This is a genomic window from Actinoalloteichus sp. AHMU CJ021 (assembly GCF_002895405.1).
In the GTDB taxonomy this organism is placed as follows: Bacteria; Actinomycetota; Actinomycetes; order Mycobacteriales; family Pseudonocardiaceae; genus Actinoalloteichus_B; species Actinoalloteichus_B caeruleus.
In genome coordinates, this window is record NZ_CP025990.1 from 4,949,996 (window position 1) to 5,007,666 (window position 57,671).

The 57,671-nt window shown below is 69.6% G+C and carries 45 protein-coding genes, 10 pseudogenes and 4 CRISPR repeat arrays (2 of these 59 running past the window's edge); of the genes and pseudogenes, 27 read left to right on the forward strand and 28 right to left on the reverse strand.

Annotated elements, in window-relative coordinates; genetic code table 11:
- The 6 genes in view from pglW to C1701_RS21055 are tightly spaced (at most 22 nt apart) and all read left to right on the forward strand, a layout consistent with a single transcriptional unit that may run on beyond the window.
- Positions 1–1,036: the end of a BREX system serine/threonine kinase PglW gene (gene pglW, locus C1701_RS21030; protein ID WP_417853701.1), read on the forward strand. The gene continues 3,323 nt to the left of window position 1, outside the view; only the last 1,036 of its 4,359 coding nucleotides appear in the window; its start codon lies off the left edge, out of view; the stop codon is at positions 1,034–1,036.
- Positions 1,037–1,058: 22 nt separating this feature from the next.
- Positions 1,059–4,679: a BREX-2 system adenine-specific DNA-methyltransferase PglX gene (gene pglX, locus C1701_RS21035; protein ID WP_103056479.1), complete on the forward strand. Its 3,621-nt coding sequence runs from the start codon at positions 1,059–1,061 to the stop codon at positions 4,677–4,679.
- The gene (locus C1701_RS21040) at positions 4,676–8,503 is read left to right on the forward strand and encodes a hypothetical protein (protein WP_030227514.1); all 3,828 of its coding nucleotides are present in this window, start codon (positions 4,676–4,678) and stop codon (positions 8,501–8,503) included. The genes pglX and C1701_RS21040 overlap by 4 nt, the downstream gene beginning before the upstream one ends.
- Positions 8,500–11,178 (forward strand): BREX-2 system phosphatase PglZ, encoded by a 2,679-nt coding sequence (gene pglZ / locus C1701_RS21045; RefSeq protein WP_103056480.1) that lies wholly within the window; start codon positions 8,500–8,502, stop codon positions 11,176–11,178. Before C1701_RS21040 ends, pglZ begins: the two co-directional genes overlap by 4 nt.
- Entirely contained in the window at positions 11,175–12,494 is a 1,320-nt protein-coding gene (brxD, locus tag C1701_RS21050) for a BREX system ATP-binding protein BrxD (protein WP_030227508.1), read from the forward strand. The genes pglZ and brxD overlap by 4 nt, the downstream gene beginning before the upstream one ends.
- A complete protein-coding gene (locus tag C1701_RS21055) occupies positions 12,491–14,593 on the forward strand; it encodes a DEAD/DEAH box helicase (protein WP_030106725.1) in 2,103 nt (700 codons plus the stop codon). Before brxD ends, C1701_RS21055 begins: the two co-directional genes overlap by 4 nt.
- A gap of 576 nt (positions 14,594–15,169) precedes the next feature.
- Here the strand turns inward: C1701_RS21055 and C1701_RS21060 are convergent.
- Positions 15,170–15,361 carry a hypothetical protein gene (locus tag C1701_RS21060; RefSeq protein ID WP_443098178.1) on the reverse strand — a complete coding sequence of 64 codons (192 nt, stop codon included), beginning with the start codon at positions 15,359–15,361 and terminating at the stop codon, positions 15,170–15,172.
- A gap of 454 nt (positions 15,362–15,815) precedes the next feature.
- Between C1701_RS21060 and C1701_RS21065 the strand changes: the two genes are divergently transcribed.
- Entirely contained in the window at positions 15,816–16,001 is a 186-nt protein-coding gene (locus tag C1701_RS21065; protein WP_337661855.1) for a hypothetical protein, read from the forward strand.
- Between the two features lie 208 nt (positions 16,002–16,209).
- Here the strand turns inward: C1701_RS21065 and C1701_RS21070 are convergent, their stop codons facing one another.
- Positions 16,210–16,662, reverse strand: coding sequence for a GNAT family N-acetyltransferase (locus C1701_RS21070; RefSeq protein WP_103056482.1), 453 nt, complete (start codon positions 16,660–16,662; stop codon positions 16,210–16,212).
- Between the two features lie 71 nt (positions 16,663–16,733).
- On the opposite strand from C1701_RS21070, the gene C1701_RS28215 reads away from it, so the two are divergent.
- Positions 16,734–17,237 carry an acyl carrier protein gene (locus C1701_RS28215; protein WP_443098165.1) on the forward strand — a complete coding sequence of 168 codons (504 nt, stop codon included), beginning with the start codon at positions 16,734–16,736 and terminating at the stop codon, positions 17,235–17,237.
- Positions 17,238–17,406: 169 nt separating this feature from the next.
- On the opposite strand, the pseudogene C1701_RS21080 reads toward C1701_RS28215, so the two are convergent.
- Positions 17,407–17,703 (reverse strand): annotated as a pseudogene (locus tag C1701_RS21080) (allophanate hydrolase subunit 2 family protein); the annotation flags it as partial.
- A gap of 92 nt (positions 17,704–17,795) precedes the next feature.
- On the opposite strand from C1701_RS21080, the gene C1701_RS27745 reads away from it, so the two are divergent.
- The gene (locus C1701_RS27745) at positions 17,796–18,422 is read left to right on the forward strand and encodes a hypothetical protein (protein WP_337661856.1); all 627 of its coding nucleotides are present in this window, start codon (positions 17,796–17,798) and stop codon (positions 18,420–18,422) included.
- Positions 18,423–18,617: 195 nt separating this feature from the next.
- Positions 18,618–18,891: direct repeats of the CRISPR family, unit length 29 nt; unit sequence GAAAGCCCCGCGCAAGCGGGGGTGAGCCG.
- A 215-nt stretch (positions 18,892–19,106) separates the two neighbouring features.
- A CRISPR array of direct repeats spans positions 19,107–19,501; the repeat unit is 29 nt.
- A gap of 70 nt (positions 19,502–19,571) precedes the next feature.
- Positions 19,572–19,937, forward strand: a complete 366-nt coding sequence (locus C1701_RS21090; RefSeq protein WP_337661857.1) for a hypothetical protein — start codon at positions 19,572–19,574, stop codon at positions 19,935–19,937.
- On the opposite strand, the pseudogene C1701_RS21095 reads toward C1701_RS21090, so the two are convergent.
- The 5 genes and pseudogenes from C1701_RS21095 to C1701_RS21115 all read right to left on the reverse strand — a co-directional run.
- Positions 19,892–20,278 (reverse strand): annotated as a pseudogene (locus C1701_RS21095) (DUF3558 family protein); the annotation flags it as partial. The gene C1701_RS21090 and the pseudogene C1701_RS21095 overlap by 46 nt on opposite strands.
- A 343-nt stretch (positions 20,279–20,621) precedes the next feature.
- A complete protein-coding gene (locus C1701_RS21100; RefSeq protein ID WP_337661858.1) occupies positions 20,622–21,131 on the reverse strand; it encodes a DUF3558 family protein in 510 nt (169 codons plus the stop codon).
- Positions 21,132–21,519: 388 nt separating this feature from the next.
- Positions 21,520–22,029 carry a DUF3558 domain-containing protein gene (locus C1701_RS21105; RefSeq protein ID WP_337661859.1) on the reverse strand — a complete coding sequence of 170 codons (510 nt, stop codon included), beginning with the start codon at positions 22,027–22,029 and terminating at the stop codon, positions 21,520–21,522.
- A gap of 388 nt (positions 22,030–22,417) precedes the next feature.
- The gene (locus C1701_RS21110) at positions 22,418–22,996 is read right to left on the reverse strand and encodes a DUF3558 domain-containing protein (protein ID WP_337661860.1); all 579 of its coding nucleotides are present in this window, start codon (positions 22,994–22,996) and stop codon (positions 22,418–22,420) included.
- A gap of 17 nt (positions 22,997–23,013) precedes the next feature.
- Complete coding sequence (locus tag C1701_RS21115) at positions 23,014–23,334, reverse strand: hypothetical protein (protein ID WP_337661861.1); 321 nt, start codon at positions 23,332–23,334, stop codon at positions 23,014–23,016.
- A 135-nt stretch (positions 23,335–23,469) separates the two neighbouring features.
- Here C1701_RS21115 and C1701_RS21120 point away from each other — a divergent pair, with 135 nt between their 5' ends.
- Positions 23,470–23,673 (forward strand): MarR family winged helix-turn-helix transcriptional regulator, encoded by a 204-nt coding sequence (locus C1701_RS21120; protein WP_103056486.1) that lies wholly within the window; start codon positions 23,470–23,472, stop codon positions 23,671–23,673.
- A gap of 373 nt (positions 23,674–24,046) precedes the next feature.
- Positions 24,047–24,442: a CRISPR direct-repeat array (repeat unit 28 nt; unit sequence GTCGTCCCCGCGCACGCGGGGCTGTTCC).
- Positions 24,443–25,301: 859 nt separating this feature from the next.
- Here the strand turns inward: C1701_RS21120 and C1701_RS21130 are convergent.
- From C1701_RS21130 to C1701_RS21140, 3 genes are all read right to left on the reverse strand, one after another.
- Positions 25,302–25,496: a DUF397 domain-containing protein gene (locus C1701_RS21130; RefSeq protein WP_026420531.1), complete on the reverse strand. Its 195-nt coding sequence runs from the start codon at positions 25,494–25,496 to the stop codon at positions 25,302–25,304.
- A 353-nt stretch (positions 25,497–25,849) separates the two neighbouring features.
- The gene (locus C1701_RS21135; RefSeq protein ID WP_335334188.1) at positions 25,850–26,059 is read right to left on the reverse strand and encodes a DUF397 domain-containing protein; all 210 of its coding nucleotides are present in this window, start codon (positions 26,057–26,059) and stop codon (positions 25,850–25,852) included.
- Positions 26,004–26,804 carry a helix-turn-helix domain-containing protein gene (locus tag C1701_RS21140; protein ID WP_245588970.1) on the reverse strand — a complete coding sequence of 267 codons (801 nt, stop codon included), beginning with the start codon at positions 26,802–26,804 and terminating at the stop codon, positions 26,004–26,006. The genes C1701_RS21135 and C1701_RS21140 overlap by 56 nt, the downstream gene beginning before the upstream one ends.
- Positions 26,805–27,985: 1,181 nt before the next feature.
- On the opposite strand from C1701_RS21140, the gene C1701_RS21145 reads away from it, so the two are divergent.
- On the forward strand, positions 27,986–28,435 hold the full coding sequence (locus C1701_RS21145) for a hypothetical protein (RefSeq protein ID WP_155886268.1): 450 nt from the start codon (positions 27,986–27,988) through the stop codon (positions 28,433–28,435).
- Positions 28,436–28,879: 444 nt separating this feature from the next.
- Here the strand turns inward: C1701_RS21145 and C1701_RS28220 are convergent, their stop codons facing one another.
- From C1701_RS28220 to C1701_RS21165, 4 genes are all read right to left on the reverse strand, one after another.
- Positions 28,880–29,110: an Imm1 family immunity protein gene (locus tag C1701_RS28220; protein ID WP_443098166.1), complete on the reverse strand. Its 231-nt coding sequence runs from the start codon at positions 29,108–29,110 to the stop codon at positions 28,880–28,882.
- A gap of 682 nt (positions 29,111–29,792) precedes the next feature.
- Positions 29,793–30,134, reverse strand: coding sequence for a hypothetical protein (locus C1701_RS21155; protein WP_337661862.1), 342 nt, complete (start codon positions 30,132–30,134; stop codon positions 29,793–29,795).
- Between the two features lie 107 nt (positions 30,135–30,241).
- A complete protein-coding gene (locus tag C1701_RS21160) occupies positions 30,242–32,071 on the reverse strand; it encodes an ABC transporter ATP-binding protein (RefSeq protein ID WP_103056487.1) in 1,830 nt (609 codons plus the stop codon).
- Positions 32,068–33,801, reverse strand: coding sequence for an ABC transporter ATP-binding protein (locus C1701_RS21165; RefSeq protein WP_016700133.1), 1,734 nt, complete (start codon positions 33,799–33,801; stop codon positions 32,068–32,070). Before C1701_RS21165 ends, C1701_RS21160 begins: the two co-directional genes overlap by 4 nt.
- Here C1701_RS21165 and C1701_RS27750 point away from each other — a divergent pair.
- The gene (locus C1701_RS27750; protein ID WP_337661863.1) at positions 33,794–33,916 is read left to right on the forward strand and encodes a hypothetical protein; all 123 of its coding nucleotides are present in this window, start codon (positions 33,794–33,796) and stop codon (positions 33,914–33,916) included. The two genes, C1701_RS21165 and C1701_RS27750, sit on opposite strands and share 8 nt — an antisense overlap.
- A 95-nt stretch (positions 33,917–34,011) precedes the next feature.
- On the opposite strand, the pseudogene C1701_RS28225 reads toward C1701_RS27750, so the two are convergent.
- Positions 34,012–35,586, reverse strand: a pseudogene (locus tag C1701_RS28225) (RecQ family ATP-dependent DNA helicase).
- A 1-nt stretch (position 35,587) separates the two neighbouring features.
- Between C1701_RS28225 and C1701_RS21180 the strand changes: the two are divergent.
- The 3 genes and pseudogenes from C1701_RS21180 to C1701_RS21195 all read left to right on the forward strand — a co-directional run.
- Positions 35,588–35,707, forward strand: a pseudogene (locus tag C1701_RS21180) (DNA-binding response regulator); the annotation flags it as partial.
- 359 nt (positions 35,708–36,066) lie between these two features.
- Positions 36,067–37,098 carry an Acg family FMN-binding oxidoreductase gene (locus C1701_RS21190; protein ID WP_026420514.1) on the forward strand — a complete coding sequence of 344 codons (1,032 nt, stop codon included), beginning with the start codon at positions 36,067–36,069 and terminating at the stop codon, positions 37,096–37,098.
- A gap of 188 nt (positions 37,099–37,286) precedes the next feature.
- Complete coding sequence (locus tag C1701_RS21195; protein ID WP_103056489.1) at positions 37,287–37,712, forward strand: hypothetical protein; 426 nt, start codon at positions 37,287–37,289, stop codon at positions 37,710–37,712.
- A 2,110-nt stretch (positions 37,713–39,822) separates the two neighbouring features.
- On the opposite strand, the gene C1701_RS21200 is transcribed toward C1701_RS21195, so the two are convergent.
- Complete coding sequence (locus C1701_RS21200; protein WP_337661865.1) at positions 39,823–40,008, reverse strand: hypothetical protein; 186 nt, start codon at positions 40,006–40,008, stop codon at positions 39,823–39,825.
- A gap of 92 nt (positions 40,009–40,100) precedes the next feature.
- Between C1701_RS21200 and C1701_RS21205 the strand changes: the two are divergent.
- Positions 40,101–40,223: pseudogene (locus C1701_RS21205) on the forward strand (pyridoxal 5'-phosphate synthase lyase subunit PdxS); the annotation flags it as partial.
- A 93-nt stretch (positions 40,224–40,316) separates the two neighbouring features.
- Here C1701_RS21205 and C1701_RS21210 read toward each other — a convergent pair.
- Both C1701_RS21210 and C1701_RS21215 read right to left on the reverse strand, forming a co-directional pair.
- The gene (locus C1701_RS21210) at positions 40,317–40,466 is read right to left on the reverse strand and encodes a hypothetical protein (RefSeq protein ID WP_337661866.1); all 150 of its coding nucleotides are present in this window, start codon (positions 40,464–40,466) and stop codon (positions 40,317–40,319) included.
- Positions 40,467–40,486: 20 nt separating this feature from the next.
- Positions 40,487–40,690: pseudogene (locus tag C1701_RS21215) on the reverse strand (SDR family NAD(P)-dependent oxidoreductase); the annotation flags it as partial.
- Between the two features lie 489 nt (positions 40,691–41,179).
- Between C1701_RS21215 and C1701_RS21220 the strand changes: the two are divergent.
- The gene (locus C1701_RS21220; RefSeq protein WP_337661867.1) at positions 41,180–41,389 is read left to right on the forward strand and encodes a hypothetical protein; all 210 of its coding nucleotides are present in this window, start codon (positions 41,180–41,182) and stop codon (positions 41,387–41,389) included.
- Here the strand turns inward: C1701_RS21220 and C1701_RS28230 are convergent.
- Positions 41,298–41,702, reverse strand: coding sequence for a helix-turn-helix domain-containing protein (locus tag C1701_RS28230; RefSeq protein ID WP_103056492.1), 405 nt, complete (start codon positions 41,700–41,702; stop codon positions 41,298–41,300). The two genes, C1701_RS21220 and C1701_RS28230, sit on opposite strands and share 92 nt — an antisense overlap.
- A 975-nt stretch (positions 41,703–42,677) precedes the next feature.
- Here C1701_RS28230 and C1701_RS21235 point away from each other — a divergent pair.
- Positions 42,678–43,103, forward strand: a pseudogene (locus C1701_RS21235) (glycine dehydrogenase (aminomethyl-transferring)); the annotation flags it as partial.
- Positions 43,104–43,195: 92 nt separating this feature from the next.
- A complete protein-coding gene (locus C1701_RS28235; protein WP_443098128.1) occupies positions 43,196–43,429 on the forward strand; it encodes a DUF3558 family protein in 234 nt (77 codons plus the stop codon).
- Between the two features lie 262 nt (positions 43,430–43,691).
- Here the strand turns inward: C1701_RS28235 and C1701_RS21245 are convergent, their stop codons facing one another.
- The 6 genes from C1701_RS21245 to pdhA form a co-directional block, all read right to left on the reverse strand.
- Complete coding sequence (locus C1701_RS21245; RefSeq protein ID WP_103056494.1) at positions 43,692–44,054, reverse strand: UDP binding domain-containing protein; 363 nt, start codon at positions 44,052–44,054, stop codon at positions 43,692–43,694.
- Positions 44,020–44,571, reverse strand: a complete 552-nt coding sequence (locus C1701_RS21250; RefSeq protein ID WP_337661868.1) for a type I-E CRISPR-associated protein Cse1/CasA — start codon at positions 44,569–44,571, stop codon at positions 44,020–44,022. Before C1701_RS21250 ends, C1701_RS21245 begins: the two co-directional genes overlap by 35 nt.
- 49 nt (positions 44,572–44,620) lie before the next feature.
- Positions 44,621–45,430 carry an FAD binding domain-containing protein gene (locus C1701_RS21255; protein ID WP_026418146.1) on the reverse strand — a complete coding sequence of 270 codons (810 nt, stop codon included), beginning with the start codon at positions 45,428–45,430 and terminating at the stop codon, positions 44,621–44,623.
- Positions 45,431–45,990: 560 nt separating this feature from the next.
- Positions 45,991–47,283, reverse strand: a complete 1,293-nt coding sequence (locus C1701_RS21260) for a dihydrolipoamide acetyltransferase family protein (RefSeq protein ID WP_103056495.1) — start codon at positions 47,281–47,283, stop codon at positions 45,991–45,993.
- The gene (locus C1701_RS21265; RefSeq protein ID WP_026418148.1) at positions 47,280–48,290 is read right to left on the reverse strand and encodes an alpha-ketoacid dehydrogenase subunit beta; all 1,011 of its coding nucleotides are present in this window, start codon (positions 48,288–48,290) and stop codon (positions 47,280–47,282) included. Before C1701_RS21265 ends, C1701_RS21260 begins: the two co-directional genes overlap by 4 nt.
- Positions 48,287–49,390, reverse strand: coding sequence for a pyruvate dehydrogenase (acetyl-transferring) E1 component subunit alpha (pdhA, locus tag C1701_RS21270; RefSeq protein ID WP_026418149.1), 1,104 nt, complete (start codon positions 49,388–49,390; stop codon positions 48,287–48,289). The genes C1701_RS21265 and pdhA overlap by 4 nt, the downstream gene beginning before the upstream one ends.
- 137 nt (positions 49,391–49,527) lie before the next feature.
- Between pdhA and C1701_RS21275 the strand changes: the two genes are divergently transcribed.
- From C1701_RS21275 to C1701_RS27755, 6 genes and pseudogenes are all read left to right on the forward strand, one after another.
- A complete protein-coding gene (locus tag C1701_RS21275; RefSeq protein ID WP_026418150.1) occupies positions 49,528–50,166 on the forward strand; it encodes a TetR/AcrR family transcriptional regulator in 639 nt (212 codons plus the stop codon).
- A gap of 227 nt (positions 50,167–50,393) precedes the next feature.
- Positions 50,394–51,059, forward strand: coding sequence for an MmyB family transcriptional regulator (locus C1701_RS28240; protein ID WP_443098129.1), 666 nt, complete (start codon positions 50,394–50,396; stop codon positions 51,057–51,059).
- A 62-nt stretch (positions 51,060–51,121) separates the two neighbouring features.
- Positions 51,122–51,577: direct repeats of the CRISPR family, unit length 28 nt; unit sequence GGAACAGCCCCGCGTGCGCGGGGAGGAC.
- Positions 51,578–52,027: 450 nt separating this feature from the next.
- A pseudogene (locus tag C1701_RS21285) lies at positions 52,028–53,200 on the forward strand (alanine--tRNA ligase-related protein); the annotation flags it as partial.
- 308 nt (positions 53,201–53,508) lie between these two features.
- Positions 53,509–54,396: a helix-turn-helix domain-containing protein gene (locus tag C1701_RS21290; protein ID WP_248783985.1), complete on the forward strand. Its 888-nt coding sequence runs from the start codon at positions 53,509–53,511 to the stop codon at positions 54,394–54,396.
- Positions 54,397–54,405: 9 nt separating this feature from the next.
- A complete protein-coding gene (locus C1701_RS21295; protein ID WP_030107256.1) occupies positions 54,406–54,597 on the forward strand; it encodes a DUF397 domain-containing protein in 192 nt (63 codons plus the stop codon).
- A 425-nt stretch (positions 54,598–55,022) separates the two neighbouring features.
- Positions 55,023–55,364, forward strand: a pseudogene (locus tag C1701_RS27755) (cytochrome P450); the annotation flags it as partial.
- A gap of 53 nt (positions 55,365–55,417) precedes the next feature.
- On the opposite strand, the pseudogene C1701_RS27760 reads toward C1701_RS27755, so the two are convergent.
- Positions 55,418–56,164 (reverse strand): annotated as a pseudogene (locus tag C1701_RS27760) (P-type ATPase); the annotation flags it as partial.
- A gap of 24 nt (positions 56,165–56,188) precedes the next feature.
- On the opposite strand from C1701_RS27760, the gene C1701_RS21305 reads away from it, so the two are divergent.
- Positions 56,189–56,443, forward strand: a complete 255-nt coding sequence (locus C1701_RS21305) for a hypothetical protein (protein ID WP_103056497.1) — start codon at positions 56,189–56,191, stop codon at positions 56,441–56,443.
- Positions 56,444–56,758: 315 nt separating this feature from the next.
- On the opposite strand, the gene C1701_RS21310 is transcribed toward C1701_RS21305, so the two are convergent.
- On the reverse strand, positions 56,759–57,671 hold the 3' portion of the coding sequence (locus tag C1701_RS21310) for a cytochrome P450 (protein WP_081715399.1). The gene runs 434 nt beyond the window's last position; 913 of the gene's 1,347 nt are visible here — the last part of the coding sequence; the start codon falls outside the window, past its right edge — the gene reads right to left on this strand; it ends in the stop codon at positions 56,759–56,761.

Sequence of the window (57,671 nt, forward strand, 5' to 3'; positions counted from 1 at the left end):
ACTGCCCGGGCGTGGGGTGGTGGTCCGGGAACTGCGTGCCGTCACGCCGCCCGAGGGGCTGACGGCCCTGGCGGACACCCGCCTCGCGGACCTGGCCGCCGCGATGTCCGAGAACGCCGCGGCCTCCCCTCGGGTCGAGCTCTACCCGCGAGACCTCAACCTGGCACGAGCAGTCCGAATCTCCCAGGCGGCTGCCGGGGTGCGACGAGATCATGGCATCACCATGGAGGACGTGCTGGCCAGGGTGCGGGCTCGCTTTCCGGCGCTTGCCCTGGGGCGGGATCTGACCCACGTCGTGGTGGAGGAGGCGCTCCAGCAGGCGGGTTTCCCCCTCGAGTACGACACGACCACTCGGCGTTTCCGACCGCGCGCAACGGAACTGCCCGGATTCGTGACATCCTCCAGTACCGCGATGACCCGGCACGAGCGGATGCGCGCGGCCGGAATCGACCCCACCGCCGTCGTGGAGGCCAAGCTGTGCTCGGCACTGGAACGAGGAGGGTTCCTGGCGCTCACCGTGCGTGGGGTGCACGTGCCGGGGGCGGCTCAGGCGGTGGCGACGGCCTACGCCGGCCGGCTGCGACCGGTGAACCTGGACTCGGAGTTCCTCACCGCGTTCCAGGCCCTGGTCGACGAGCGGGGACAGGACTGGGAGAAGGTTCGTCGGCTGGACGCCCGGCTCGCCGCGACCGGCGAGATCTCCCGGGGCTTCGCCTCCTACGTCACCGCCGCCTGGAATAGACTGCGCGCGCGGCTGATGGAGTTCGCGGCGGACGATGGCGTGCTCTTCCTGCACGAGGCGACCCTGTTGGCCCGCTACTTCGATGAGGGCGGCCATGACCTGCTGACCGGCGTGCAGAACGCCGCTCGGCGGCCACGAGAAGCTCCGCACGGCCTGTGGCTGTTGTGTCCCGCCGACTCCGCCCTGGATGCTCCCCGCCTGGGGACCCGGTTGGTGGAGGTTCTCGGCGACAGCGAGAGAGTGGTTCTTGACAGCGAGTTCCTGGCGGCTTTGCGAACCGGAAGCGCAGCCTGACGATGGAAAGGACAGCGGTCTGATGGCCGGACGCGGACTTGGGTCGAACGACCTCGTGAAGGATCTGCGGAGACAGGTCACGCTGCTCGAGGACGATCTGCGGGAGCGAAGCGACCAGGAGGTCGAGTTCGCGAAGGCCCTGCGAGGGGAGTACGACGAGGCCTTCGACGCGGAGCGCACCGGCGCTACCTATGAGGCTTGGCGGGACGAGCGGGTGACGCAGGTCGCCGCCGCATGGGTGTTGGGCACGGTGTTCGTCCGGTTCTGCGAGGACAACGGTCTGATCGGGGTTCCCTTCATCGCGGGCCCCGGCGAGCGGTTGGCGGAGGCGGAGGAGCGTCACGAAGCGCACTTTCGACAGCGTCCACAGGACAACGACCGCGACTGGATCATCGAGGCGTTCCACCACCTCTCCGATGCCCACCCGACGACCGCCGGGCTGTTCGACCGCCGGCACAACCCGCTCTGGGAGGTGACCCCGTCATTCGAGGCCGCGACAGCGCTGCTCCAGTTCTGGCGACGCCGAGACGACGACGGGGAAATCCGCTACGACTTCACCGACCTGAGCACGCGGTTCCTGGGTGACCTGTACCAGGACCTGTCCGAAGCGGCCAGGAAGAAGTACGCGCTCCTACAGACGCCCGAGTTCGTGGAGGAGTTCATCCTCGACCTCACCCTGGAACCCGCCGTCGAGGAGTTCGGGCTCGACGGGTTGCGTACCATCGACCCAGCCTGCGGTTCCGGTCACTTCCTCCTCGGGATCTTTCATCGAGTACTGGAGAAGTGGCGCGCCGCCGAGCCGGGAACCGACGGCTGGCAGCTGATTCGGCGCAGCCTGGGCTCGGTGCACGGCTGCGACAAGAATCCGTTCGCGGTGTCCATCGCCCGGTTCCGTCTCCTGCACGCCGCTCTGGAGGCAGCGGGGGTGAGGCGGCTGGACAACGCTCCCGAGTTCCCGATCAACATCGCGGTCGGGGACTCGCTCCTCCACGGGCGTGGTGCCGCGGGAATCCAGGATGACCTGTTCACGACGCCGGAAACATACGCCTACGTCACCGAGGACGTCAACGGATTCGTTCGCTCCTGCGACCTGCTCGGTCGTTCCTCCTACCACGTCGTGGTGGGTAACCCGCCCTATATCACCGTGAAGGACAAGACGGAGAACGAGGCGTACCGTAGGCGCTACGACGCCTGCTCGGGCACCTACGCGCTCTCGGTACCGTTCGCCCAACGGCTTTTCCAACTCGCGGTCCGACGGGATGGTGACGAGCGCGGGGCTGGTTACGTCGGCCAGATTACCGCCAACTCGTTCATGAAGCGCGAGTTTGGTAGGGGCCTTATTGAGAAGTTCTTCTTCGGAAAGGTCAACCTTACTCACGTCATTGACACTTCGGGTGCCTTCATACCGGGACACGGCACTCCTACCGTAATCCTGATCGGAGTCAATCACCCGCCTCGGCGTGGTTCGGTTCGGGCTGTCCTTGGTGTACGTGGTGAGCCGTCCGAGCCACCAGTTCCCGCGCATGGCCGAGTCTGGACCGCGATTCTCGAACAGCTCGACAAGCCGAGTAGTGAATCCGACTGGATTTCCGTCGAGGACGTGGATAGTGAAAGATTCGCTCGACATCCTTGGACTTTGAGTGGAGGAGGAGCGGGGGTGGTGTTAAATTCTATTGTTCGGTCAACTCCGCACGTCCTCTCCCGGCGGGTGAACGAGGTTGGCTTCGGAGTCGTGACCAGGGAAGACAATGCCTACATGTTGACCGAGGGGGTGCTTCGCAGGAGGGGTGTCGGCGTTGATTCTCAGAGGTTTTTGGTCGAAGGTGACGCGGTCCGTGACTACTGTATCTATAACCCGACTCTTGCGTTGTGGCCTTATGATCCGAGCACGTTGAAACCAGTTGCATCGCCTGAATCGGAAAAATTGCTGTGGCCGAACAGGATGCTCCTTCGAGGGCGGGTGGCGTATGGTAAGACCCAACTTGAGCGAGGGCTCGGTTGGTTTGAATACTCCATGTTCTTTGTCAAGCGGTACGAGGTGCCGTTGTCAATCTCCTTTGCTTTTGTGGCTACGCACAATCACTTCGTTCTGGACCGTGGTGGGAAGGTGTTCAAGCAGACGGCGCCGGTGATCAAGCTTGCGGCGGGAGCCAGTGAGGATGAGCATCTTGAGCTGCTGGGGGTGCTGAACTCGTCGACGGCGTGCTTCTGGCTCAAGCAGGTGAGCCATGACAAGGGGAACGGCGGCGAAGGAGGCGGAATCGCGAGCGAAGGCTGGGAACGCTTTTATGAGTTCACGGGAACGAAGTTGAAGGAGTTTCCGCTTCCGGCTCAGTTGCCGTTGACCTACGGTCGCGCCCTCGACACGCTGGCCCAGCGGCTCGCCGAGCGGGAACCGGCAGCCGTGGCGGCGGCCGGCGTTCCCAGCAGGGAACGGCTCGACGCGGCACGGGGCGAGCATGAGCGAATCCGTCGCCAGATGATCGCGGTACAGGAAGAGCTGGACTGGACCGTCTACCATTCCTACAGCCTGCTGAATGACACGGAAGTAGCGGAGGTCGTCGCGCCCGACCTCGACGACCTCCCCGAGGTGAAGCTGGGTGAGCGGGCCTTCGAGATCGTCCTGGCCCGCCGGGTCGCGGCGGGCGAGCTCGAGACGGCCTGGTTCGAGCGACACCGCTCGACACCGATCACCGACATCCCGACGCACTGGCCGGCCTGGTACCGCGCCATCGTCCAGGCGAGAATCGACACCATCGAGAAGCGTCGGGACATCGCCCTCATCGAGCGTCCGGAGTGCAAGCGGCGGTGGTCGACGGAGACCTGGGAGAAGAAGGAGTCCGAGGCGCTGCGTGGGTGGCTGTTGGACCGTTGCGAGCGGCGCGACCTCTGGTTCGGACTTCGGGACGGCTTCGAACAACCGCGAACACTGACCGTCAACCAGTTGGCGGACGCGTTCCGTGGCGACACGGATACGCACGAGGTGGCGGAGCGGTACGCGATCGACCATCTCGGAAAACCGGAGTTGACGCTGGCCCAGGTCCTGGAGCGGCTCGTGGCTGACCAGCACGTCCCCTACCTCGCAGCCCTGCGCTACAAGGACCCTGGTTTGCGCAAGCGCGCCCAGTGGGAGGACGTCTGGAACCAGCAGCGGGAGGAGGACCGCACCGGCCAGAATCTGGATATCCCGGTCCCCCCGAAGTACACTTCGGGCGATTTTCGCAAGGTCAGCTACTGGGCTCACCGGGGGAAGCTGGACGTGCCCAAGGAACGCTTCATCTCCTACCCGGACGCCAGTCCGGACTCGGACCCGAGCCTGCTGCTCGGTTGGGCGGGCTGGGACCACAAGGACCAGGCCCAGGCACTGGTCAACATCATCAACGATCGAAGCTTCGAGGCGGGCTGGGACGCGGCCCGTCTCACGCCGCTGCTGGCCGGGCTCGCGGAGATCATGCCCTGGGTCAAGCAGTGGCACGGCGCGGAGGACGAGGAGTGGGGCGGGGTTCCCGCCGACGAGTACGCCGCGTTCCTCGACGAGCAGCGCGGCAAGTATCAACTGACCGAACGGGAACTCACGTCGTGGCGGCCCGAGCCTCGCATGCGCGGCCGGCGCGGCAACGCGAAGGATGGGCAGGGAGCGTGAACGACAGGTACCTGCGGGAGGTCCTCGACCTTCCGGAGTCGGTGCACGCCGGCGATTTCAAGGTGGATCTGACCGGAGGGTTCAGCGAGACCGAGGCTCGGGTCGACGAGTACGTTGTCACCGACCAGCTGCGCGGCGCCTTCGACCAGGCCCTCGGCGTGGTTGGCAAGGCGATGCGTGACGAGAGCGCACACGCCGCCTACCTCCACGGCTCCTTCGGTTCCGGTAAGAGCCACTTCCTGACCGTGCTGCACGCGATCCTGAACAATCACGCGGTCGCGCGCGCCAAGCCCGCCCTCCAGCCGGTGTTCGCCGCACACGACGAGTGGCTCCACGGCAAGAAGTTCCTGATGGTGCCCTACCACCTGGTCGGTGCCAGCGACATCGACTCGGCGATCCTGGGAGGTTATGTCGCCACCGTCCGTAGGCAGCACCCGGACCATCCCACACCCGCCGTCTACCGGGCGGACGCGATGCTCGAGGACGCGCGCAAGCAGCGGAGATTCCTCAATGACGACAGGAATTTCGCAGACTGGCTCGGCGACGGGAACTCGGCGTCCACCACGGCGTCTCACGGTGGCGACGTGGACGACCTCGACGTCATCGAGGGCACTGAGATCGGCGGCTGGACGAGCAGCGAACTGGACAGGGCCTTTTCCGCCCCCGCCGGTGATCCTGTCCGCGACGCCCTGGTGTCCGCTCTGCTGTCCGGCCCGATGTCGTCCTACGTCCGGGGCGCCAGCGGCGACGCGGCGGCGTTCATCCCGCTGGAGAACGGCCTGTCGGTGATCAGCCACCACGCCCGCGATCTCGGATACGACGGGCTGATCCTCTTCCTCGATGAGCTCATCCTGTGGTTGCAGGCACACATGGCCGATCAGCAGTTCGTCAACACCCAGGTGAACACACTCGTCAAACTGATCGAGTCGGGTGACGCCGACCGCGGCCTCCCGATCGTGTCGTTCATCTCCCGCCAGCGTGACCTTTCCAAACTCGTCGGCGAGGACGTCACCGGCGCCGAGGTCAAGAACCTCGAAGGCCAGGTGCACTACCTGGCGGGCCGGTTCGACACCATCTCCCTGGAGGACCGCAACCTGCCTGCGATCATCAAGGAGCGGGTCCTCAAACCCCTCCCCGGTGGCAGGGAGATCCTGGACCAGGCGTTCGCCAGTATCGAATCGAGCAAGGCGGGCGACCGAGAGATCCTCCTCGACGCGAGTGGCGCTACCGGTGCCGACTGGCAGGATTTCCGCGACGTGTACCCGTTGTCCCCCGCGCTGCTGAACGTGCTCGTCGCGTTGTCCGGCGCGTTGCAACGGGAACGGACGGGCCTGAAACTGCTGCAGGAAATGCTTCGCCGCCGTCGGGACGACATGAAGGTGGGGCAGCTCATCCCGCTGGGCGACCTGTGGGACGTGCTGGCCGACGGTACTGGCGAGGCGTTCACCGATCACCTACGCAAGGAAGCCGAGGCGGGGCACCGGTTCTACCTCAAAGCGCGGAACCACCTGAGGGACCGCTTCGGCGAGGGTACCCAGCTGTTCGAAGCGATGGACAGGTACATCAAGACGCTGCTACTCGCCGCGCTCGCTCCGGACGTGCCGGCCCTGACGCGGCTCACCGGTGCTCGGCTCAACGCACTCAACCTGGGCTCCATCCGGTCGCGAACCGTGCCCCCAGGCTCGCTGGTGGTAACCAAGCTGCGAGACATGCAGGCCGAGTTCGGGGAGCTCCGGTCCGATAACGAGCGAGACCCAGCGTTCCGCCTGCAACTTTCGGACGTGGACATAGATCCGCTGCTCGAGGACGTGGGCGAGCAGGACACGCTCGGGGCGCGTCGGATCTGGACGAAGAAGCGGTTGTGGAGCCAGCTCGGCGTGGACAACACCGAGGATTTCGTGGCCGAGCGCGAGGTGGTCTGGAGAGGCACCCGACGTACCGCCGAGTTCGTCTTTGCCAACGTGCGTGACGGCCGGGACCTACCGGATATCCAGTTCACACCGAGTGTTCCGGGGCGAATCCGGGTCATCCTCGACCACCCGTTCGATGATGCGGACCAGTCTCCGCTCAGCGACGCGGCCCGCGTCACCCATCTGCGGCGCAGCGGGCTCAATGCGCCCACACTGGTGTGGCTACCGCACTTCTTCTCCCCGCGCAGGTCAGCGCAGCTCGGTCGGTTGCTCAAGATCCGGTACCTGCTCGAACGTGACCGGCTCACCGACTACGCGGCGACCTACTCCGAGGAGACTCGGGTCAAAATCCGGCACCAGCTGCAAGCCCAGCGCGACAACCTGGAAACGCAGCTGGTGGCAGCGCTACGTCAGCTCTACGGCATCGCCCAGGCCGACGAGTCGACCATCGGCAAGGAGGTGGGCGAGGACGGGCACGTCCGGTCCCTGCTGGAGGGGTACACCCCCCGCCTCACCGGCGGCACGACGTTCGAGGACAACGCGCTCGTCCTCGCGGATGGGCTGTTCGACACGCTCCACCCCAAACATCCCGACTTCGATCCCCAGCGAAATCGCAAGGCCATCGGCTTGGCGGACCTGCGCACCGCGCTCAGTTGGATTGGTCGTGCCCTGGAAGACGGCCAACGCAGGGTGGTCGTCGACCGCGCGCACCTCGCCCTGGTGAAGCGGGTCGTCCACCCATTGGAACTGGGGGAAGTATCCGACGGGCCGCTGAACGTCTCCACCGAGTGGAGGCGCCGTATCGAGCAGGCCGCGACGAAACACGGCGTCACCGGGGACTACCGGGTGGAGGACATCCGATCCTGGATCGAGGAACTCGGATACACCGGGCTGGGCAGGGCCGTCAGCGGCCTGATCATCACCACCTACGCGTTGCTCGCCGATCGCGCCTGGCTGTTGCATGGTTCACCACTTCGTGAACCCCCGGACCTCGACAGAATCGGACCTGGTCACTCGCTGCGGGCACAGGCGCTACCCACCGCCGAGGAGTTCGACCGGGCGCGGCAGCGGGCGGCGGTGCTGTTCGGTGTGCACGTTCCAGAAACGTTGTTCACGCGGAACGTCAACCGACTCGCCGAGGCGGTCCGACAGAAGGCTGAGGTCCTCGAGGGCCCGGCCGCCGATGTACGGCGGGAGCTGGACCGTCACGGCGCGGCACTGGGGATCGCAGATGCGCGGGACGTGCCTCGTGTCGTCTCCAGTCGAGACGCGGCGAACCTCCTCGCTCGGATCACCGCGACGACGGGCGACGCGACGGCTCTCGTGCGGCAACTCGCCTCCGCGCACCACGCCACCGCTGACGAGACGCTCGCCGTCGCGATCAAATCCTCGCGCGAAGTGCGTGCGGCGCTGGGTGGGTTCGACTGGAGCCTGCTGGATTCGCTGCGGCAGTTCACTGGGCGAGGGGATTCCGTGGGTGACCGTGCCGACGAGCTGCTGCGAGAGATCGCGGAGGTCAGTCAGGCTGATCAGTTCACCAGGGACCTCCTGCCGCTCCTCAACGCGGTGAGGCACCGGGTGGTGGCTCTTGTCAATGAAGCGGCGCGCCTGGTCGGGAATCAGACGTTGCCGACTGGCCCCGACTCGCGGCCCACTTCATCAGGTGCGGTGTCCCAGTCGAACGGCGTCGAACGGGGCGCCGCCGCGGCTCCGTCTCCCGAACCGGAACGACACACCGTCAGCGGAGGGCGGGCGAAGATCAGCGCCAGTGCGGTCGAGCGGGAACTGGACCGGTTGGTCAGCGAGTTCGGTGCGGAGATCCGCGCCTACGCGCGAGGCAACCCGGGCGCCGAGTTCCGGCTGAGTTGGTCGGTGGTCGGCGAGCGACCGGGTGGAGAGGACACCGCCGAATGAGTGCGCCCCCGACGGTGGACCGTCGGATCGTGGAGGCGATGGTCGAGGACTGGTTGCCGCACGCCAACGGCCGTCGCCTCCTCCTGGTCTACGGTCGCTACTCCGACGGCGGCACCTCGTTCACCCTCGTGCGGGGCTCCGAACGGGTGCGGGTGCGCGTCACCGATCAGCACTCGGTCCTCGGGATCGTGGAGGTCTGGCAGGACCACCAGCGTCGCCGAGTGGAGAACGAGCTCCTCGTCGTCGCCACCAGTGTGCCGGACGACCAGCTCGGTTGGGAGCTTCGCGCGCACGCGATCGGCCGGTCCACCCGCACGGTGGACCGAGCTCGGATCGTCGCTCAGCGCTTCGGAGCCGTCTCTGTGGACACCCGTATCCGCCGGGACACGTGGCTGGTGGACGCGCTTCTGGACGCGGAGCCGCCGGAGGGCTGGCCTCGCGGCGGGTCCGTGCTCACACGGGACACCGCCATCCGCTCACTCATCGGCGCGCGACTGGGACCCCGGATCCTCGGGGACGGCGCCCTGGACGCGGGGGCGTTGCTGGACTGGACCCGAGACCCCGCCGGGCCGGTGCGGTTCGCGTCACTGTCGGAGGCCGAACGCGCAGGGCTGGTCGACTGGCTGGTGGAAGCGGTGGGTGAGGCGGCGGTGGTGCTGATGCGGCTCGTCGCGGAGGGGCGTGGCTCCGACGTGATGCCGCTGGGCGTGGTCGGTGCCGCGGCGACGGACCCTGGGGCAACGGTGGACACCGCGTTCGCGTTTGGCAGCCTGATCGGAGGTACTCGAACGGAGGAGGTCCGGGCTTTCACCGCGGCGGTGGCTGGGACCCTGCAACGGTGGGTCAGCGAAGCGGCGTCGAGCCGCACCGGTGACGCCGCCCGACATCGGGTGATGGAGGTCGTCCGTCGGGCGGACCGGATCGCCGACGCCGCGAACCTCACCGAGAGCCTCGCCGAGAACGACCTTCTGCCGTCGACGTTCACCCGACGCCTCCGGGCCCTCGCCGGTGCGCTGGCCCATCCCGCCCGGGCACGCTCAGAGCACCTTAACCACGCGTTGTCCGCGGTCCGCGACCACGCGCTCGCCAGGCTCGAACCCGCCCGGGTTCGACCCGCCGAGATGGCCGCCCGACTGGCCCGGTGGCTCGCCGAACCGACCCCCGAGGTGACGTCCGTCGCTGCTGGCATCAGTGGTCAGATGAACACCTGGTCGTGGGTGGACCGTGCGGTGACGGCACTGGCGCAGGGAGACCCGTCCGATGACCCTGTCGTCGGCCAGGCATACCGCGCCGTGTGCGAGGCGGCGCGGAAGCGTCGAGACGCGTTGGACGAGGAATTCGCGACGCATGTGGCGCGTTGGACCCAGCATGCCTCAGCACAGGAAAGCGCCGGCTGCCTCCTGATCGAGCAGGTGTTGGCCGACGTCGTCGCTCCGCTCAAGGGCAAGCCCGCACCGCTGCTGATCGTCCTCGACGGGATGAGTGGTGCTGTCGCGGTGGACCTCGCGGAACAGCTCGCCGGCAATCTGTGGCACGAGGTGACACCCGATGCGGGACGTCGCACGGCGGCCGTCGCGGCCCTCCCCTCAGTGACTCGGGTGAGCCGAGCGAGTCTCCTCACCGGCCAGCTGGGAGTCGGCGGCCAGGCCGATGAGGAAAAGGGGTTCCGAGCGTTTTGGCAACACCAGCACCGCAAAACCGCCTTCCTGTTCCACAAGGCTGATATCCCGGGTGAGGACGGGTACCGCCTCTCCGATTCCTTGCTCGGCGCGATCTCCGACAGCACGGCGGTGGTCGGAGTCGTGCTCAACACCGTTGACTACGCCCTGGACCAGGGCCGCGAAGGCGATCGCACCCAGTGGTCGCTCCGCGATGTCACCTACCTGCCGGAGCTGTTGGACGCCGCTCGGAGCTACGGCCGCCCCGTCGTCCTCACCTCCGACCACGGCCACGTCCTCGCCCGGCCGGGCAGCGAGCGGACCTCCGCGCCGGGGGCGGAGTCGGCGCGGTGGCGCACAGGAGAGCCGAAGGCGGGGGAGATCGCGGTTACCGGGCCCCGCGTCATGTACGGGCAGGATGACCTGGTGGTTCCCTGGCGGGAGGACATCCGGTACACCTCGGCCAAGAATGGCTACCACGGGGGCGTGTCCCTCGCGGAGATGACGGTTCCCGTTCTGGCGTTCCTCCCTCCCGGAGGGGCGGAACCGGCGGGGTGGACCGTCCTGTCCCCCGAGGTTGTTCAGCCTGACTGGTGGACGGGACGCACACTCACCACCGAACTCGGCACCGGGAAGCGGGGCGGCTCGCGGAAATCGCGAGCCACCGAGGACGTGGTTCCGTTGTTTCCCGTCGAGCCGGCCACGGTCTCGCTCGGCACCCAGGTCGTCGCCACCGAGATCTATCAGGGCCAGTGTCACTTCGTTCCCAGGGCACCGGACGGGAAAGTCGTCGCTGATGTCATTGATGCTGTGGTGTCGGCGGACGGCATCCTCAGCACGGCCGCCGTCACCACGGTCGCCGGACGCGCGGCGCGCCGGCCAGAGTTCTTCGTGACCACCCTGCAGCGTTTGCTGAACGTCGACGGGTATCCCGTCCTGTCCGTCGTCGACGGCGGACAGCGGCTCAAGCTCGACGTCGAGGTGCTGCGAACGCAGTTCGGAGTGAGGGGACCATGACAGCCACCAGCGAAGCCCGTCGCCGGGAGATCATCGACGCACTTCGCCGCGGCACCGTACCCCAGAACGGACTGGACCTCCTTGCCGTGGGACTGGACCGCTTCGACGCCGCCATCGACGAGAACCTCGTGACGGTCGCGAGTGGGGGAGCCGCTTTCCACGCGATTCGTGGCGAGTACGGCGCCGGCAAAACCTTTTTCGCCCGCTGGCTCGCGGAGAAGGCGAAGCGTCGCGGCCTGGCGACCGCGGAGATCCAGATCTCCGAAACCGAAACGCCACTGCACCGTCTGGAGACGGTGTACCGCCGCCTCACGGAGCGGTTGACGACGGCGACACACCAGCCGAGCGCGCTGCGCGCCGTCATCGATTCGTGGCTGTACACCCTCGAGGAGCAGGTCCTCGAATCCGCCGACGTGGAACCCGAGGACGAGGTAGCGCTCGCGCGGCGAGTGGACGAGCTGCTGGAGAACCGGCTCGCTGATGTGGCGCGCACCACACCCGCGTTCGCGGCGGCGCTCCGAGGCTACCGACGAGCCGTTGAGGCGGGCGACGGAGCGACGGCGGAGGCGATCGTGGCATGGCTGGGCGGGCAGAAAGCGGTCGCGGCCGCCGCTCGCCGCACGGCCGGAGTGCGGGGGGATCTCGACCACTTCGCAGCCCTGGGTTTCCTGCAAGGCTTGCTGCTCATCCTGCGGGACTGCGGCCATCCGGGGCTGCTGCTGGTGCTGGACGAGACGGAGACCTTGCAGCGTGTCCGCGGTGATGTCAGGGAAAAGGGGTTGAACGCGCTGCGTCAGCTGCTCGACGAGATCGACACTGGCCGGTTCCCCGGACTGTTCCTGGTGCTCACGGGGACACCCGCGTTCTTCGACGGCCAGCAGGGAGTCCAGCGGCTACCCGCACTAGCGCAGCGGCTAGCGACTGACTTCACCACCGACGCCCGCTTCGACTCTCCTCGGGCGGTGCAGCTCAGGCTGCCAGGCTTCGACCACGACCGTCTCAGGGAGTTGGGGCGCAAGATCCGCGACCTGTACGCGGTGGGTGCACGTCACCCGCAACGGGTTGTCGACGTGGTCGACGACGACTACCTCGGCGTACTCGCGCGGGCGTTGGTCGGTGAGCTGGGGGGACACGTCGGGGTCGCGCCGAGGATCTTCCTGCGCAAGTTGGTGGCGGACGTCCTCGATCGGGTTGACGAATACGCCGAGTTCGACCCCCGGAAGCACTACCAGTTGACCGTCACCACCCATGAGCTGGTCGACGACGAGAAACGAGTCGTGACCAGTGCCGACGATGTCCCGCTGAACCTGCCATGACCGACCCGGTGACCCGCTTGCATCCGGTAGTGGTGCACCACGTGGTCAACACTCTCGGCTGGCGAACCCTCCGCCCGTTGCAGGAACAGGCCATCGAGCCTGTCCTCAACGGGAAGGATGCCTTGCTGCTGGCCCCGACAGCAGGGGGCAAGACCGAGGCGGCCTTCCTCCCCGTCCTCAGCGCGATGGAGGATCAGGGCTGGACGGGTGTATCGGTCCTCTTCCTGTGCCCGCTGAAGGCCCTGCTCAACGACCTCCTTCCCCGCCTGGCGAGCTACGGGTCCTGGGTGGGCCGACGCGTGGACTTGTGGCACGGCGACGTATCCACCTCGAAACGCCGGAAAATCCTTCGCGATCCTCCGGACGTTCTGCTGACCACGCCGGAATCCCTCGAATCCATGCTGGTCAGCCCGAACGTGGACCACCATCGGTTCCTCTCCGGTGTGCGCGCGGTAGTGATTGACGAGGTCCACGCCTTTGCGGGGGACGATCGTGGCTGGCACCTCCTCGCGGTCCTCGAAAGACTCTCGGTGCTGACGCAGCGACCCATCCAACGTATTGGGCTGTCCGCGACCGTGGGAAACCCGTCGGAGCTGTTGGCGTGGATGCAGGGTTCAGGTCAGGGGGCCCGGCCGGGAATCGTCGTCGCACCCCATTCAACGGCGAGGACAGGCCCGCCGCCCGGGGACATCGAACTGGACTACGTGGGCTCGGTGGACAACGCGGCCGCCGTCATCGCCGCACTCCACCGCGGGGAGAAGCGGTTGGTGTTCTGCGACTCCCGCCAGCTCGTGGAGGAAATCGGCGCCGCCCTGCGTGCTCGCGGGGTGACGACCCACCTTTCGCACGCCTCCTTGTCGCTGGACGAGCGACGTCGCGCTGAGCGCGCCTTCGCGGACTCCCGAGACTGCGTGATCGTGGCTACCTCGACGCTCGAACTCGGCATCGACGTCGGAGACCTGGACCGTGTCGTGCAGATCAACACCCCTTCAACGGTCGCGTCCTTCCTGCAACGGCTGGGGCGGAGCGGCCGCCGAGCCGGGACGACCCGGAACTGTCTCTTCCTCGCAATACGCGAGGAGGCGCTGTTGTGGTCCTCGGCGTTGCTCCTGTTGTGGGGGAGGGGCTACGTCGAAGCTGTCCAGCCCCCAGCCGACCCTCGACACATCATCGCCCAGCAGACCCTCGCGTTGTGTTTGCAGGAACAGGCCATTGATCGTGCGACATGGCAACACGCCTGGAACGACCTGCCACCGTTCGACAGCGGAGCCGACGCGGTCCTGGGCTACCTACTCGGCGAGGGGTTCATCGAACAGGACGGGCCGATGATGTTCATCGGTCCCGAAGCCGAGCGTCGGTTCGGCCGCCGAAACTTCATGGACATGACCGCTGTCTTCACGGCCCCACCCCAGTTCACCGTGCTCGAAGGGCGCCGGGAGGTCGGCCGTGCCGACCCCGCGTTGCTGACCGAGAAGGTGGAAGGGCCGAGGCTTCTGCTCCTGGCGGGCCGGAGCTGGAAGGTCACCTGGATCGACTGGAAACGACGTCGTTGCTTCGTTGAGCCAGCCGATTACGGTGGCCGAGCCCGTTGGCTCGCACCGGGGACAGGGGGCGTGAGTTTCGCGATGGCACGGGCGGCACGGGACGTACTGTTGGGCGCCGACCCCCCCGTGGTGTTGACCCAGCGCGCCCAACGGCTACTCTCCGAACTCCGTGATGACCGAGATGGGTCCGTTCACCCGGCGGCAACTGTCATCACCCGCTCACACCATGCCACGCGTTGGTGGACCTGGGCCGGATTCCGGGCCAATGCTACTCTCACAGCCTCGCTGGCCTGGGTCGCAGAAGAGAAGCGGACGTTCGACGACGTGTCGATCCGACTGCGCGGCGATCTGACGCGGGAGTCGTGGCGGACGGGGAGCCGGGAAGCACTGGAACGGGTGTGCCTGCCAGAGGTCGACGAACGGGCGCTGCGCGGACTGAAGTTCGCCGACGCGCTCCCACCGCACCTCGCCGAGGCGACACTCGCCACCCGCATGGCCGACGTCGACGCCGCTCGAGCACTGTTGGGCGGTGCTGTGCGTTTCGTCGCCCGTTGACCGCTAGCCGAACACCAGCGGGCGCACCTGGGACAGTGTCGGGTCGGCGAACCTCTCGACGTGCCCGTTCTACCCAGCGGGAAGGACCTCCTCGCGACGGCCCGCCTCGGCCACACGCCACCCCCCGACGAGCCCTGCGCCACATCGCGGGCCGGTCGAAAGCTGATCACCTCCCCACCGGCCCCCGGCCCGGCTACCGGTAGTAGACGGCCAGGGGGTGAGGGCCGTCACGGCGGACCTCGACGGGGGTCTCGAACACCTCCACGGGCTCGCGCCGCCTTCCCCGAGGGCCTCGCCGCACCGGATGTGGCCGCCCACCGGAGCGGGAGCGGGCTCCGAGGCACCCGCACCGCCGGCGCCGTGGCCAGGTGGGGGAGGCGGCAGCCGGAACCGCCGCCGCGCGTCCCGTCCGGACCGGGCTCCGCCCTGGCGGGCCGTCAACCCGACGGGACGGTGCCGCCGCGGGTGGGCCGGCGTCGCGGGATCCACCCGGTCGGGCGGGTCCCGTCGGGTCAGGACCGGACCAGGCCGGGGCCAGGCGCGGCTCCCACGGGTCAGACGCGGGTCAGACGCGGGTCAGGTGGGGGTCACACGCGGACCGGGCGACGTGGGCCCCGGGCGCTCCTGCTCCTCGGCGGGCAGTTCGAGCAGCATCCGGCTGTTCCCCAGGGTGTTGGGTTTGACGTAGGGCAGGTCGAGGAACTCCGCGACCCCCTCGTCCACCGAGTGCCGCATCTCCTCGTACACCTCGGCGGACGAGGACGCCATTGCCAGCGACTCCATCGCCAGGGACGCCGGGCGAGCGTCACCCGCCAGGGCGCATCGGCCCTCCGCGCACCGGAGGGCCCCTGGGGGCGGAGGCCCCGGTGGCGGTGTGCGGGACGAACCCCGACGTCGAGCCGAAAGGCCTCGGCGCGGGTGGATCCCCTCGTGCTCGACGGCCTGCCCACCCGGCGGCCACGCGCCGGAGACGCTTCTCCACGCGCGGGATGACTTCCCGTCCCGGACCGTGGCCGGACGCCAGCGTTGGTCACGGTATGTGGGAGTTCGAGGTCGTGGAGGTGGTCGCCGGCGCCCGTCGCCGAGGTGGTGGCCCAGTGCGGGTAGCCCCGGCGGGCGTCGAGGAGGACCGGCGGGGCCTGGCGGCGGCCGCTGGCCCCGCGCCGACGCGGCCGGCGCGCCGTGAGGCCGCGGGGAGCGGAGCGCGGAATTCGACGCGGTGATGCTGGCCGAGTTCGTTCCGGCGTTGAACGGGCACGGCGTCCCCGCGAGCGGGACCACGGAGAACGCCGGGAAGCTGGCGGCGCGCCTCGTGCGTACGGCGCAGTTGATCCCGGGGACTCTTGGAAGGGAGTCCGAGGAGAACGGGCGCGGAGTCGACGTCGGCGATATCGAGTGGTCCGCGTGAGCTGATGTGGGACGAGGCACCGGCCAGGTGCGCCGCAGCCGGGGGTTCGTTGGCTGCTGATCGCGGGCGGCCGGAGCTCACAGCCGTGACGAAAGCCGCGAACCTGTCGCGGTCGTCGACCAGTGTGCCGCCCTCTCGGTCCGGTCACGGTCACACGCCGTGCGCGGCTGATCCACGTAGGCTGGCCACCCACGCGGGTGGGCGACCTCTACCGGAGTGGCCACCCCGGCGTCGAGCGGGTGCGGGCGGGCGAGGGTGCGGGGTGACGTTGTCGTTCGTGTCCGACTGGTAGGCGCGGCACGCCCCGCTCGCGGGCCGCGACGAGGAGCGGACGGCCAAGGGAACCGGCGAGCGCGAACAGGTGGAACCCGATGTCCCCCCGCCGCACCTCGTAGTAGTCGCCCATCGGGTCCTCGGCTGGCTCGTAGGTCTGGACCAGGCCCACCGGCACACCGCGCCGGCGCGCGAGGAAGGCGTGGTGGGTCGGAAGGGAGTCCACGTACCGGTAGGTCTCCAGGACCTCCGCCCGGCTCAGGCCGGTCATCCCCCAGAAACGGGCGCGGTCCTGTGTCACCCACCGGTGGAGCAGGTCGACGTCCGACGCCGGGACGAGCGGGTGCAGCGCGATCAGTCCGAGGGCACCCGCGTCGAACTCGAACACCGGGCCGGCGGGATGAGGCGCTGAGCCTGCTCGAGATGGCGGCAAGCGGGTCTGATGCGGCTGTCGTCGCGATGGCCACGGATCTCGCCGGGCTCCGAGCCCAGGCACAGGCCGGTATCCTGCCGCCGATCTGGCGTTCACTGGTACGCATCCCGACGCGCCGCGCTGCTGGCCGGCAAGAGGGGACGGCGGCAGGGTGGGGAGCTCGGCTGGCGGCCTTGTCCGTCGAGGAGCGGCAGAGGGAAATTCTCAGCCTGGTGCGGTCGAAAGTGTCGGTGGTCTTGGGGCACGACGACGTCGCAGCCGTGCAGGCGCGACGTTCGTTCAAGGATCTCGGGTTCGATTCGTTGACCGCTGTCGAGTTGCGGAACACCTTGACCGCCGCGACCGGGTTGCGGACCACCCCGAACACGAAGAACAGGGTGGACCCGACCAGCAACCACCGCCGCAGCGTCATGTGTCGTTCGTCTCCTCGGTCCCGGTGTTCGCCGCCCCCGAAGCGGTGGGCACGGCCCCTCGTCGATCACGGAGTGATCGGGAGGACCGATCCGGGCGGCCAGCCACCTGATCGGTGACAACCACCGGTGTCCGGTGGCGGCGCGGGACGGCCAGGGCTATGGGGCGTGGAACGGGCGCTGCTCCGGGAGACCCCGCGGGTTCGACGACTGGGCGGGACGGCGAGGACGACCGCGCCCGGTCGTGGGCCGGGGCGGTGGGGAGGGAGTCGGGGCGGGGCCGGCCCGGTCAGCGGACCGGTCGGAACCGCACCCGTTGACCGGGAACGCACTGCGCGGCCAGCGGCACGTCCTCGGACACGACGACCGCGACCACCGGATAGCCGCCGGTCACCGGGTGGTCGGCCAGGAACAGCACGGGTTGGCCGTCGGGAGGAACCTGGACCGCTCCCGCCACCATGCCCTCGGACGGCAGTTCGCGACCGTCGGAGCGCCGTAGTTCTGGGCCGGACAGGCGCATGCCGACCCGGTCGGACTCCCCGGTGACCCGGAACTCCTCGTGCGCCAGGCGCGTGAGCGCCTCGGGCGTTCCTGCTGGGCTCGGCGTTCACGGCGAGCGCCTTCGCGGAGCCGGCCTGGCTGGCACTGACCGCCCCGCCGCCGGAAGCGACGGCGGCGGTGGGGAGTGGGCGGCGCATCGGTACCGCCGAGATCAAGGTCCTCGGCGAGATGGTGCGGCACTACGAGAGTCTGCAACGCAGGTTCGGCGGCGGTCAGGTGCGAGATCGTGTCGTGCGCTTCGTGCACGATGAGGCCAGGGTGGCGGCGGAGGCCACCTACTCGGAACAGCACGGTCGGGAGCTCTTCTCCACCCTGGCACAGGCCACCTGGTTGGCCGGGCTGACCACGGCCGACAGCGGGCGGCACGCACTGGGCCAGCGGTACTACGCACAGGCCCTGCACCTGGCCACCCAGGCCGGCGACACGCTGTTCGCCGCCAACGTGCTCGCCGAGATGAGCCGGCTGACCATCGACATCGGCAACGCCACCAGCCAGGCGACCGGCGCGGAACACGCCCCTATGCTCGGTACACACGGTGGAACTGTTCGGGCACCCGGAGTACCTCGACGGTGCAACCGCTCGCCTACGGGGGGAACGCGGGAGGGCGATCGCGGTCAGCGAGTGCGCATATTCCTCCGAACCAGCCCCGATCGCGATGCGCTCCGTACGATCCGACATTTTTCCACGACCAGAGCAAAACCAAGGCCACCACTTGGGCAACAGGGGCCAAAGTGGCCTCGCTGATTGGTATCGACCTCTCATCGCGTACCGGTTACACAACCACCACCAAAACTAGATTCGAGTTTGTCTCAGAGGGTCGAGCGGTGTGCGGCACAAGAGCGCATCCCGCGTCCGCGACCGGGCCGGGGACGCTCGTCGTCCAGATGTACCCTAGGTCAAGAAAAGGTAACGGGCTCCCGTCGGCGCAGGTCGCGAAGGGAAAGCCCCGCGCAAGCGGGGGTGAGCCGTAGCAGGGTCCGGTGTGTGGGGCGGCCTGGTGGAAAGCCCCGCGCAAGCGGGGGTGAGCCGGACCTGGGCCATGTCGTGTCCAACCGGACCGTGAAAGCCCCGCGCAAGCGGGGGTGAGCCGGGTCACCCGGGACGTGTCAACGGGGAGGTTTCGAAAGCCCCGCGCAAGCGGGGGTGAGCCGCAGGACGAGCACGGCCAGGATCGCGCCCACCAGAAAGCCCCGCGCAAGCGGGGGTGAGCCGTCGTGGCACGCTGGACCGTACTGGGTTTGTTGGAGGCCCTGCACCCCAGGAAGGATGAGGAGCATGGGTTCCGCGAAGAAATACCCCGCCGCGCCGGCGGCGATCCGTTCTGGGCGGCGTGCCACCACGCGACGGGACTGAGCGGGAGTAGGCTGATCATCGAGACCGCAAGGTCAAGAAATAATAACGGCGCTCCATTCGCGCTGGTCGCGAAGGGTAAGCCCCGCGCAAGCGGGGGTGAGCCGTGACGGACCGTCTGACGTCAGGGCGTCGGCCCGTAAGCCCCGCGCAAGCGGGGGTGAGCCGGGCTCGCGGGTCATCGTCACCGGTCGGCTCAAGTAAGCCCCGCGCAAGCGGGGGTGAGCCGGCGAGGCAGACCCACTCGGGCCGGGGGGCGCTGTAAGCCCCGCGCAAGCGGGGGTGAGCCGGTCCACCGCCGCCAATCCAGTCGGCCCCGGGGGTAAGCCCCGCGCAAGCGGGGGTGAGCCGATCGTGCAGCGTCGCCCGGCCGGCAACACGGCGTAAGCCCCGCGCAAGCGGGGGTGAGCCGTCCTTGAACCCGATTGGGTCAGACGAAACCCGGTAAGCCCCGCGCAAGCGGGGGTGAGCGGGTGCTCGACCGCGGATCTGAGCAGGGCGGCTACCGCCGCCACCCGCCGGTGAGCACCGCCCGGCCGGCAGTTGGAGGCGGCGGTCCTGGCCGGCCGCCCCGAGAGCGCCCCACCCCTGGTCGCCCTGCACGAGGTGACGGCCAACGTGCTGCGCATCAAACGGACCTGGAGCTTCGCGATGGGCGTCCACTCCGAACACCCCGAGGTGGTGCGCGTCCACACCGACACCCGCGCCCGGTGCGTCGCCCTGTTCCGCCGGGCCCGCGACGCCGGTGCGGTGCGCTCGGACGTCGACCCCGACTGGGCCAGCCGGGTGTACTACGGGCTCATCCAGGCCGCGGCCGAGGACCTGGCCGAGGAGCCGACACCGGCCGAACTGGACGCGGCCGCCGCGCGGGTGGTCGACACGCTGTTCACTGTCTCCTCGGATGTATAATTAGTCAAGTCCAGTTGATCAACGCTTCGCTTCCAATTGAGGTCGATGGCCATGAGCGCGAGTCCCCCACTTGGCAAACGGTAACTACAGGCATAGGACAGGCCGACGTCATCAAACGAAGCGCTCTCCGGATCAAAACCCAGGGCAGTTATTTCCTCGTCACTGAGGATCTCACAGGGCAACATCTCCGACAGCTCCGCCGCCACATCCACCCCCGGCTGCTCGCCGGGACTCCCACCCACCGACGGATCGGCGCTCCCCGAAAGGGAGGAACCCACCGTCGGCCCCACGGCCACTGCGGTCCCCTGCTCCGCGCTCGCGCAGGCAGACAGCAATCCCACCAGTCCCAGCGCTGTTCCCCACACACCCACACCCCTGCGCCTCACGCCTCATCCCCTCCCAGCCGGTCAAAAGCAGACACGTTCTGCTCATCCACAGCCTGAGTACGCCGAGCACTGACTCGGACGGCCGCCGACAACTCCGTCAACGCCTCGATGCGGGCAGTCCCTCGTGGAGCAGCGTGGAGGCGAACTACCGACCGGCACCTCACCACGGACATCGCACATTCCGTTGCCCGCCGCCCACGACGAGGAATGAATGAGAGCAGTGCCCTCGGAGCACCAAGGACTCGGGAGTGTCCCGGTTTGGATCACCCACACCCGAGGAACACCACCGTCAGCCTGGTCAGCCCGAAGACCGAGGCAACAACGGCTCCACAGCCGCTGCGGTGTCCTCCGCTAGGGCGCACGCCCGCTCGACTGTTCCCGCGTAATGCACAAAAAATGACACATGGGCCTGCTCGCTCAAGTCCACCGAAATTTGACAATGTTCTGACGGTATTTCGTCAATGATGCGGAGCGCGCGCAACGGACCCACACCAATCTCCTCAACCGTGTAGTTCGTCAGGTTCAGCTGATCAACGCCGCGCATCCAGTTCAGGTGAATCGTCATGACCGGACGCTCGCCGCCCGGAAAACGGTAGCGGCAGTCGTGGGACAGGCCGACGTCATCGAACGTGGCGGTCTCCGGGTCGAAGCCCAGAGCGGTCATTTCCTCGTCGCTGAGGATTTCGCAGGGCAGCATTTCCGACAGCTCCGCCGCCACATCCACCCCCGGCTGCTCGCCGGGACTCCCACCCACCGACGGGTCGGCGCTCCCCGGAAGGGAGGAACCCACCGTCGGCTCCACGGCCACCGCGGTCCCTCGTTCCGCGCTCGTGCAGGCAGACAGCAGTCCCACCAGTCCCAGGGCTGTTCCCCACACACCCACACCCCTGCGCCTCACGCTCCATCCTCTCCCAGCTGGTTGAACTCGGCTGCGTTCTGTTCATCCGCAGCCTGAGTCCGCCGAGCACTGGCTCGGATAGCCGCCGCCAACTCCGTCAACGCCTCGATGTGGGCAGTCTCTTACGGGACAGCGTGGAGGCGAACTACCGCCCGCCACCTCACCACGGACATCCCGCATGCCGTTGCCCACCGCCCACGACGAGGAATGAATGAGAGCAGTGCCCTCGGAGCACCAAGGACTCGGGAGTGTCCCGGTTTGGATCACCCACACCCGAGGAACACCACCGTCAGCCTGGTCAGCCCGGGGACCGAGGCAACGACGGCTCCACTGCCGCAGCAGTCTCCTCCGCTATGGCGCACGCCTGCTCGGTCGTCCCTCCGAACTTCACGAAAATCGACACGTGGGCCTGCTCACTCAGCGCCAGAGAAATCTGACACGACTCTGGATCAATCTTGTCGGTGATCCTCAGCGCACGCAGCGGCCCCACACTCGTTTCCTCAGCGATGAAGTTGCTCAAGTTCAGCTGATCAATACTCAGTTTCCAGTCCAGACCAATGTACATGAGCGGAGTTCCCCCAGCCGGTGGACGGTAATTACAGGAGTAGGACACTCCGACGTCGTTGAACGAAGCGCTCTCCGGATCGAAACCCAGGGCGGTTACCTCCTCGTCACTGAGGATCTCACAGGGCAACATCTCCGACAGCTCCGCCGCCACATCCACCCCCGGCTGCTCGCCGGGACTCCCACCCACCGACGGATCGGCGCTCCCCGGAAGGGAGGAACCCACCGTCAGCTCCACGGCCACCGCGGTTCCTCGTTCCGCGCTCGTACAGGCAGACAGCAGTCCCACCAGTCCCAGGGCTGTTCCCCACACACCCACACCCCTGCGCCTCACGCCTCATCCCCTCCCAGCCGGTTGAACTCGGCTGCGGTCTGTTCATCCGCGGCCTGAGTGCGCCGGGCACTGGCTCGGATGGCCGCCGCCAACTCCGTCAACGCCGCGATGTGGGCAGTCTCTTACGGGACAGCGTGGAGGCGAACTACCGACCGCCACCTCACCACGGACATCCCACATGCCGTTGCCCACCGCCCACAACGAGGAACGACTGAGAGCAGTGCCCTCGGCGCACCAAGGATTCGGGAGTGTCCCGATTTGGATCACCCGCACCCGAGGAACACCACCGTCATCCTGGTCAGCCCGAAGACCGAGGCAACAACGGCTCCACCGCCCCTGCGGTCTCCTCCGCTAGAGCACACGCATGCTCGACTGTTCCCGCGTAATGCACATAAACTGACACATGCGCCTGCTCACTCAGGTCCACCGAAATCTGACAGTGCTCCGACGCGGTTTTGCCGATGATGCGGAGCGCGCGCAACGGACCCACACCGATCTCTTCAACCGTGTAGTTCGTCAGACTCAGCTGGTCAACGCTGCGCATCCAGTTCAAATGAATTGCCATGAGCGGACGGGCTTCGTGTGCTAAACGATAGACACAGTCGTAGGACAGGCCGACGTCATCGAACCTGGCGGTCTCCGGGTCGAAGCCCAGGGCGGTTATTTCCTCGTCACTGAGGATCTCACAGGGCAGCATCTCCGACAGCTCCGCCGCCACATCCACCCCCGGCTGCTCACCGGGACTCCCACCCACCGACGGATCAGCGCTCCCCGGAAGGGAGGAACCGACCGTCGGCCCCACGGCCACTGCGGTCCCCTGCTCCGCGCTCGCGCAGGCAGACAGCAGCACCACCAGCCCCAGGGCTGTTCCCCACACACCCACACCCCTGCGCCTCACGCCTCATCCTCTCCCAGCCGGTTGAACTCGGCTGCGGTCTGTTCATCCGCGGCCTGAGTGCGCCGGGCACTGGCTCGGATGGCCGCCGCCAACTCCGTCAACGCCGCGATGTACAGCTCGAGATTCTCCGCAGCGGACTGCGGCGTCCCGGCCGCGCTGAGCCTGGTCTGCGCGGACATCTGCAGGGCCACCGGGCTCGAACCGAGGGGGACGTACTGATCCAGTTGCTCAACCCGGCGCCGCCGGTCCACTGCTCTCTCGGCTATCGCGTCGATCTTCCTCGCCATTGATTCGGCGCTCTCGGGATCGATCGACACCTTACCGGCGGCAGCGGCCGCGCTACCTGGAGGCGCCTCGCGTGCTGTGGGGGCGGGACCAGCCCCGCTCGCGCGGGGAGGACGGCGTCCGGTGGTTAGTCGTCCGCCCTGTTTCGGCCTTTCAGGATTGTCGAGTTGGCGGAGGCCACGGGGGTGGGGCTGGCCGACCTCAGTGAGAAGACTGCCGACCTGGTCGCCGTGGGGTATGTGGTCTGGTCGGGCGAGCCGGGGAATCGGGTGCTGCGAATGACGCCTGCCGGTCGGATGGTGGCGCTGGACCTGTTGCCGGCCGTCGAGGCCTTCCTTGCTGAGCTGTCTGGTGTGTCGTCGACGCCCTAGCCTCAGGTCGCTGTGCGACCTGAGCTGGTAGCTCCGCTTCGCCGCCCGTCAGATCGCGGTCACCGGCAATTCAGGGCAGAAAATGTCCTGAATTCGCCCCCTGCGAGTTCTTGCCTGAGGTCGCGCCCGAGGGACGCGCGCCTCGCGGTTGCTGGGGCATGGGTCGGTCGGGACCCGGGGCCGTGGGCGCAGGGGTAGGTTCGCTAGCAGGACAAGTCGGCTCTGCCGACTGCTTCCTGGCTGGACGATCCCGGTGCCCGTGCGACTCGGCGGGAGGCTCATACTGAGGAGGAGACGGAGCGGCGTGGAGCGGAGGCTGGAAGAAGTGAATGAAAACCGGCCCTGTCGCTCGTAACGCCGCAGGTCAGGAAGTGTCGTCCCCGCGCACGCGGGGCTGTTCCACGAGCCGGGCGTACGCCGGCTGGGCCGGCGAAGTCGTCCCCGCGCACGCGGGGCTGTTCCTGGGTAGGGCCCGTTCCGGATATCCCCGGCGACGTCGTCCCCGCGCACGCGGGGCTGTTCCCCGCGGCGGTCTGCTCGACGTCGCCGCGCGCACGTCGTCCCCGCGCACGCGGGGCTGTTCCATCGAGGACCAGGTGCAGGCTGCCGGCCGGGGCGTCGTCCCCGCGCACGCGGGGCTGTTCCTGTCGGCGACGACTGCGCCCAGGTTGAGCGCCAGTCGTCCCCGCGCACGCGGGGCTGTTCCCCCGTCGCCAGGAATCCCGGGCGAGCTCAGCAGGTGTCGTCCCCGCGCACGCGGGGCTGTTCCCGCAGCCGGCCCGGCGGAGGCCAGGCCGATGATGTCGTCCCCGCGCATCCGGGTTGTGCGCACTGGGACGCACCAGTCGCCGCGAGACCGCGTTCGCTACCATCGGTAGTCGATTGGCTACCCGGAGGCGCCCGGGGAGCTGCGGTAGGGAGCCCGCCCGGGTCTGCCGATGGCTGGGTACGCCTTTGGTCCTCAGGAGCAGCTGAGGCCGAGCTGCCCTGGGAAGGAAGGATGCCACGTGAAGTTGCGGGCGTTCGATCAGCTGTTGGCGGGCCTGATCACGACCGACCACCCCGAGGTTGGACGGCCTGCGCGCCGAGGCCGCCCGCACCCCGCTTCCCGCGAGCCAACCGACCGAAGGGCAGGTCCGCGAGGCGCTGCGGGGCCTGGGCGAGGTGTAGGCGGGCGAGCAGCGTCCTCCGACATGCTTACCCGGTGCCGGGTAGCCCGACAGCGCACCCCGATCGCTCGATCCACGCTCGCCGCCCTGCCAAGTAGTCGCGCCCAGCCCCAGGAGGCGTGAGGACGAGCCCCCTTTGCAGGGAGGAAGGACCTACCTGGAGGCGCCTCGCGTGCTGTGGGGGCGGGACCAGCCCCGCTCGCGCGGGGAGGACGGCGTCCGGTGGTTAGTCATCCGCCCTGGTGGAACAGCCCCGCGTGCGCGGGGACGACGCCGCACCGGGTCGGGGACGGGCGGCTGACACGGGAACAGCCCGGCGTGCGCGGGGACGACACTTCCTGACCAGCGCGTTTGCACTCCTACCCGCACGTTCTCTGTCACTTTGCCTGCACCACCCCCAACTCTCGCCCCGACCTGCCCTCCCCATGCCGCGTGTGGGTCCGGTTGGCCCGCAACGCATCAGAAGCGCTTGTCCTTGACAGCAGTGAGGAAAGCGCCGAAGGTCGGATGGTCGACTACCAAGGTTCCTCCACCCCTGTTCTTGGTGTCCCTGATCGCGACGTGATCCGCGTTGCTGCCAACTTCCACGCACTCGACCTGGGGGCCGCTGCGGCTTGCCTTGCGCCAGCGTCCAAACTCGCCATCAACCTGCATGGATCTATCTCTCCTGGTGGTGACGTAGGTATGACTTGATCATGTCCGCTGTGTCCGCCGGATCGAGCGAGGAGGCCAGCGTCTTCGGCCGCGATGAACGTTTCAGTGGTCAGCGGATCGTCCACGAACGTCGAGGCCAACAGGTGGCTCAGAGGGAACAGCCCCGCGTGCGCGGGGAGGACAGGCGTCCGCAACCGGAAGGCGTGCGGAGACCGGAACAGCCCCGCGTGCGCGGGGAGGACCCCTTCCTAACCAGCGCATTCATAGCACTACCCGCAGGTTTGCATTCGCCCTTCCACGCGTCCCAGGTCTCTACCTACCCGCCCGGGTGCCTAGCTCCCAAGGCATAGGCATCAGAGGCGCTCGGTCTTGACCGCCTTGACGAACGCGCCGAAGGCAGCCCGGTCGACCACCAAGGTTCCCCCGTCCCTGTTCTTGGTGTCCCGGATCGAGACCACGTCAGGCTCACAGGCGACCTCGACGCAGTCAGACTGAGAGCCACTGTGACTAGACGTTCGCCACCTCGGTTGCTGCTGCGCCTGCATTGGTACTCCAGTCGTCATGCACTGCGGCGATCAGCTCCACAGACTGTCGAGCGGTGAGCGCCCTTTGCTGGAGGTTAGCCGCTGACCTCATGTACGTCTGCACCTCGTCCGCGTCATCCTCGTCAAGGAACAGCCCGCTTCGTTTGTGCTCCAGGTGAACCACTGGTGCTGTCTTCTCGCCTTCCAGGATGACGAACGGGCCTTCCAGGGCGTCGTGCCATCCAAGCGACATGGGCAGGACCTGGATGGTGATGTTGGGTCGTCCGGCCATTTCCACCAGGTGCTCCAGCTGGTCACGGATGACACGTGCTCCGCCGACCGGGCGGCGGAGAACTGACTCGTCGACGAGTGCTACATATGTGACCTCGTCGAGTGCGCGTTGCCGTCCCATACGGAAGGTCGTTCGAGCTTCAATCTCTGATGGGTTGACGTCTGAGCCGGCGAAGACGGCTCTAGCGTAGTTCGCTGTCTGGAGAAGTCCCGGCACCAGGTTTGGCGCGACTGCCGTGATCCGAACGGATGTGCGTTCCAGCTCCGCCATGCCCGTCACTTGCGGCGCGAGTCCTGGAATGCCGACGCCAAGCCAACGCGGCTCGACGGCAGCTTCCCGGGCCATCCGGACCAGGCGTTCGCGCTTTGCCCCAGTAACGCTGAGGACGGCGAGAATCGCCGCGACGTCCTCGACTGGAGGCAGGCGCTTGCCCGTCTCGGTGAGCGACATGGTCGCGGTACTGCATCCGATCAGCCGCGCGACCTCCGCCATGGTCACGCGTGCCTGCTTACGGCACTCACGGAGCTCCGCTCCGAGTGCGCGGGCCTGTGCCTTGCTCGCCATACCTCGACCTTAGAACTCCGCAGTGCACCTAGTTCTTCCACCCAGTTGGGGTCTTGTGCGAGTCCAACCAGGAGAGTTTATTCAAGCACATGGAATTTAGTAAAGCTCGTTGCGGGAAGCTCTGCTGTACCGGAAGGCGCAGCTGAGGTGAGCACGGCCCCTGCAGCTGAGCCGCTACCGCGCGGAGGAGGAGGTGCGTCGGCCGGTCGCGTAGGAGCGAATCAACGAGGCCGAACACGTTTTGGCTGCGCTCAATGAGGGGCAGTGCGTCAGCTACCCACGGCTCAAACCGCAGGCCGTGCTTCTCCTGCCCTCGGCCTTTCCCTCATCGCACGTAGCTCTGGTTCATGCCGTGCTGTCCGAAGGGCATGAGGCGGTTGGTCATACCGATTCAGAGGGCTCCGTTGAGCTCCCAGCTTTTCGCAAACAAGTTGAACCAGATGAGAAGGGCGAAAACACGCATGCTCACCCGCATCCCCCCGTCCAGTGCCACTCACCCACAACGGTGAGGACCTAGTGACTGTCGACCTGTCCCCTGGCCCAGAGCGGTTCCGCTGGTACCACCGCGTTCGTGGCTGGGACATCGAACGGGACGCCCCGTCCACCTGTCAGCTCGAACTCGCATCCGGCCGCGCACTCCTGATCATCCGGCTGGGCTCCACCCATGCGGGCACCGTCGGGCTCACGCCTGATCAAGTGCGGGAGCTGGTCCGATGTCTGAACGGGAGCCCAGCTCCGGTAGTTCTGGCGGTGGCGCACCCTGCCGCGTCGAAGTGCTCCCTCCTGGTCCGTCCCCGTCCAGTCGGTACCGATTGGCAGCTGCGTTCCACCCATCCTGGAGTCGCGAGCTGGATCACCCACTTCGACCAGCTCGCAACGTTCCAGCTAGCCGAACTCCTCGACGCGGGCCGAGGCTTACTCCGGCCGCTGGGCCACCCGCCGCGCTGACGCGCGCCCTTCCTCGCCCAGTCCCGCAGCCGCCACCCGGCGTCGCTCATCGCCTCCTGCTCGCCGCGCACAGCCTCGCTGCGCACAGCCTCGGCGTACCTGGCGATCACCCGGGAATTCCACCGTTCGTTGCTGCCTCAGCCCGTATTGGGAGAATCATCATGAGTGTTCATCGTGCCTGTTCCTACCCCGTGAACCACGCCGAGTGGCGGGTGCTCGTCACCGCTCACATCGTCCGCAACGCACACAGTCAAACCGCTTCCTGCATCGTCTCGGTTGATCCCGCGAACCTGGTAGCCCTCACCTTGGTGCAGAGCACGGTTGGACTCGCGTCCTCCCATGCCCGGCTGCTCGCGTCACTGCTCACCACCCCACGTTCGGGCACCGTCACCACGCTGTGCGCGAACGAGGACCTCGTCTCCCAGCTCACCGTCACCCCCGGTGCCACCCTGACCCACCCCGCTCGGCGGCCGACCGGACTGATCGCCCTGGACACGCTGGACACCGCCCATCCGGTGGCCCTGCTGCTGGAACCCGAGGCCGCGACGACGATGGCCCGGGCTCTGCGCACTGCCGCGTCTCGGCTCGAAGGCCGGGTGGGTGCCCGATGAGCCGTTGTTCCGCGTTCCCAGTGACCGTCGGGCTGCGGAAAGTACGCGGCACGCCCCGGCATTCCCTGCTGTTCCGGGTTCGCAATCGGTTCGGGCTGACATGGGCGGAGCTCGCGGTGCTGGAACTGGTGGAGTGTCGGCCTTTCAGGATTGTCGAGTTGGCGGAGGCCACTGGGGTGGGGCTGGCCGACCTCAGTGAGAAGACTGCCGACCCCCGCCCGATCGGTGGGATTCCCGCCGGTGCGCGAAACCCGGTCGCCCGAACCGGCTCACCCCCGCTCGCGCGGGGCCTTCTCGGCCACGACAGCGATCAGGCCGACATCGTCGGGCTCAACCCCCCGCTCGCGCGGGGCTTTCCCGCACCACACGGCCGGCGCCGCGACCGGGACGGCACCTGGTTCGTCATCGCCGCCGGACTCGCCCACCAGGCGGGCGCGGGCGTTCTCAGTACCAGTCCCCCGGCTGCCGCTGGACGCAGTCCGGCCGGCGGCCCGTCCGGAAGTACTCCGCGACGGCCCGGCGCACCTGCTCGATCGGTAGCGACGCCAACGACGGGAAGAACAGCGGAACGGACCTCGCGCGGGGCAGACCGGATGTCCGCGACGGCGGCCTCGCGGGATGTCGGCTCACCCCCGCTCGCGCGGGGCAGACCCGTTCCCGGCCGGTGATCAGCATGACGGTCACGGCTCACCCCCGCTCGCGCGGGGCAGACTGGAGCTTCGAGGAAACCGCCGCCGCAATCGGCGGCTCACCCCCGCTCGCGCGGGGCAGACGCCCGTGCCGGTGGCGGTGTGGCCGGTGTGGTCGGCTCACCCCCGCTCGCGCGGGGCAGACCCTTCCCGACCTGCACTGATGTTAGCTCGTTACCGTTCTGTGATTTTCTGTTGGTGTGGATTCCCGGAGTCGTACGAATGGGGTAGGCCCCCCGTCTCGCTCCCAGCACAGGACGACCAGCTTCGTCGCGGCTCAGCAGGCCAACCGCGATGCGTTTGCGCGCCTGCGTCACGTTCCCCTCGGCCAGGGAGCCGACACGCTTCTCCTCGTCGGTCATGGGCCTCGCGCGGGGCAGACGTCAGTTCCTCTTACGGGAGGTCCTCCCGAATCGGCTCACCCCCGCTCGCGCGGGGCAGACCCTTCCCGACCTGCACTGATGTTAGATCGTTACCGTTCTGTGATTTTTTGTTGGTGTGGATTCCCGGAGTCGTACGAACGGGGTAGGCCCCCCGTCTCGCTCCCAGCGCAGGACGACCAGCTTCGTCGCGGCTCAGCAGGCCAACCGCGATGCGCTTGCGCGCCTGCGTCACGTTCCCCTCGGCCAGGGAGCCGACACGCTTCTCCTCGTCGGTCATGGGCGTTCTCATCCGCCCCGCCAGCCGCGCACCTGCTCCACGCCCGCACCCGAGGCCGTCACGTGGAACTCGCCACGCATCAGATCGTCGAAAACGACGGTGAGGACCCCGAACTGGTTCTCGTAGGAGTAGGCCAACGGGCCGAGGCGGGCGGCGAACTCCACCCCGTCGAAGTCCGCGACGTCCGCGTCACGGACGAACAGGTAGGCCTCCACGTCGGAGTAGGCGTCAGCCTCCCCCAGGGTCCAGGACCCGTACAGCAGCACGCCGTCGAGCCGGGGCTCCGCGTGCGCCACCTCGCGCAGTCGGTCGATGCGGCGGGCGAGGGCGGTCGGTTCGGTGTGGGGCATGGTGGGACTCCTCCCTGAAGTGGACGAACGGGCTCCCACGTCCGGCCGGAGACGGCCCACGGACGCGAGTGGTGGTGACGGTGCGGAACCGTGTCCTCAGGAAGTGCTCATGCGCGGATGGTATCGAACGAGCGATGGGGGAGAGGTGGGCGACCACTAGCGAGGAGTTCGTCGTGGGTGCCCTGTTCGACGATGGCGCCCTCCTCCATCACCACGATCCGGTCGGCGTCCCGGATCGTGGAGAGGCGGTGGGCGATGACGAAGGCGGTCCGACCGCTGCGCAGCTCGGCCATCGCCCGCTGGATCAACACCTCGGTGCGCGTGTCCACCGAGCTGGTCGCCTCGTCGAGGACCAGGATCGACGGGTTGGCCAGGAACGCCCTGGCGATGGTGATCAGCTGTTTCTCACCGGCGCTGACCCCGCCGCCCTCCTCGTCGACCACGGTGTCGTAGCCCTCGGGCAGGGTGCGGGCGAAGTGGTCGACGTGGGCGGTCTTCGCCGCCGCGACGACCTGTTCCCGGGTGGCGTCCTTCGCGCCGTAGGCGATGTTCTCCGCGATCGTGCCGCCGAACAGCCAGGTGTCCTGGAGGACCATCCCGGTGGTGGCCCGCACGTCGGCCCGCGTCATCTCCGCCGTGTCGACCCCGTCGAGGGTGATCCGGCCGCCGGTGACCTCGTAGAAGCGCATCAGCAGGTTCACCAGGGTGCTCTTGCCGGCCCCGGTGGGGCCGACGATCGCGATCGTCTGGCCGGGTTCGGCGACCAGGGACAGGTCCTCGATCAGCGGCTTGTCCGGGTCGTAGCGGAAGGAGACGTGCTCGAACTCGACGCGGCCCCGCACGGTCGGGACTCGGCGCGGTTCGGCGGGGTCCGGTTCCTCCTCCTCGGCGTCGAGGAAGTCGAAGACGCGTTCGGCGGAGGCCACCCCGGACTGCACCAGGTTCGCCATGCTCGCGACCTGGGTGAGCGGCTGGGTGAACTGGCGGGAGTACTGCACGAAGGCCTGCACGTCGCCGATGGTGAGCTGGCCGGAGGTGACCCGCAGGCCACCGACGACCGCCACCAGCACGTAGTTCAGGTTCGACACGAACATCATGCTCGGTTGGATCAGGCCGGAGATGAACTGGGCGCGGAAGCTCGACCGGAACAGCCGTTCGTTGCGTTCGGCGAAGACCTCGGCGGCCTCCCGCTGGCGGCCGAAGGCGCGCACCAGCGCGTGGCCGGTGTACATCTCCTCGACGTGGCCGTTGAGCTCGCCGGTGCTCTTCCACTGCTCGGCGAACTCGGGCTGGGCCCGCTTGCCGATGAGGGCGGTCACCAGCACCGCCGCCGGGATGCTGACCAGGGCGATCAGCGCCAGCAGCCAGGAGATGGAGAACATCATCGCCAGCACCGCCACCAGGGTCAGCAGGGAGACGATGACCTGGGAGAGCACCTGCTGGAGGGACTGGGCGACGTTGTCGATGTCGTTGGTGACGCGGCTGAGGACCTCGCCCCGCGACTGGCCGTTGAAGTGCCGCAGCGGCAGCCGCGCGAGTTTGGCCTGGGCGTCGCGGCGCAGCCGGCCGGCGGTGCGCTGGACCGCGCCGTTGGTGAGGCGGCCCTGCACGATCCCGAACACGGCGGATGCCAGGTACACGCCCAGAACCCACAGCAGGACGGTTCCGAGGGCCCCGAAGTCGATGCCGGCCGCCGCCGGCCCGAAGGTGCCCTCGACGACGAGGTCGGTGGCGTACCCGAGGATGCGGGGCCCGGCGACGCTGAGCCCCACGCTGGCTAGGGCCAGCACGAGGACCACGACCATCGCCACGCGTTCCCGGGCCAGCAGTCCGAGCACCCGGCGTCCGGAGCCGAGGAAGTCGCTGGACTTCTCGTTCGGTGGCCGGCCGGCGCTCGCCGGTGCTGGCCTGGCCTCGGTGGTGGTTCGGGCGCTCACGCGGCCTCCTCCTCGGTCAGCTGGGAGAGCACGATCTCCCGGTAGACGTCGTTGTCCGCCATCAGTTCGGTGTGGGTGCCCGAGCCGACGACTCGGCCGGCGTCCAGCACCAGGATCCTGTCGGCGTCGCGGATGGTGCTCACCCGCTGGGCGACGATGACGACGGTCCGGTCGCTGGTCTCCTGGGAGAGGGCTGCCCGGACCCTGGCGTCGGTGGCGTAGTCGAGGGCGGAGAAGGAGTCGTCGAACAGGTAGACGGCGGGGCGTTGGACCACGGCACGCGCGATGGCCAGGCGTTGCCGCTGACCTCCGGAGACGTTCGTCCCGCCCTGGGAGACCGGGGCCTCCAGCCCTTCGGGGCGGGAACGCACGAAGTCGGCGGCCTGCGCGATCTCCAGCGCCCGCCACAGCTCCTCGTCGGTGGCGTCCGGGTTGCCGTACCGGAGGTTGCTGGCGATGGTCCCGGAGAACAGGTACGGGCGTTGGGGGACGACCGAGACGGTGCGGGCCAGCAGCGCCGGGTCCAGGTCGCGCACGTCGGTGCCGTCGACGAGCACCGCGCCGGCGGTGACGTCGGCCAGGCGGGGGACGAGGCTCAGCAGGGTGCTCTTGCCGCTGCCGGTGCTGCCGATCACCGCCGTCGTCTGCCCGGGCCTGGCGAGGAAGCTGACCTCGCGGAGCACCGGGTCCTCCGCGCCGGGGTAGCGGAACTCGACGTCCCGCAGTTCCAGGCCGCCGGTCCCCGGGAGCTCCCGCACCGGGTGGGCCGGCGGTCGTACGGTGCCCGTGGTGGTGAGGACCTCCTGGATGCGGTCGGCGCAGACCTCGGCGCGCGGCACCATCATGAACATGAAGGTCGCCATCATGACCGCCATCAGGATCTGCATGAGGTAGCTGAGGAACGCCACCAGCGCGCCGACCTGCATCGCGCCGCTGTCGATCCGGCCGGCGCCGATCCAGGTCACGGCGACGGTGGCGACGTTCACGACGAACATCACCAGCGGGAACATCACGGCCATCAGCCGGCCGATGCGCAGCGCGGTGTCGGTGAGGGCGGTGTTGGCGGTCCGGAACCGCTCCCGTTCGTGGTCGTCGCGGCCGAAGGCGCGGATGACCTGGAGTCCGTTGATCTGTTCCCGCAGGACCCGGTTCACGCCGTCGATCCGCTCCTGCATCGTGCGGAAGAGGGGACGCAGCCGGGAGGCCAGGGTGACGACGACCAGGCCGAGCGCCGGCACGAGTGCCAGCAGCAGGCCGGAGAGCGGGACGTCCTGGTTGAGGGCGAGGACGATGCCGCCGACGCACATGATGGGGGCGGTGACCATCAGCGTGCAGGTCATCAGGACCAGCATCTGGACCTGTTGGACGTCGTTGGTGGTGCGGGTGATCAGCGAGGGGGCGCCGAACTCGCCGAGTTCGCGGTTGGAGAAGGACTGCGTGCGGTGGAACACGGCGGCACGGATGTCCCGGCCCACCGACATGGCGGTGTGGGCGCCGAGGTAGACGGCTCCGGCCGCGCAGGCGACCTGGAGCATCGTGGCGCCGATCATCACGGCGCCGACGGTGAGGATGCGGCCCTGGTCACCGGGGATGACGCCGTTGTCGATGATGTCCGCGTTCAGCGTGGGCAGGTAGAGGGTGGCGACGGTCTGGACGAGCTGGAGCAGCACGAGCAGACCGAGTCTGCCGGTGTAGGGCCGTAAGTGGACTCTGAGCAGCGCGATGAGCACGCGGTCTCCACGTGTCGGGCGCGACGGGTCGCACCCGCTCTCCCCGGGCGCGGACGCGCTGCGCGACCACCCGATCAACCGCTACCTGGAGTGCCTCGAGAAGAACCTCGCTTGAGTCCGGCGGACTCAGGCGGTCGGACGGCCCGGAGGCGGGCGGCAGGGGTGCTGTCGGGGTGACCGCCCGCCTCCGCGGTCGTCATGGGCGGCCGGTCAGGACGCCAACGCGTCCAACACGGCCTGCCCGTACTTCGCGAGCTTGTTCTCACCCACCCCGCTGATCCCGCCCAACGCGGTGAGCGTCGACGGTGACTCCGCCGCGATCTGGCGCAACGTCGCGTCGTGGAAGATCACGTACGCGGGCACGCCCTGCTCCTTCGCGGTGGCCGACCGCCACGCCCGCAGCCGCTCGAACACCGGCACCGCCTCCGCAGGCAGGTCCACCGGGGCGCTCCCCGACCGCTTCGCCGTCCGCGTCGACCCGCCCTCGGAGCTTCGCACCGCGTCGCGGCGCAGCGGCACCTCCCGCTCCCGACGCAACACCGCACCACTGGCCTCGGTCAGCCCCAGCACCCCGTGCTCGCCCTGGACCGCCAGCAGCCCCTGCGCCAACAACTGCCGGGCCACCGCCCGCCACTCCGCCTCCGACAGCTCGGTGCCGATCCCGAACACCGACAGCGTGTCGTGGTCGTGCTGGATGAAGCCCGTCCCGCCCGGCCCGCCCGGTCTCCTGGTAGTAGCCCTCCACCGACTTCGGCAGGTCCAGGTGCGCCACGAAACGCACGTCGGGCTTGTCGATGCCCATCCCGAACGCGATCGTCGCCACCACCACCAGCCCGTCCTCCCGCAGGAACCGCGCCTGGTTCGCCGCCCTGGTCCGACCGTCCAGACCCGCGTGGTAGGGCACCGCGGGGATGTCGTTGGCGACGAGGAACTCGGCGGTGCGTTCGACCGAGGCCCGGGACAGGCAGTAGACGATGCCCGCCTCGCCGGCGTGCTCGGCGCGCAACAACCGCAGCAACTGCCGCTTCGGGTCGTTCTTCGGCACGATGCGGTACTGGATGTTCGGCCGGTCGAAACTCGCCACGAACTGCCGCGCCCCACCCAGGTCCAACCGGGACACGATCTCGGCCCTGGTCGCCTCGGTGGCCGTCGCCGTCAACGCGATCCGGGGCACCTCCGGCCACCGCTCGTGCAGGTGGGAGAGCTCGCGACGAACTGCCGCGCCCCACCCAGGTCCAACCGGGACACGATCTCCGCCCTGGTCGCCTCGGTGGCCGTCGCGGTCAACGCGATCCGCGGCACGTCCGGCCACCGCTGGTGCAGGTGGGAGAGCAGCAGGTAGTCCGGGCGGAAGTCGTGGCCCCACTGCGCGACGCAGTGCGCCTCGTCGATCGCGAACAGCGAGATCGTCCCCCGGTCCAACAACCGCACCGTCGACTCCAACCGCAACCGCTCCGGCGCCAGGTAGAGCACGTCGATCCGCCCGTCGACGAACGCCTCCTCCACCCGCTCCCGCTCCTCGGGCTCCTGCGTGGAGTTCAGGAAACCGGCGCGCACCCCCAACGCGGTCAACGCGTCCACCTGGTCCTGCATCAACGCGATCAACGGGGACACCACGACACCCACGCCGTCCCGGACCAACGCCGGGATCTGGTAGCACAGCGACTTCCCCCCGCCGGTGGGCATCAGCACCAGCGCGTCACCGCCGTCGACCACGTGCTCGACGATCTCCCGCTGCCCGTCCCGGAACGAGTCGTACCCGAAGACCCTGCGCAGCACCTCCAGTGCGTCCCGGGTGGTGAAGAACTACGTGTCGTCGTTGCTGCACAAGCTGGGGTTCGCCCGCCGGACCGAGGCCGCCGTCTACGCGACGAAGCAGGCCACAACCCGCCGCCCGCACCGTTGACACCCGCCGCCACCGTCGACGGCCCGACCGGGAAGACCCGCGACGACGCCGAGGTGCGCCCGCCCCCATGGGTGTGGGACGTGGTGGGGCCCGCGCACGCACCGACGGAGCGATGCAGGCACCAGCCCCCGGTGGAGTCCGGGGCCCGCACCTCGGCACCGGCCTTCCGGCGATGATACGACCGGCGCCCCGGTGGGGAGCGGACGGCCAGCCGCCCCTCTCCCGGCTCGTGTCCGTCTCGGGCCCTAGGACCCGCCGGGACCGGACCACGGGTCCCTGTCTCGGGGAGGCCGGCCAGCAGAGGATGTGCACAAGGGCGGTGTCCGACCACCGCGTGGGCTGGGCGCGAGGACAGACTGATGAGCACGACGAGAACGACGACGGCCACCGGCACGTCGGAGCGGATCCGGGACGCGGACGAGGTGAAGGCTCTCGCCGAGGTCCTGGTCACGGCCGCGACGCGGGCACCATCACCCCACAACACGCAACCATGGCGGTTCGAGGCGCGCGGAGACGGCATCGCGCTGCACCTGGACCGCACCCGGCTGCTCGGGGTGGCCGACCCGGACGGCAGGGAGGCGCGGCTGGCCTGCGGGGCGGCCCTGTTCAACCTGCGGTTGGAGGCGCGAGCACGGGGCATCGCGGCCGCCACCGAGCTGCTGCCCGACCGGAATGTCCCGGACCTGCTCGGAGTGGTCAGGCTCGCGGGCACACACCGCCCCACTGGGGAGGAACGGACGCTGGCGTCGGCGATTCCCCGTCGGCATACCAACCGACGGCCCTTCGCCGAGGAGCAGCCACCTGAGCCGCTGCGGCACGGGCTGCGCAGGGCAGCCCAGTTGGAGAGCGGTCTGCTGGACTTCCTCGACGAGCCGACGCGGTTCGCCGACCTCGCCCGGTTGATCAGGAGCGCCGAGGCGGCGCAGCGCGACGATGACGCGTTCATGGCGGAGCTGCGGTGCTGGACGACGGGGGTGGCCAGTGTCAGGGACGGAGTGCCGGCCCGTTCGAGCGGCCCGCCGCCCCTGGAGGAGGGTCTGGTCACTCTCCGGCGCTATGGTCGCGGTCGCCGGCCCCCGCGCCCCTACGAGCAGGTCCCGCTACTGGGTGTGGTGCTGACCAACGAGGACGACCAGCACGCCCAGCTCGTGGGGGGCCACGTCATGCAGCGGGTGCTGTTGGCCGCGACAGCGGCCGGGTTGAGCACCTCCTTCGTCTCCCAGCCGATGGAGGTGCCCTCGGTCAAACGGGAGCTGGACCGGTTGGTCGGCTCGCAGGGGCACCCACAGACCGTGCTGCGGATCGGGTACGGCTACCCGGCGCTGCCCACGCCCCGCCGGCCCGCGCGGGAGGTCACGACCGGTCTGCCCCCCGTGGCGGAGCCCGGCTGAGGCCGTCGGTCGGTAGGCGCCCGGGGTGCGCGTCGGCCGCCGGTGTCCGAGGGTTGCGCCCCCGGCCCGGCCCGGCGCTAGTCGGCTTCGTGGTGCCGGGTTCGGCTTCCTCGCGGTGTCGGGTGGGTAGGGGTCGACCACGTGGGCGGGGTGAGCGCGGGGTTCGGCGATGGATCACCCGGTGCGCGGTGCGGTCCCCGATCGTGGGCCGCCTCTACGGTCACGTCGACCTCGACACCGGCCACGGTCCCCTCGTCGCCCCCGGCCTGCGCTACCTGGTGGGTACCTTCGACCACCGGCGGACGGTGCTCTGCGGCGCGGTGGTGCGGCACTACGCCGAGTTCGACGACCTCTCCACTCACACGATCGCCGAGATGCGGGACCTGGCCCGGCGGTGGCGGGTGCGGGACTTCGTTCCTCCGCCGACCACGCTGAAACGCCGCCGCCGACGCGTCCCGGCGTGGGCGCGGGTGCGGTTGTGGTCCTGGGAACCCGAGGTCGAGCTGGACGTCAGCTATGTGGGTCGGGTCAGCTTCAAGCACGCCGACTGGGCCCGCATCGGCTCCCACCCGGCCGGCACGCCCGGCGGGGACGCCATGTGCGCCCATAGTTGATTCATCACGAATTTCCTGTCGGGGCAGCTCTCGTTGAGGTCGGCGCGACTTTAGAGTTCGGGACCGACAGAAAAGACAGGCATCGCGACACTTTCACCCCAACAGAGCAAGCACGGACGGGCGTTTTCGGATTTCCCCGCGCACCAGGGAACACCCGGAAACCCATTCGGGTGGATCCCTATTTCTTATCGTTACTTTCAGTAGTCGCCACTGCCCGTGCGCCGCCACCCGAACCGAGCGTCAACCCGGAACCGTTCCGGGCTGAGATCGTCTGGCCGCCGTCCTTGGGACGGGGAACACCGGGAGGCGACCCTCCCGCCGTCCCCACCCGCCTGATACCACGCGCTCGGTGGGTTCAGGGATCGGAAGGGGCCTTTGGCGAGACAGGCGCTCGCTCCCCTAGCTCAGCGCTGCTGCTCCGGCGCTTCGACGAGCACGAACGGCCCGCCCCACCGCGCTTGTTCAGTCACCCTGAAGCATGCGAGAGCGGGGGTTATCCGGAATGCGGCGCCGCGCGTTCAGCGGCGGCCGGGCGCGGCGGGGAGTTCCCGGACGCGACTCCCGGCACGCGACACTCCGCCGCGACACCACAGCGGATCTACCCGGAACCACTTGAGCCCTGGAGCTCGTAGCACAATTCCGCCTTCCAAGGCGCACACGGAAGGCAGGAAACCAGGTCGAATGACAAAATTCACCCGACGGGCGAACTCAGAAGCACCCCGGTACTCAATATCCATCGGACAGGTGAAGACGACACCACCCAATGAGAGCACCGATTTCGGGCACCACCTCGTTTCCCGTTGGATAGAGTTCGCCTCATGAACCGAGCAGTCGATTCATTCGCCACGTACGTGAACATCTCAGCACCACACGCGTTGGTGGCATTGGTCAGCGTGATGTTGATCCAGACGCCGCCAACGTCGCTCCCCGTGCTCGGTACGGTGGGCATCCTGACCAGCTTGGCTCTCCTTGCCCGCGCCACCCCTCCTCGATGGAGGATCGCTTCCGACCTCCGCATCTCGGTCGAACCCCACGACTGCACGAAATCCCCTACCGCAGGGTGTGAACCACTCGGAACGCGGGTCTCGGCCACGGGTGCCCCGGCGGCGTGGACCGATTCCGGACCTGGTCCGGAATCGGTCTCCTCAGGGCCACACGTTGAGCAGTAGCCACCTACGTGTTTCGATCCTCGCCCGGACAGGCGCTGGTGTTCAGCGTAGTCACTCCGTCACCTAACGGACCTCCGGCTCCCCCTCCATCGCTCGCCGACACTGCCGCACTTTCGAAGACGCACCCGGCTGTCCACGTCCTTCCAAGGGATAGTTGCGAAACTCATCCAGTGCGGCGCCCCACGACCGGGACCGCTCCGTGTCGGGGCACGAGCCCCGGGAGCACGACCGCACGGCATCCCTGCCTCCCGAGAGCGGCCCTCCCCCGAGCTTGGGAGGGTCCACGCTCACCATGGCCGTGGGTGATCAGCCTCGTGGTGCGGCAGGGAGAATCGCCGCATGAGCAACGACAACACCACCGGGGGCCTGTCGAACCCGACCTGGGTCATACCCAGGAGTGACGGTTCGGGCCCCTTGTCGTGGGGTGGCCCCTCGGGCCGCGTGTTCGTGGGTTGGGGTCGACACGGCGACCCCGGTCTCCCCGAGGTCGTCCCCTCCCCGATCCCGTCCGGGCGTCGCCGCCGCGCACGTCCCGGCTCGGCCGGGTGGGAGTCGCGACGGGTGGCGGTCCCACCCCAGCCACCCCACCGGGGACCGGGTCCTCCGCCGGGTGGCGGGCGCGGGGCGACCGGGCTCCCACGTGTTCGTGGCCGGGCTCAGCCCGACCGGTGGGGCGTGCCGCCGCCGGCTCCGACTCCCGTGAACAGCGTGTCGACCAGCCGGTCGGGCGATATGCGCGTGGCGCATTCGACCGCGCTCCGTGTCGAACACCGTTCGACCTGGTCACCCGTCAACCGTGTCGAATGACTCCCCGGGCGGGTGGGTCCCCTGTGCGCGTCCTGCCACTCCTCGCCTCGCCGCCGCCCGCCGCTGCCCCCTCCTCCGGCTTCGGCCCGGCACCCGTCTCGGGCGGATGCCGGGCGCACCAGCTCAGGGACGGCTCACCCCGTGAGGCCGGTGATCTCCAGGAGCGGGCTGCGCGCCTGCCACCCCGCCCGGTCGAGCTCCTCGGACAGGCCCTGCGGGTTGTCGGGCCTGCTGAGCTGGTCGAGGATGTCGTCCAGGACACGACGGCGGTCCACGGCGTCGGTGACCTCGACGGCGGTGGCCGGGAGGTCGACGACCACCGACTCCTTGAGGTGCACGGTGAGGCGGGGGTCGGCCAGCAGGTTGCGGTACCAGTCGCGGGGACGGTCCTCCGGGTAGCCGGTGAGGAAGAACCACCTTCCACGACGACGCGGACGTCGTCGCCAAGGTCTCGCGTGGCCTGGGCGAGGCGATCGTCGGCATCAACCTCAGTGAGCTGCCCGAGGACCGGCGGTACGCCAGCCGCGGCTGGTGACGTCGTCGGCGCGACCTGATCCGCCCGTGGCGGTGCCAGGTCGCGCGTCGACGGCTCGTCGCGGTCGGAGGCGGTGGGCCGGCTCCCGGTCCCTCAGACGTGTTCCATGATCAGCACCGCGCTGGTCCCGGGCTCCAGCGCCTGGTAGTGGTGCGGCACGTCGCCGGGGAAGCTCGCGTAGTCGCCCGGGCCCAGGTCGATGACGTCGTCGTGGGGGCCGCAGCGCAGGCGGCCGTTGCTCACCACGAGGTGTTCGACGGTGCCGTCACGTCAGCGGGAGCGGGCACCACGTCGGCACCGGGTACCTCGGTTCGGACCCGGTCCGCCGCCTCGGCCACCGTCCCGGGTCGCCGCCCGTTGACCGCGACCCGCGCCCCGGCCTGCGCCAGGCCCACGGCGATCGCGGCCCCGATGCCCTGCGTGGAGCCCGTGACCAGCGCGGTCCGGCCGGTCAGGTCAAGCCTCATCACCGCACCTCGTTCCGGCATCCTGGGGTCCAGGGTTCGGCGTTCATCCTGCCGGTTCCTCCTCCTCTCCGCAGCGCTCGACGAGGGGTGGGTGGGAGCTGGTGCCGGGACGGGGAACCGCTGCGGGAGGGCGCCGGAGGGTGGCTGAGCGCGTGGGGTGGTGGCATCGGCTTCGCGGGAGCGCTCGAAGCTTGAATTCGGTTGGAACTGAAGCGACGGCGAGCACAAGGAAGAAGGAAGCCCGGGCCTCCGGCGTCGCCGACTGGCAGCCAGGAGAGGTAGCAGCGGCCGGTTCGCGGTGCCACGATTTCGGTGAGGGCGTCACAAGCTTCACAGGAAGAGCGGGAACCCGCCGGTGGCCGGCCGCCACCGGCGGGCCACCGGGAGGGACGTCCGGGCCATCCGGATCGCGTTCCGCCGACGGGCGGCGAGGTGGTGGCCGCGCCGAACGGCCGACGCCCGCGACCCACTCGAAGGACCTCAGGGAGAGTGATGATCGACCACGTGGTGCGCACCTACCCGTCAGCCGAGCCCCTGCCCAAGGAGGAACAGCTGGCCTGGAAGCTGGCGGCCGTGGCCACCGACCCGGTGGCCGTCGAGCCCGAGGTCACCGAGATGGTGCGTACGCACGGGTTTGGAGCAAGCCAGGGATCACCGTCGCGACGTCAGCTATTCGCATCGCCTCCTGCTCGTAACTGATCAGCGTCGCGAGCTGCCCCGGCAAGTCGGAGGAGGGCGTCCACGGTGACCCGGCGGCCAAGTTCCGTGTCTGATCGACTAGAGACTCCCGGTCGGCTGGAGCCAGCTCGAGTGCGCCGGCTATCGCTGCCACCAAGTCGGGAGTGAGCAGCACCTCCGCGCGTTCAACACGGCCGACCCACGCATGCCCAACGCTGAGCCGTCTGGCCAGTTCCCGAACCCCAATACCGGCATCTTCCCGCGCCTGTCGGATCGCCTGTCCCACAGCACGGGCGCGGGGTGAACGGAGCGATGACCGTGTCCGTCTGACCATGCGCGAATCGTAGCCGGTCCGTCACACCCGATCAGGCGATTGACCCCAGCGAACCAGGAGCCGGATAGTGGATCGCGATCCACCTACCGTCTTCTAATCCATCTGCGCTGGGAGGCTACTCGTGCAGCAGATCGTTCACTCCCCACTACTGTCCACTGTGGTCGTAGCCGGGATCGCGGTCCTGTTCGTCACGGTCGCCGTCCTCATTGGCTGGGAAGTCGAACGCACCGAAGCCCGCCACCGACCCGACCCCACACCACCGGCCACCACCCCCAACGCCCCACGCCGATCCATCCCCGCCCGCGTCCTCCTCGCCACCCGCGCCCAGGACAGGCCCGGCACGCCGCCCGGAACCCCGAGGCGCGCCCGGCCGGGGACAGCGACCCCCGACGCTGTCCCCCTCCCACGACCGGCCCCACCCCCTCCCCGGCGGGGCCGGCCCGGTACGGCGGCACACCACGCCGCCGCACCACCACCGCCGTCCCCCGTCCCGCACCACCACGGAGGACGACGGCAGGGAGCGGCGTTCCCCGGCGCCGTCTCCCCCCTCCCGCCAGCCACCACCCCCGACGCGCTCCGGCGCGGGCGGCTGGCCCCGGGGGTGGTGGCCCCCGAGGCCACCACCCCCACCCTCCCCGCGTTCCCGGGATACCGGTGGACTCGTCCCGGGCCCGGGACATCGCCGACCGGTACTCGGCCTGGCTCTCCGGGGTGTGCGGCAAACCGGACTGCCCCGATTTCCGCCAGGAGTCGGCGGGGCAGCTGCGGATTGCCCTGGAGCTGCACGGCACCAGGAACGCCGAGGCCGATCCCCGCTGGGAGTCGCCGTTCACCGGCCCCCACGACCGGTACCTGGACCTGGTGGCCACCATCAACGGGCACCCCACGAGCGACGAACTCGTCGACATGGTGGCCGACCAGGTGCCCTACGCCTGGCTCGCCGACGCCCTCAGGGCCTCCGCCAGCTCCTCCGAGCCGGGGACGGCTCGCACCATCGCGCTGCGCACGCACCGGATGGCCGTGGTGCTGGCGGAGGGGCTGCGGCGGGCCGGGCTCCGCGTGGTCCACGACCACTTCTTCGACACCGTCCTCGTGGAGGTGCCGGGCCGCGCGGAGCGGGTGGTGGCCGTCGCACGCGACCTGGGCGTCAACCTCCGGCTCGTCGACGCCGACCACGTCGGCGTGTCCTGCGGGGAGGACACCACCCGCGCCCACCTCGACCTCGTCTGGCGAGCGTTCGGGTCGGACGCCTCCGGGCCGTCCGACCAGCGCCCCGACGTCGACGACCTGGACCGGCGGACACCGGACGCGGTCCCGGACGCGTTGCGCCGTACCAGCGGCTACCTCACCCACCCGGTCTTCGAGGCGCACCGGTCGGAGACCGCGCTGCTGCGCTACCTGGCAACCGGGTCACCGCCACCGACGCGGCGGTGTACCGGGACATCGGGCGCACCGGGTTGGGCGAGGTGTACGACCGGCGCGACGCCTACGCCGTGTTCACCCCGATCACGATCGAGGGCTACCCGGCCGTCGCCGCGCAGCACGTCGAGCAGACGAGGAACTGCCAGGTTTTCGTGGGGACCGCCCACGACCAGCAGTTCGTCGTGCAGTCCGACAACGCGCGCTACGCCGACGACGGCGTGACCGAGATCGAAAGGAGGGATCCGTGCGGACGGGCCGCCGACGTCGCCCGCGCCGTCCTGGTGCGGCTGCCCACGGGGGACTGACGGAGGAACCCAGAACGACGGGGGGGGCGTCCCGGGACCGAGGCACGAGGGACCACCGGGGCGACGGTGGGCGGTCGGCGGACCGCGGTCGCGCGGCTGGCCCGCCGGGGAGCGCGGCGCGACACGGACCCGGTGGGTGACGGCGAGGGACACCTCCGCGCCGGTCGACGGACAGCCGCCAGCACTCAGCACTCAGGGCCAGAGCTCAGAGCTCAGCGCCGGGACCAGCGGGACACCGGGAACGGGCCGGCCAGTCGGATCGTCACCGCCCGATCCCCCGGTACCGCAGGCCCAACCGGCGCATCTCCTCGATGTCGGCCTTCGGGAAGTACCTGCGCCCGTCGAACACCAGGCACGGGTGCGCGGCTCGCGCGCGCAGCACCGCGAGGTCGAGGTCGTGGAACGGCCGGTGGCCGGCGAGGACCGCGACGCAGTGCGCGCCGTCGACGGCGTCCTCGAGAGTCGCGGTCGGGCGGATCCCGAATCGGGCCCGCACCTCCTCGGCGTCGGCCAACGGGTCGAAGAGCCGCACCGCGCACCCCTGCGCACGCAACGCCTCGACGACCCCGGCGACCGGGGTGTTCCGGAGGTCACCGGTGTCGTTCTTGAAGCTGACGCCGAGCAACCGTCTGCGGCAGCATCGCGGTCAGCCCGCGCCAGATCACCCGTTCCGGGCTGTGCTCCAAGGGCATGTACACCGGGGTGCTGGACTTGAGCTTCTTCTCCTGGGTCTCGCTGCGCCGCCACGACGTGTGCGTCTCGTGCCGGTGCTGGTTCTGCGGCCCGAGTGGATCACCGTTGCAGACGAGGACCTTGGTCACGCGGTCCCCGGTTCCGACCAGGCGGATGCGCCGGCTCTGCCACGTGTAGAGGTCGACGGGGCCGGTGGGCTCCCGCTCCTTCCCGAGTGGGCCGCGCTGGCCGTGCTCCCAGGCTGGTAGGTCGTTCTCCCGGGTGGGGAGCACCAGGTTGAGCAGCAGGGTGCGCCAGAGGGTGTCCCCTTCCGGGGCCACTCCCCCGAGTCGTCCGCTCCACCCGGTGCCGATCGGGTAGCCCTTACCGTTCTTGACCCGGCTGTCGCCGACGGCGCCGGACTTGATACCCCGAGTAGGCCCCGCTCGCGCAGGTAGGTGCGCAGGCACTGCCCCGGTCGGGTCGGGCCGTCGAGGGACCGGCTGTTGACCTCGACGGTCACGGCGCTGCCCCCAGTTCGGCCAGCACCTCGTCCGCGAGTCGCAGGGTGAGGTGCCGCCGCCAGGCGGGTATCCCGTGCACGTCGTCGAGCCAGTTTCCGCCCACGGCGCCGTCGATCGCGGTGCTCAGCGCCTCCGCCGTGGGCGGAGCGGCGAACTCGAGCACCACAGGGCGGGGGGTCGACGCGGTGACCGTGAGCGAGAACCGCCTCCCGTCCAGGGTTCCGACCAGCAGGGCCGAGGACCGGCCGTGCTGGTGCTGGGACGCCCGCCGGAACGCGGTTCGGGCCGACAACGCCCGGGCTGGGATGGTGACCGAACGCAGCAGCTCGCCCTCGGTGAGGGCGGTGCGGGCCGGCCCGGTGATGAGGTCGGTGACGGGGAGCGCGCGGCGGGTGCCGTCGGTGGCGATGAGCCGGCAGACCGCGCCGAGGGCGGCGGTGAGGGAGATCATCGGTCCGGCGGGCAGCGCCAGGCACAGGTTCCCGCCCACCGTGGCGGTGTTCCAGATCTTGACCGACGCCAGGAACGCCCGGCAGCACCGCTCGACCAGCCCGGAGGTCGCGGGTCCCGTGGTCGCCGCGAAGGCGGACAGCTCGGCGATCGTGCAGGTCGCCGCGATTTCCCACGAGCCGTCGGCCAGGATCGCCACGGGCGGCCAGTCCATGCGGGCGAGGTCCACGAGCCGGCGCAGGTGTGGTTGGGGCTCGGAGAACAGGTACGTGCCACCCGCCAGCCACGCGTCGCCGGGCCGCCATTCTCCCCGCTGCCGGGCGTCGCGCACCTCGGTCACCGTGTTCAGGTCCATGCTCGTCCCCCTCCCGCACCGCCGAGGTCGGGTGTCCCAGCCGGAGCGGCCCGGGGCCCCTGTCGAGAATCTGCCGCATCGTCGGCCACCCGGCAGGGCGGAACCGTGTCCCGCGCGCGTGGGGCGGGGTGCCGGGGGGTGGGGCTCCCGGCCCGATAGCGCCAGCCGTCCCGGGGGTGCGCGACGAGAGGACGCCGGTCAGCGGCGAGTTCGATTCCCTCGGTTGGACGACGTGGCGGCACCGGGCGGCAGGGGGTAAGCGTCGGACGCGGGCTGACGCCGGTGGTGGGACCGGCCGCGCGACGGCTCCGACGGCGGCAGGTCGGCCACACCGCCGGCGCTGACCGCTCCGCGCACCGAGGGACGACGAACAGGGGTTCCGCGCGACTTCCCACTGGTGAGGTCCGTGCGCTGGCGTGGTGGTTCCTCGCCGAGGCTGGCGCGGTGTTCCTCGCTGGGGCGGGTGCGGTGGGAACGCCCCGCGCTGGTCGGGTACGTGGCGGGGTGGGACACGATCCCGGGGGACGCGGCCCGGAGGAGCGGTCCCACCCCGCGTCGGCTCAGGCGATGATCCGCAGCGGGTGTTCGAGCAGGCTGGTGAGTGTGGACAGGAACCGCGCGGCGAGAGCGCCGTCGATGATGCGGTGGTCCGCCGAGAGCGTGCAGCGGATGCGGTGGCGCACCGCGACGGCGCCCTCGACCGCCGCGGGTTCGGGGAGGGCCGCTCCGACGGCGAGGATCGCGCCCTCCGGTGGGTTGATGATGGCGGTGAAGCTCTCCACCTGGTACATGCCGAGGTTGCTGATCGTGAACGTGCCGCCGGTCATGTCCGCGCCGCTCAGCTTGCGGTCCTTCGCCAGCCCCACCAACCGCCGGGACTCGGCGGCGATGCGGGAGACCGCCATGCGGTCGGCGTCGGCGATGACCGGGACCACGAGGCCGTGGTCGGAGGCGACCGCGATCCCGATGTTGACGTGCTCGTGCAGCAGGGTGGCCCCTCGGCCCTCCTCGGAGTAGGAGGCGTTGACCCCGGGGTGTTCCCGGAGGGCGACGGCGCTGGCCCGGACGATGAGGTCGTTGAGGCTGACCTTCCCCTGGCCGGCGTCGTCGAGCTCGGCGTTGATCCGCGCCCGCAGGGCGAGGAGTTCCTCGACGTCGGCGACGGCGGTGACGGAGAAGTGCGGGACCGAGCTGCTGCTCTCGGTGAGTCTCCTGCTGATGACCTGCCGAGTGGTGTCGAAGGGGACCGAGGTCGCTCCGGTGGGAACGCCGCCGTTCGGTGTGGTGGCACCGCCGCTAGCGGCGGGAACCGAGTGCCCGGTCGCCCCGGGGCCTCGGGCCAGCGCCCTGTCGAGGTCGGCTCGGATGATCCGACCCCCCGGCCCGCTGCCGATGATCTCGTTGAGGTCGATGGCGTTGTCGCGGGCGAGTCGCCGGACGAGCGGCGTGGCGAGCGGGCGTCGCGCGGGTGGGGAGGTGGCCGCCCCGCCCTCGGTGGGGGCCGGGTCGGTGGCGGGGGCGGGGCCGCTCTCGGGGATGGGCGGCTCGCTCGTGGCGGGTGCCGGGGGCTTCCCTTGGCTGGTGCCGTCCCGCGGAGGAGTCCCCGCCAGGGGTTCCCGGCCGTCGTCGATCCGGGCGATCACGGTGCCGATGCGCACCGTCTCGCCTTCCGGGAGGAGGATCTCGTGGAGGGTTCCCGCCTCGTAGGCCTCGTGTTCCATGGTGGCCTTGTCGGTCTCGATCTCGACGAGGACGTCGCCGATCTCCACCGCCTCGCCGGGCTTCTTGCGCCAGGCGACGATGACGCCTTCCTCCATCGTGTCGGAGAGGCGGGGCATGAGGATGTCGATCACGGGATGTCCTTCCCCGCGCGACGGCCGACGGAGGCGAGCGTCTGGCGGATGGCGGTGGTGACGTCGTCGGCGGAGGGAAGGGCCGCCGTTTCCAGGGTCTTGGCGTAGGGGAGCGGGACTTCGGCCATGGCGACCCGGCGGACGGGAGCGTCGAGCCAGTCGAAGGCGCCGTCGGAGATGGTGGCCGCGATCTCCGCTCCGATGCCGTAGGTGAGCCAGTCGTCCTCGAGGACGACGGCGCAGTGCGTCCTGCGGACGGAGTCGACCACGGTCTCCCGGTCGAGTGGGCGCAGGCTCCGCAGGTCGACGACCTCGATGTCGATGCCGTCGGTCTGGGCCATCCGCTCGGCGACGGTGAGGGCGACGGCGGCCATCCGGGAGTAGGCGACGACGGTGATGTCCCGGCCCGGGCGGGTGACGGCGGCTCGGCCGATCTCACCGGGGGTGTCGTCGTCCGGCACCTCGCCCTTCGCGTTGTACAGGGCGAGGTTCTCGAGGAACAGGACGGGGTCGTCGTCGCGGATCGCCGCCAGCAGCAGGGACTTGGCATCGGCGGGGTTGGAGGGCGCGACGACCTTCATCCCCGGCACGAACGCGTAGTACAGCTCGATGTTCTGCGAGTGGGTGGCGCCGAGTTGCTGGCCGCCACCTCCCGGGGTGCGGATGACCAGCGGGACCCGGGCCTGGCCGCCGAACATGCCGTAGATCTTGGCGGCGTGGTTCACGATCTGGTCGAGGGCGAGCAGCGAGAAGTTGATCGTCATGATCTCCACGACCGGTCGGAGGCCGAGCATGGCGGCGCCGATGGCCGCCCCGGTGAACCCCTCCTCGGCGATGGGGGTGTCGCGCACGCGCTTCTCGCCGAACTCGGCGAGCAGCCCGGCCGTGATCTTGTAGGAGCCCTCGAACACACCGATCTCCTCGCCGAGGAGCAGCACGTCCGGATCCCTGCGCATCTCGGTGCGGAGGGTGTCGCGGAGCGCCTGGCGGTAGGTCATGATGCTCACCGGTCAGCTCCGATCCTCGGGAGGGGCGCTGGTTCGAACAGGGGTTGTCCCGGTAGCCGCCGGGAGTCGTTGGGAACCGGCGTCGCGTAGGTGTAGTCGAACAGCGTGTCCACGGATGGCGCCGGACTGGCCTCGGCGAAGGCGACCGCGGCCGCGACCGCGCTGGTGGCCTCGGCGTCGATCTCGGCGATCGCCTCGTCGGTCAATTCGCCCTCGTCCCGCAGTCGGAACGCGAGGGCGGCGACGGGATCGCTGGTCCTGAGCGCCTCCACCTCCTCACGGGTGCGGTACTTGGCGGGGTCGACGACCGAGTGCCCCTTCAGGCGTGAGCTGACCGCCTCCAGGAGGAAGGGCCGCCCGGACCGGGCGCTCGCGAGGGCGCTGAGCATCGCCTCGCGCACCGCGACCGGGTCGTTGCCGTCCACGCGGGCCGAGGACATCCGGTAGGAGGCGGCCTTGCGGTGGAGTTCCGGTTCGCCGGAGGCCTTCTCCACCGTGGTGCCCATGCCGAGGCCGTTGTTCACGACGACGTAGACGACGGGCAGGTTCCACAGGGCCGCGATGTTGAGGGATTCGTGGAACGCGCCGATGTTGGTCGTTCCGTCGCCCATGACGCAGGCGACGGCCTCGTCGCCGCCCCGGTAGTCGATGGCGAGGGCCGCTCCGGTGGCCAGGGGGAGCTGTCCACCGACGATGCCGTATCCCCCGAGCAGCCGGGCGTTCCCGTCGAAGAGGTGCATCGAACCGCCCCATCCCTTCGAGACACCGTCGCGGCGGCCGTAGAGCTCCGCCATCACCCGCCCTGCCGCGACGCCCCGAGCGAGGGCGTAGCCGTGCTCGCGGTAGTTGGTGAAGAGGTAGTCCGTCTGTTCCAGGGCCGACATCAGGCCCACGACGGTCGCCTCCTCTCCGAGGTTCAGGTGGCAGTAGCCGCCGATCTCGGCCTGGGTGTACGCGCGTGCCGCGCGCTCCTCGAACCGGCGGATGAACACCATCCGCCGGTAGAACTCCCGCCGCTGGCCGCCGTCGGTGGCGGCGTCCTCCCCCGCCGGGCCGTGCTGCCCTCGCGGTTCGCGCACGGTGGGCCTGCGCTTGGCCATCGTGTACTCCTCGCTTCGTGCCCTGGCGGGCTCCGCGCCGGGTGTGGCGGAACCCGCAGATAATGACACTATTTAGTATCATTATAGGATGTGGGGCAGGCCGCCGACCCCGGCACGGTGATGACGAAGGGCATGCGATGACGCACGTGGAGGCGACGGGACGGCCCAAGCGTGGCCGCCCCACCCAGGAGGAACGCGAGCGCCGGCGAGACCAGGTCCTCGACGCGGCGGTGAGCCTCTTCGTGGCCAAGGGGTTCGGCCAGACCTCGATCGACGAACTCGCGGCGGCCGCCCGCGTGACGAAGCGCACCATCTACACCTACTTCGGCGACAAGGCCGAGGTGTTCACCGCCGCGGTGGAACGGTTCCGCGTGAGCGCGCTCGCCCAGCTCACGGCGGAGGACGAGTCGCTGACCGACGTGGCCACCCGCCTCGTCCTCGTGCTGCACTCCGACGAGGCGGTCGGACTGCACCGCCTCATGATCGCCGAGGCCCCCCAGTTCCCGCGTCTGGCCGAGCGCTTCTACGCCAGCGGCCCCCTCGGCTACATCGAACTCCTCTCAGCACTGCTCGACGCCGAGGGCACACCACCGGACGCCGCGGCGGACGGTCGCGCCGAGGCGCTGTTCGGCCTGCTGCTGGGCGAACCGCATCGACGCCGACTCCTCGGGCTGACCGCCGCTCCCTCCCCCGCCGAGGCACGACGCCACGCGCGGGCGGCGCTCCGCCTGGTGGTGGGCGAGGTGACGGCGCCGGCTGACCGCCCCACCAGCTGATCCGGGCCGGGCGCGCCTCACCCAGAGCGCCGGAGGGCCTCCACCTCGCGCGACCGCCGACCACCGACCACCGACCACGCGATCTCCGCTACCCCCGGCCGCCCCGGAGTCGAGCTGAGCCGGGCGGGTGGGCACGGCGGGACGCCCGACGGAACCGGCGGGCGGGTCGGTCACACCCGCCCGGCCACCCCCTCCTCGGGGGCGGCGTGTCTGGGGTGGGCTCGTCGGTGACCGGCGAGCTGGCCCCGCGCCGGGCCGCTCTCGCGACGCTGCCGCGCGCCCACGATCCTCACCCGCCCGTGGTCGTGGACCGGTACTGGAACGTGGTCAGCGGGAACGCCGGGGCGGGCGTGCCGACGGACGGGGTCCCGGCGACCCCGCTGGGCCCGACGACGAACGTCTTCCGGCTCACACTCGGCCCGGAGGGGCTGGCGACCCGCCTGGTCCACCTCGCGCGGGTCCGCCGGTTCCTGCTGGACCGGCTCGCCCGTCAGGTGAGGCCGTCCGGGGCCCCGGCTCCGGGGCTTCCTCGAGGAGGTCCCGTCCTACCCGACGACGGAGCCGGACGAGCCGTCGTCGGGCACCGCCGACCTCGCGTCAGGCCCCATCCGGGTACCGCCGCGGGTCAGGAGCCCGTACGGGGTGCTGTCGAGGTTCAGCACCCCGTGCTCTCGATCGGAACTCCGGCGGACGTGACGGTGGCGGAGCTGGCGGTCGAACTCCCCTACCCGCTCGACGAACGCGCACGACGACGGTGCCGCGCGGCCGGTGATGCCCCAGCTCGCGCCGGTGCCGGCCGCAATCACGAGGTCAGGCACTGTTTGGGAGGCCCGCTGGACGCCCACTGGTGCCCCTCTCCGCCCCACTTGCGCTGGCAAGGGACTGCCCTGTAGAGGGCCTGGGCCCTGCGGGCGGAGAGGACCCGGCGAACTGGTCGATGGACTTCTGGGTGTCCGGAACAGCCCCGCGTGCGCGGGGAGGACGGGCGCTACAGCGGCCGGCCCAACTTCGAGTTGGGAACAGCCCCGCGTGCGCGGGGAGGACCACGTCCACCGCGCCCGAGTTCGACAGGGGGCCGGAACAGCCCCGCGTGCGCGGGGAGGACTGGGTCATCACCCAACGGGGCACGAATGGCCAGGGAACAGCCCCGCGTGCGCGGGGAGGACCCAGTACCTCTACTACTCGTCCCTCGGCCTCGTCGGAACAGCCCCGCGTGCGCGGGGAGGACTCGATGAGGCGGTGCTTCGACAGGAGCGCAGCCGGAACAGCCCCGCGTGCGCGGGGAGGACGACGGCGTGAACCCGCGCCACCGGTGCCTCTTGGGAACAGCCCCGCGTGCGCGGGGAGGACCACCGGGACCCATGTTGACCAGCGCAAACGATGGGAACAGCCCCGCGTGCGCGGGGAGGACACTTCCTGACCTGCGGTATCGCGGAGCACTTGCCCCTTTTTCATTCACTTCTCTCGAAGCGTTGATCGGCACCGCACGCCTCCGGCACCCAGTATGCCGGTCATCGCCGAGGTACGCGCCTCCACGCCCACCTCACGACGTCCACCGCCCACTCCGTCGACGCGGTGCGCACGGCCGCCCTGGCCATGCTGGACGTGCCCGGGTTCGCCGTGCCCGACGAGATCACCCTCAGCCGGGGTCGAGCGGCGCCGAGGGAGGACGGCCCGGAGAGGGCACCCGCCCTGCGTGACCTGGTCGAGATCGTCGGTCGCCTGTGCGGACTGCCGGCGGTCGATCCGCGCCTGAGCTACCTGGCGGCGGGCGGCGCTGCCCGCCATCTCCCGTCGATCCTGCGCGGGCTCGGAGCACGAGGTTGGGACGGCTTGTCCTGGCAGGACCTCTGCTCGCACCGGTCTGGACAACGTCTACGAGACCGACCTGGTCCGCCCGGTGATCGAGCGGGCCGAGGCGCTGACCGGGCGCCGCTACGGGACCAACCCGGTCGACGACGTGCGGTTCCGGGTGATCGCCGACCACGCGCGCTCGGGCGTCATGCTGATCGCCGACGGGGTGACCCCCGGGAACGAGGCCCGGGGCTACGTGCTGCGGCGCCTGCTCCGCCGCATCGTGCGGTCGGCCCGCCTGCTCGGCGTCACCGACCCGGTGCTCGGCGACTTCAGCGCGGTCGTGCGGGACGCCATGGCCCCGGCCTACCCCGAGCTGGCCACCGACTACGCCCGCATCGAGGCGGTCATGCGCGCCGAGGAGAACACCTTCCTCACCACGCTGGCCAGCGGGTCGAAGATCTTCGACCTGGCGGCGGGGGAGACCAAGGCCGCCGGCGGCACGACCTTCTCCGGGGACAAGGCCTTCCAGCTGCACGACACCTACGGCTTCCCCATCGACCTCACCATGGAGATGGCCGCGGAGGCCGGGCTCACCGTCGACGAGGACGGCTTCCGCAAGTTGATGGCCGAGCAGCGCGCCCGCGCCAAGGCCGACGCCGCCGCCCGCAAGACCGGCCACGGCGACCGCTCGGTGTACCGGGAGCTGCTGGACCGGGGCGCGACCGAGTTCACCGGGTACGAGGAGCTGGAGAGCGAGGCCACCGTCCTCGGGGTGCTCAGCGAGGGCGTGCGCACCGGGCACGCCGGCGAGGGCGACATCGTCGAGCTGGTCCTCGACCGCACCCCCCTCTACGCGGAGTCCGGCGGGCAGGAGAGCGACGCCGGGACCATCGTGGCCGACGGCCTCGAACTCGAGGTCGTCGACGTCCAGAAGGTGGCGCGCAAGCTGTGGGTGCACCAGGTGCGCGTCCGCCGGGGCGAGCTGGTCGAGGGCCAGCAGGTGCTGGCCAAGGTCGACCCGGAGTGGCGAGTCGGAGCGCGGCAGGGCCATTCGGGCACGCACGTGGTGCACGCCGCCCTGCGGCAGGTGCTCGGCCCCTCGGCGTTGCAGAGCGGTTCCTACAACAAGCCCGGGTACCTGCGGCTCGACTTCGCCTGGCCAGGGGGGCTCTCCCCGGAGACCCGCAGCGAGATCGAGGAGGTCTCCAACCTGGCGGTGCGCAGCGACTTCCCGGTGCACGTGCTCCGAGGACGGGTCGGGGTCGACCGTGGAGCGGTCCGCGTCGCACAACGCGAACACCCGAGGCGCACAGGCCGCGAGTGCGGCGGCAAGCGGATCAACGCCACCTCGCCGACGACTGTGGGCATAGCGGGAAGTCAGGGCGAACCTGAGGAAGTTCGACACGGCAGGGCCTTCCTGTCAGGGGAGCACTGTGTCCACAATCACTGTATGGCAATACGTATTGCGCAGTCGATCGCCTGGCCGAGTGATCGTCTCCTGCCTTCGAGACGTGAATGCTTGTGGACAGCGCCAAGTGGTAGGAGATGATCGAGGCCATGAGCGAACCCCAAGCCGAGCACCTGTCGGAGCGCAGCGACCCGTCAGCACTGCGCTGGTTGATCGGCGTGGAGTTGGCCAACTACCGCAAGCAGAGCGGACTGTCACTGGCACAGGTGTCGCAGCTCTCGGGCATCACGAAGCCGAAGCTCGGCAACATGGAGGCAGGGCGGTTCCAGCAGTACCCGGACGACATCGCCACTGTCCTGCGCGTGTACGGGGTGGCGGAACGCGACATCGATCGACTGTGCGCACTCGCGGGCAGTAGCGATCGACGCGCCTGGTGGGCCCCCTGGTCCCACGTCGTGCCTGACTGGGTCCAGACGTTTGTAGGCCTAGAAGGACTAGCGACGTCCGAGTTCGTCTACGAACCGACGATCGTTCCCGGAATCCTGCAGGTTGAGGACTACGCAGAGGAATTGACCCGCGCCACCGGGTTCGTCCGCTCCGATCACCACGAGCGTTTCGTTTCCTTCCGCCTCGCCAGAGCAGAACGCCTCACCAGGCCGAAGCCTCTTCACGTCCATGCAGTGGTTAGTGAGAGCGCCCTCACCCTACGAGTAGGCAGCAGGGCAACGAGAAACGCCCAGTACCACCACCTACTAGCTCTTGCGGCCCTTCCGAACGTGGTCATCCAGGTGGTTCGCCCCGAGGCCGGGCCACACGCCGCCGCCACTGGCCCGTTCTACCTCTTCAACTTCGAGTTGGCCCGACCGATCGGGTACGTCGAGCTCCTGGACGGAGCTGTTTACGTGCAGGACGTTGATCAGATCGGCACCTATAGAATGGCTGCTGACAGCGTGGTTCACGCCGCACTGTCACCGACAGATACCGTTGACTTCATCCACTCGCTGATCAGCGGGAATGGAGACTAGGAGGCTGTGATGAACGCCATGGATCTCACCACTGCTTGCTGGCGGAAGTCGAGCCACAGCGCCAACAACGGGGTCTGTGTCGAAGTTGCTGGTGGTGCGGACTGGGCGGCCATCCGGGACTCCAAGAATCCGGACGGCGGCGCGCTCCTCCTCGACCACGCCCAGTACCGGAGCTTCATCCGCTCCGTCAAGCGCGGCTAACCGAGTCCACCTACGACATCCGCCGGGAAGCTGTTGCCCGCGTATCAGGGGCAGGAGCGCGACCGAGAACGCACGATCGACGAACAGGCGATGTTCGACCTCGACAGCGAACTCCCAGGGAGCACCTGCTGAGCACCCGGCCCCCACGTCTGGCCCTCCGCCCACGTCGGGGGTGACGTACCGGGGACCGGATGAGGACATCGACGGGACCACCACCGAGGTCAGGGACTGAAGGGGGTTCGCCAAGATCCCCGGCGTGCCCACCTCGTGCGGGGCGGCGGGGCGGGTGGGGACAAGGCCGCGCCACCCAAACACCGCGACCGCTCAGTAAGCGGAAACGGGTTCGACCGCCCCCGCTGCGCCTGGCCCGAGCCGCCGGCGGCCGGCACAGCGCAAGGTTCTCGCGGAACTCGGCGGCGGAATCTCTCCGCTCCGACCCCGCCCTGCTGCCCGACGCGGTGGAGGAGCTGCTGCGCTACCTGAGCGTGATCCACGTGGGTCCGATCCGAACCGCCCTGGACGACATCGAGCTGGACGGCCAGCTCATCCGAGCCGGGGACAGCGTCACCGTCTCGGTACCGGCCGCGAACTGGGACCCCACCCGGTTCCCCGAGCCGGACCGGCTCGACATCACGCGGCGGTCGACCAGCCACCTCGCCTTCGGCCACGGGATCCACCAGTGCCTCGGCCAGCAACTCGCCCGGGTGGAGATGCGGATCGGTTTCGGCTCCCTGCTCGGCAGGTTCCCCGGCCTCCGGCTCGCGGTCGAACCGGCCTGTTCGGCGAGGCGGACGACTCCCGCGTAGGTGCTGTCCTCGGCGGAGGCGGTGGCGACGAGTTCCACGGCCTGCCCCACGCTGACGACGCCGCTGCGCACGGTGTCCCCTGCTCTCCTGGTCACCGGGTCGGGTTCGCCGGTGAGGGCCGACTCGTCGAAGGAGGCGTCCGCGGTCACCCCCGCGTCGACGGGCACCACCTCGCCGGCGGCGACGACGATGCGGTCGCCGGGACCGAGCTCGGCCACCGGGACCGGGCGCGGTCCGTCGACGGTGACCAGCCTGGCCGTGCGGGGAATCCGGTCGAGCAGCGCGGAGAGGTCGTGGCCGGCCCGGCGTTGGGCGAGGGTCTCCAGGAGCCGACCGGTGCCGACCATCACCGCCACGACGGCGCCGGCCAGGAACTCCCCGACGACGAGGGTGCTGGCGAGGGCGAGCACAGTGGTTCCGTGCCCGGCGTCAACGCGTGCCTCGCGCCCGTCGCCCCGGCGCCGGTACCCAGGCCCCGGCCGGTCGCCTCGGGCGCGGGGACCCCGGCCCCCGAGGACGGGACCGCCTCGGGCGGGGGCGTCCTTGCCGACATCCAGGCCAAGGAGCACCCCGGAACGGCTGTTCGTCCACCTGCCGATCACTCGCCGCGAGTGGTCACCCGGGCAGGGCGTCGACGGCCGGCACCCCCGTGACGACGAGACCTCCCGAGCCGGCGGCCGTGTCCCCATCAGCGGTCTCGACGCCACCAGACCCGGTGACACCACCCCCGGATCACGCGCTCGACTCGGGCCGCCGGTCATGCCGGGCCTGGCGACGACGACTCCTTGACCAGGAGCTCCGACAACGGTGGCGGGGAGGCGGGGCACCGGGTGGGTGCTGGGGAGCCCGGCGAGCTGGGAGACCAGGCGGACCCCGAAGCCGGCGGGAGCGCCCCCGGACCCCGACCCCGCCCCGGCCTCAGCCGAGGGCCGATCCTGGAGGACGCGTTCCAGATCCTCGCCCGGCCACCACTCGCGGTCTGGGCACTGCTCCAAACCGACCGGGAGAACGGCATCGACGGGAACAGTTCCACCAAATGACCCAACGGAAGCTGGCCGCGATGCTGGAGCGCTACCCGAACACCGACATCGCTGGGGCCAGGAGGAGTTGGCCAACCAGGGCGAAGCGCCGTTCCTGTGACGTGCTGACAGCATGGCTGCCTCACTGGGCGGTCGGATCACACCATCCGTCCGCCCGTTCCCTGTTGCGGGCCACCCCGGTCAGATTCAGGACAGGCGTTCGCCCCTGACACCGGTGGCGGGGGCTGGCGTCCGGCGGCGGCCCGAGCGACGTGGCTGGTCAGGTGGCGCCCGTCACCCGTGGTGCGGCCACCGACCGGTGCCCGCCCGCCGCGCTCAGCCCCGGCCCGGGCACACGACGGCCCGCAACCCCCACCGAGGGCGCATGGCCGCGAAACTCGTGGGTTGGATCCACTGCGGCACCAGGCGCAGTGAGGTCCGGGTGAGCAACCGCGCCAGCATCACGGTCAGCTCGGTCGTGGCGAACACGGAGCCCACGCAGCGGTGCGGTCCGGCGGCGAAGGGCAGGTAGGTGGCGGTCGTCGGTCTCTCGTGGACGGGTGAGGCCGGGTCCCACCGTTCGGGGCGGAACCGCAGCGGCTCCGCCCACACCCCCGGCATCCGGTGGGTGACGTAGGGGCTGAACAGGATCGTCGTCCCGGCCCGCACCGGCTGGCCAGCCACGGTGAGGTCCACCGCCGCCGTCCTGGCCGACAGCACCGCCGGCGGGTAGAGCCGCAGCGTCTCGTGGACGACCCCGCCGAGGAACGTCAACCGCTTCAACGCGGCCGCCGTCGGGGGTTCCTCGCCGCATTCGGCCAGCACCTCGGCTCGCGCCCGGTCCCACACCCCCGACGTCGAGAGCATCGCGTAGACGGCCCACGCCATCGCGGCGCTCGTCGTCTCGTAGCCGGCGGCGATCAGACTCACGGCCTGGTCCCTGATCTCCGCGTCCGACAGGGCGGTGCCCTCCTCGTCGACCCCGTTCACCAACGCCGCGAGCACGTGGTCGTCGGAGTCGACGATGCCGCCCCGCACCCGCGCGATCTCGTTCCGGATCCGCTCGTCCACCACCTCGCGGGCGGCGGTCGCACGACGCCACAGCGGCGTTGCCAGGCGTTCCCTCGGGCCGTTGAGCTGGGGGAGCGGGTCGAGGAGTCGGAGCAGTACCTCCAGGTGGTCACCGAAGAACGCGGTGTCGGCCGCGAGCCGGCGTCCGAACAGCGACTCCAGGGTGCTCCGGAGGACC

Bases quoted from the DNA above. Each gene is read 5' to 3' on its own strand.
- pglX (WP_103056479.1), top strand. From the start codon at position 1,059: ATGGCCGGACGCGGACTTGGGTCGAACGACCTCGTGAAGGATCTGCGG.
- pglZ (WP_103056480.1), top strand. From the start codon at position 8,500: ATGAGTGCGCCCCCGACGGTGGACCGTCGGATCGTGGAGGCGATGGTC.
- brxD (WP_030227508.1), top strand. From the start codon at position 11,175: ATGACAGCCACCAGCGAAGCCCGTCGCCGGGAGATCATCGACGCACTT.
- C1701_RS21055 (WP_030106725.1), top strand. From the start codon at position 12,491: ATGACCGACCCGGTGACCCGCTTGCATCCGGTAGTGGTGCACCACGTG.
- C1701_RS21060 (WP_443098178.1), bottom strand. From the start codon at position 15,361: ATGGCGTCCTCGTCCGCCGAGGTGTACGAGGAGATGCGGCACTCGGTG.
- C1701_RS21065 (WP_337661855.1), top strand. From the start codon at position 15,816: ATGCTGGCCGAGTTCGTTCCGGCGTTGAACGGGCACGGCGTCCCCGCG.
- C1701_RS28215 (WP_443098165.1), top strand. From the start codon at position 16,734: ATGGCCACGGATCTCGCCGGGCTCCGAGCCCAGGCACAGGCCGGTATC.
- C1701_RS21130 (WP_026420531.1), bottom strand. From the start codon at position 25,496: ATGCAGGTTGATGGCGAGTTTGGACGCTGGCGCAAGGCAAGCCGCAGC.
- C1701_RS21135 (WP_335334188.1), bottom strand. From the start codon at position 26,059: ATGACGACTGGAGTACCAATGCAGGCGCAGCAGCAACCGAGGTGGCGA.
- C1701_RS21140 (WP_245588970.1), bottom strand. From the start codon at position 26,804: ATGGCGGAGGTCGCGCGGCTGATCGGATGCAGTACCGCGACCATGTCG.
- C1701_RS21145 (WP_155886268.1), top strand. From the start codon at position 27,986: ATGAGTGTTCATCGTGCCTGTTCCTACCCCGTGAACCACGCCGAGTGG.
- C1701_RS28220 (WP_443098166.1), bottom strand. From the start codon at position 29,110: ATGCTGATCACCGGCCGGGAACGGGTCTGCCCCGCGCGAGCGGGGGTG.
- C1701_RS21155 (WP_337661862.1), bottom strand. From the start codon at position 30,134: ATGCCCCACACCGAACCGACCGCCCTCGCCCGCCGCATCGACCGACTG.
- C1701_RS27750 (WP_337661863.1), top strand. From the start codon at position 33,794: ATGAGCACGCGGTCTCCACGTGTCGGGCGCGACGGGTCGCACCCGCTC.
- C1701_RS21190 (WP_026420514.1), top strand. From the start codon at position 36,067: ATGAGCACGACGAGAACGACGACGGCCACCGGCACGTCGGAGCGGATC.
- C1701_RS28230 (WP_103056492.1), bottom strand. From the start codon at position 41,702: ATGGTCAGACGGACACGGTCATCGCTCCGTTCACCCCGCGCCCGTGCT.
- C1701_RS21255 (WP_026418146.1), bottom strand. From the start codon at position 45,430: ATGGACCTGAACACGGTGACCGAGGTGCGCGACGCCCGGCAGCGGGGA.
- pdhA (WP_026418149.1), bottom strand. From the start codon at position 49,390: ATGGCCAAGCGCAGGCCCACCGTGCGCGAACCGCGAGGGCAGCACGGC.
- C1701_RS21275 (WP_026418150.1), top strand. From the start codon at position 49,528: ATGACGCACGTGGAGGCGACGGGACGGCCCAAGCGTGGCCGCCCCACC.
- C1701_RS21290 (WP_248783985.1), top strand. From the start codon at position 53,509: ATGATCGAGGCCATGAGCGAACCCCAAGCCGAGCACCTGTCGGAGCGC.
- C1701_RS21295 (WP_030107256.1), top strand. From the start codon at position 54,406: ATGAACGCCATGGATCTCACCACTGCTTGCTGGCGGAAGTCGAGCCAC.